Source organism: Mesorhizobium sp. M8A.F.Ca.ET.057.01.1.1 (genome assembly GCF_003952565.1).
Classification (GTDB): Bacteria; Pseudomonadota; Alphaproteobacteria; order Rhizobiales; family Rhizobiaceae; genus Mesorhizobium.
Window position 1 is genome coordinate 5864244 of sequence record NZ_CP034454.1, and the last position, 57671, is coordinate 5921914.

Annotated in this window: 48 protein-coding genes and 3 pseudogenes (2 of these 51 cut by a window edge); 25 read left to right on the top strand and 26 right to left on the bottom strand. The window is 63.6% G+C overall.

The annotated features are described in order from the left end of the window. From EJ077_RS27820 to EJ077_RS27830, 3 genes and pseudogenes are all read left to right on the top strand, one after another. Positions 1-826, top strand: the end of a protein-coding gene (locus tag EJ077_RS27820; protein ID WP_208697871.1) for a caspase family protein. Its footprint begins 1805 nt before the window's first position; only the last 826 of its 2631 coding nucleotides appear in the window; the start codon falls outside the window, past its left edge; its stop codon occupies positions 824-826. 145 nt (positions 827-971) lie between these two features. Continuing rightward, a pseudogene (gene gyrB, locus EJ077_RS27825) lies at positions 972-3442 on the top strand (DNA topoisomerase (ATP-hydrolyzing) subunit B). A 306-nt stretch (positions 3443-3748) separates the two neighbouring features. Further along, a complete protein-coding gene (locus EJ077_RS27830; RefSeq protein ID WP_208697873.1) occupies positions 3749-4666 on the top strand; it encodes a hypothetical protein in 918 nt (305 codons plus the stop codon). Between the two features lie 77 nt (positions 4667-4743). On the opposite strand, the gene EJ077_RS27835 is transcribed toward EJ077_RS27830, so the two are convergent. The 10 genes from EJ077_RS27835 to EJ077_RS27880 all read right to left on the bottom strand — a co-directional run bounded on the left by EJ077_RS27835 (position 4744) and on the right by EJ077_RS27880 (position 16811). Continuing rightward, a complete protein-coding gene (locus EJ077_RS27835) occupies positions 4744-6141 on the bottom strand; it encodes an NAD(P)(+) transhydrogenase (Re/Si-specific) subunit beta (RefSeq protein ID WP_208697875.1) in 1398 nt (465 codons plus the stop codon). Positions 6142-6147: 6 nt separating this feature from the next. Beyond that, a complete protein-coding gene (locus tag EJ077_RS27840; protein WP_208697877.1) occupies positions 6148-6576 on the bottom strand; it encodes an NAD(P) transhydrogenase subunit alpha in 429 nt (142 codons plus the stop codon). Next, positions 6573-7850, bottom strand: a complete 1278-nt coding sequence (locus tag EJ077_RS27845; protein ID WP_208697879.1) for a Re/Si-specific NAD(P)(+) transhydrogenase subunit alpha — start codon at positions 7848-7850, stop codon at positions 6573-6575. The genes EJ077_RS27840 and EJ077_RS27845 overlap by 4 nt, the downstream gene beginning before the upstream one ends. Before the next feature lie 87 nt (positions 7851-7937). Next, positions 7938-8162, bottom strand: coding sequence for an aa3-type cytochrome c oxidase subunit IV (locus EJ077_RS27850; RefSeq protein WP_208697881.1), 225 nt, complete (start codon positions 8160-8162; stop codon positions 7938-7940). A 164-nt stretch (positions 8163-8326) separates the two neighbouring features. Further along, positions 8327-8476 (bottom strand): DUF3096 domain-containing protein, encoded by a 150-nt coding sequence (locus EJ077_RS27855; protein WP_208697883.1) that lies wholly within the window; start codon positions 8474-8476, stop codon positions 8327-8329. Between the two features lie 156 nt (positions 8477-8632). Beyond that, complete coding sequence (locus EJ077_RS27860) at positions 8633-9403, bottom strand: N-acyl amino acid synthase FeeM domain-containing protein (protein ID WP_208697885.1); 771 nt, start codon at positions 9401-9403, stop codon at positions 8633-8635. Between the two features lie 159 nt (positions 9404-9562). Continuing rightward, positions 9563-11878 (bottom strand): putative bifunctional diguanylate cyclase/phosphodiesterase, encoded by a 2316-nt coding sequence (locus EJ077_RS27865; protein ID WP_208697887.1) that lies wholly within the window; start codon positions 11876-11878, stop codon positions 9563-9565. Positions 11879-11970: 92 nt separating this feature from the next. Beyond that, on the bottom strand, positions 11971-15459 hold the full coding sequence (locus tag EJ077_RS27870) for an indolepyruvate ferredoxin oxidoreductase family protein (protein ID WP_208697889.1): 3489 nt from the start codon (positions 15457-15459) through the stop codon (positions 11971-11973). A gap of 217 nt (positions 15460-15676) precedes the next feature. Then, positions 15677-16210 (bottom strand): hypothetical protein, encoded by a 534-nt coding sequence (locus tag EJ077_RS27875; RefSeq protein WP_127872937.1) that lies wholly within the window; start codon positions 16208-16210, stop codon positions 15677-15679. Continuing rightward, positions 16203-16811, bottom strand: a complete 609-nt coding sequence (locus EJ077_RS27880) for a CGNR zinc finger domain-containing protein (RefSeq protein WP_208697892.1) — start codon at positions 16809-16811, stop codon at positions 16203-16205. The genes EJ077_RS27875 and EJ077_RS27880 overlap by 8 nt, the downstream gene beginning before the upstream one ends. 142 nt (positions 16812-16953) lie before the next feature. On the opposite strand from EJ077_RS27880, the pseudogene EJ077_RS27885 reads away from it, so the two are divergent. The 4 genes and pseudogenes from EJ077_RS27885 to EJ077_RS27900 all read left to right on the top strand — a co-directional run bounded on the left by EJ077_RS27885 (position 16954) and on the right by EJ077_RS27900 (position 21479). After that, a pseudogene (locus EJ077_RS27885) lies at positions 16954-17858 on the top strand (branched-chain amino acid ABC transporter permease). Between the two features lie 183 nt (positions 17859-18041). After that, positions 18042-18647, top strand: coding sequence for a TRAP transporter small permease subunit (locus EJ077_RS27890; protein WP_208697894.1), 606 nt, complete (start codon positions 18042-18044; stop codon positions 18645-18647). Then, on the top strand, positions 18647-20431 hold the full coding sequence (locus EJ077_RS27895) for a TRAP transporter large permease (protein WP_208703148.1): 1785 nt from the start codon (positions 18647-18649) through the stop codon (positions 20429-20431). Before EJ077_RS27890 ends, EJ077_RS27895 begins: the two co-directional genes overlap by 1 nt. 19 nt (positions 20432-20450) lie before the next feature. Then, on the top strand, positions 20451-21479 hold the full coding sequence (locus EJ077_RS27900) for a zinc-dependent alcohol dehydrogenase family protein (protein WP_208697896.1): 1029 nt from the start codon (positions 20451-20453) through the stop codon (positions 21477-21479). 98 nt (positions 21480-21577) lie between these two features. Here EJ077_RS27900 and EJ077_RS27905 read toward each other — a convergent pair whose 3' ends face one another. Continuing rightward, positions 21578-22687 carry a TRAP transporter substrate-binding protein gene (locus tag EJ077_RS27905; protein ID WP_208697898.1) on the bottom strand — a complete coding sequence of 370 codons (1110 nt, stop codon included), beginning with the start codon at positions 22685-22687 and terminating at the stop codon, positions 21578-21580. Between the two features lie 243 nt (positions 22688-22930). Between EJ077_RS27905 and EJ077_RS27910 the strand changes: the two genes are divergently transcribed. Continuing rightward, a complete protein-coding gene (locus EJ077_RS27910; protein WP_245458569.1) occupies positions 22931-23722 on the top strand; it encodes a gamma-glutamyl-gamma-aminobutyrate hydrolase family protein in 792 nt (263 codons plus the stop codon). Here EJ077_RS27910 and EJ077_RS27915 read toward each other — a convergent pair whose 3' ends face one another. The 4 genes from EJ077_RS27915 to EJ077_RS27930 form a co-directional block, all read right to left on the bottom strand. Further along, entirely contained in the window at positions 23723-24127 is a 405-nt protein-coding gene (locus tag EJ077_RS27915; RefSeq protein WP_208697902.1) for a hypothetical protein, read from the bottom strand. Between the two features lie 85 nt (positions 24128-24212). After that, positions 24213-25196 carry a 2-hydroxyacid dehydrogenase gene (locus EJ077_RS27920; RefSeq protein WP_208697904.1) on the bottom strand — a complete coding sequence of 328 codons (984 nt, stop codon included), beginning with the start codon at positions 25194-25196 and terminating at the stop codon, positions 24213-24215. After that, entirely contained in the window at positions 25193-26215 is a 1023-nt protein-coding gene (locus EJ077_RS27925) for a LacI family DNA-binding transcriptional regulator (protein ID WP_136091285.1), read from the bottom strand. The genes EJ077_RS27920 and EJ077_RS27925 overlap by 4 nt, the downstream gene beginning before the upstream one ends. A gap of 67 nt (positions 26216-26282) precedes the next feature. Further along, positions 26283-27167, bottom strand: coding sequence for a DMT family transporter (locus EJ077_RS27930; protein ID WP_208697906.1), 885 nt, complete (start codon positions 27165-27167; stop codon positions 26283-26285). On the opposite strand from EJ077_RS27930, the gene EJ077_RS27935 reads away from it, so the two are divergent. Further along, entirely contained in the window at positions 27166-27351 is a 186-nt protein-coding gene (locus tag EJ077_RS27935) for a hypothetical protein (RefSeq protein WP_208697908.1), read from the top strand. The genes EJ077_RS27930 and EJ077_RS27935 overlap by 2 nt on opposite strands. A gap of 10 nt (positions 27352-27361) precedes the next feature. On the opposite strand, the gene EJ077_RS27940 is transcribed toward EJ077_RS27935, so the two are convergent. Then, positions 27362-27769 carry a DUF2000 family protein gene (locus EJ077_RS27940; RefSeq protein ID WP_208697910.1) on the bottom strand — a complete coding sequence of 136 codons (408 nt, stop codon included), beginning with the start codon at positions 27767-27769 and terminating at the stop codon, positions 27362-27364. A gap of 53 nt (positions 27770-27822) precedes the next feature. Here EJ077_RS27940 and EJ077_RS27945 point away from each other — a divergent pair, with 53 nt between their 5' ends. Beyond that, complete coding sequence (locus EJ077_RS27945; RefSeq protein WP_208697912.1) at positions 27823-28692, top strand: AraC family transcriptional regulator; 870 nt, start codon at positions 27823-27825, stop codon at positions 28690-28692. Between the two features lie 12 nt (positions 28693-28704). Here the strand turns inward: EJ077_RS27945 and EJ077_RS27950 are convergent, their stop codons facing one another. Further along, positions 28705-29175 (bottom strand): MarR family winged helix-turn-helix transcriptional regulator, encoded by a 471-nt coding sequence (locus tag EJ077_RS27950; protein WP_208697914.1) that lies wholly within the window; start codon positions 29173-29175, stop codon positions 28705-28707. 407 nt (positions 29176-29582) lie between these two features. On the opposite strand from EJ077_RS27950, the gene EJ077_RS27955 reads away from it, so the two are divergent. Then, positions 29583-30635: a CobW family GTP-binding protein gene (locus EJ077_RS27955; RefSeq protein ID WP_208697916.1), complete on the top strand. Its 1053-nt coding sequence runs from the start codon at positions 29583-29585 to the stop codon at positions 30633-30635. Between the two features lie 232 nt (positions 30636-30867). Next, positions 30868-31842 carry a WD40 repeat domain-containing protein gene (locus tag EJ077_RS27960; protein ID WP_208697919.1) on the top strand — a complete coding sequence of 325 codons (975 nt, stop codon included), beginning with the start codon at positions 30868-30870 and terminating at the stop codon, positions 31840-31842. 15 nt (positions 31843-31857) lie between these two features. Here the strand turns inward: EJ077_RS27960 and EJ077_RS27965 are convergent, their stop codons facing one another. Then, positions 31858-32310, bottom strand: coding sequence for a hypothetical protein (locus EJ077_RS27965; protein WP_208697921.1), 453 nt, complete (start codon positions 32308-32310; stop codon positions 31858-31860). Positions 32311-32461: 151 nt separating this feature from the next. On the opposite strand from EJ077_RS27965, the gene EJ077_RS27970 reads away from it, so the two are divergent. The 4 genes from EJ077_RS27970 to EJ077_RS27985 all read left to right on the top strand — a co-directional run bounded on the left by EJ077_RS27970 (position 32462) and on the right by EJ077_RS27985 (position 38066). Next, positions 32462-33841: an aspartate aminotransferase family protein gene (locus tag EJ077_RS27970; RefSeq protein WP_208697923.1), complete on the top strand. Its 1380-nt coding sequence runs from the start codon at positions 32462-32464 to the stop codon at positions 33839-33841. A gap of 47 nt (positions 33842-33888) precedes the next feature. Further along, complete coding sequence (locus tag EJ077_RS27975; protein ID WP_208697925.1) at positions 33889-35274, top strand: glutamine synthetase family protein; 1386 nt, start codon at positions 33889-33891, stop codon at positions 35272-35274. A gap of 87 nt (positions 35275-35361) precedes the next feature. Then, positions 35362-36597: a putative DNA modification/repair radical SAM protein gene (locus EJ077_RS27980; RefSeq protein ID WP_208697927.1), complete on the top strand. Its 1236-nt coding sequence runs from the start codon at positions 35362-35364 to the stop codon at positions 36595-36597. A 2-nt stretch (positions 36598-36599) separates the two neighbouring features. Further along, positions 36600-38066 carry a UdgX family uracil-DNA binding protein gene (locus tag EJ077_RS27985; RefSeq protein WP_208697929.1) on the top strand — a complete coding sequence of 489 codons (1467 nt, stop codon included), beginning with the start codon at positions 36600-36602 and terminating at the stop codon, positions 38064-38066. Between the two features lie 8 nt (positions 38067-38074). Here EJ077_RS27985 and EJ077_RS27990 read toward each other — a convergent pair whose 3' ends face one another. The 4 genes and pseudogenes from EJ077_RS27990 to EJ077_RS28005 all read right to left on the bottom strand — a co-directional run bounded on the left by EJ077_RS27990 (position 38075) and on the right by EJ077_RS28005 (position 42446). After that, on the bottom strand, positions 38075-39337 hold the full coding sequence (locus EJ077_RS27990) for a glycerate kinase type-2 family protein (RefSeq protein ID WP_208697931.1): 1263 nt from the start codon (positions 39335-39337) through the stop codon (positions 38075-38077). Continuing rightward, the gene (locus tag EJ077_RS27995) at positions 39334-39837 is read right to left on the bottom strand and encodes a heme-degrading domain-containing protein (protein ID WP_208697934.1); all 504 of its coding nucleotides are present in this window, start codon (positions 39835-39837) and stop codon (positions 39334-39336) included. Before EJ077_RS27995 ends, EJ077_RS27990 begins: the two co-directional genes overlap by 4 nt. A 76-nt stretch (positions 39838-39913) precedes the next feature. Further along, positions 39914-41226: pseudogene (gene guaD / locus EJ077_RS28000) on the bottom strand (guanine deaminase). Between the two features lie 2 nt (positions 41227-41228). Continuing rightward, positions 41229-42446 carry a urate hydroxylase PuuD gene (locus EJ077_RS28005; protein WP_208697936.1) on the bottom strand — a complete coding sequence of 406 codons (1218 nt, stop codon included), beginning with the start codon at positions 42444-42446 and terminating at the stop codon, positions 41229-41231. A 132-nt stretch (positions 42447-42578) separates the two neighbouring features. Here EJ077_RS28005 and EJ077_RS28010 point away from each other — a divergent pair, with 132 nt between their 5' ends. The 3 genes from EJ077_RS28010 (at position 42579) to EJ077_RS28020 (ending at position 46114) form a co-directional block, all read left to right on the top strand. Next, complete coding sequence (locus EJ077_RS28010) at positions 42579-43499, top strand: LysR family transcriptional regulator (RefSeq protein WP_208697939.1); 921 nt, start codon at positions 42579-42581, stop codon at positions 43497-43499. A 378-nt stretch (positions 43500-43877) separates the two neighbouring features. Further along, positions 43878-44873 carry an LLM class flavin-dependent oxidoreductase gene (locus tag EJ077_RS28015; protein WP_208697941.1) on the top strand — a complete coding sequence of 332 codons (996 nt, stop codon included), beginning with the start codon at positions 43878-43880 and terminating at the stop codon, positions 44871-44873. Further along, positions 44870-46114, top strand: a complete 1245-nt coding sequence (locus EJ077_RS28020; protein WP_208697942.1) for an LLM class flavin-dependent oxidoreductase — start codon at positions 44870-44872, stop codon at positions 46112-46114. The genes EJ077_RS28015 and EJ077_RS28020 overlap by 4 nt, the downstream gene beginning before the upstream one ends. On the opposite strand, the gene xdhC is transcribed toward EJ077_RS28020, so the two are convergent. From xdhC to uraH, 4 genes are all read right to left on the bottom strand, one after another. After that, positions 46111-47145 (bottom strand): xanthine dehydrogenase accessory protein XdhC, encoded by a 1035-nt coding sequence (xdhC, locus tag EJ077_RS28025; protein ID WP_208697943.1) that lies wholly within the window; start codon positions 47143-47145, stop codon positions 46111-46113. The genes EJ077_RS28020 and xdhC overlap by 4 nt on opposite strands. 61 nt (positions 47146-47206) lie before the next feature. Continuing rightward, the gene (gene xdhB / locus EJ077_RS28030) at positions 47207-49570 is read right to left on the bottom strand and encodes a xanthine dehydrogenase molybdopterin binding subunit (RefSeq protein ID WP_208697944.1); all 2364 of its coding nucleotides are present in this window, start codon (positions 49568-49570) and stop codon (positions 47207-47209) included. Then, a complete protein-coding gene (gene xdhA, locus EJ077_RS28035; protein WP_208697945.1) occupies positions 49570-51051 on the bottom strand; it encodes a xanthine dehydrogenase small subunit in 1482 nt (493 codons plus the stop codon). Before xdhA ends, xdhB begins: the two co-directional genes overlap by 1 nt. A 3-nt stretch (positions 51052-51054) precedes the next feature. Further along, positions 51055-51429 (bottom strand): hydroxyisourate hydrolase, encoded by a 375-nt coding sequence (gene uraH, locus EJ077_RS28040; protein ID WP_208697946.1) that lies wholly within the window; start codon positions 51427-51429, stop codon positions 51055-51057. 203 nt (positions 51430-51632) lie between these two features. On the opposite strand from uraH, the gene puuE reads away from it, so the two are divergent. The 6 genes from puuE to EJ077_RS28070 all read left to right on the top strand — a co-directional run. Beyond that, on the top strand, positions 51633-53051 hold the full coding sequence (gene puuE, locus EJ077_RS28045) for an allantoinase PuuE (protein ID WP_208697948.1): 1419 nt from the start codon (positions 51633-51635) through the stop codon (positions 53049-53051). Positions 53052-53061: 10 nt separating this feature from the next. Further along, a complete protein-coding gene (locus EJ077_RS28050; RefSeq protein WP_208697950.1) occupies positions 53062-53922 on the top strand; it encodes a bifunctional allantoicase/(S)-ureidoglycine aminohydrolase in 861 nt (286 codons plus the stop codon). Next, on the top strand, positions 53919-54419 hold the full coding sequence (locus EJ077_RS28055; RefSeq protein ID WP_208697953.1) for an ureidoglycolate lyase: 501 nt from the start codon (positions 53919-53921) through the stop codon (positions 54417-54419). The genes EJ077_RS28050 and EJ077_RS28055 overlap by 4 nt, the downstream gene beginning before the upstream one ends. Before the next feature lie 7 nt (positions 54420-54426). Continuing rightward, positions 54427-55020 carry a nucleoside deaminase gene (locus EJ077_RS28060; protein WP_208697955.1) on the top strand — a complete coding sequence of 198 codons (594 nt, stop codon included), beginning with the start codon at positions 54427-54429 and terminating at the stop codon, positions 55018-55020. Positions 55021-55104: 84 nt separating this feature from the next. Continuing rightward, a complete protein-coding gene (locus EJ077_RS28065) occupies positions 55105-57090 on the top strand; it encodes a CocE/NonD family hydrolase (protein WP_208697957.1) in 1986 nt (661 codons plus the stop codon). 154 nt (positions 57091-57244) lie between these two features. Continuing rightward, positions 57245-57671, top strand: partial view of an ABC transporter substrate-binding protein gene (locus EJ077_RS28070; protein WP_208697959.1) — the start only. It continues 1160 nt past the right edge of the window; only the first 427 of its 1587 coding nucleotides appear in the window; it begins with the start codon at positions 57245-57247; its stop codon lies beyond the right edge, outside the window.

Sequence of the window (57671 nt, forward strand, 5' to 3'; positions counted from 1 at the left end):
CTTTGAGGAGAGTCTGAGAATCCGGCTGACGCTGGCCGAGAACAAACCCGACGACCTTGAGCGCCAGCGCGCTGTCTCTGTAAGCCACGAGAGGATCGGTGACGTGCTGCGCGAGCGTGGCGACGCCGTCGATGCGCTCGTGGCCTACAACAAGAGCCAGGCGATCGCCGAAGACCTGGTGCGCCGCGACCCTAACGATACGGACCTGAAGCGCGACCTGTCGATCAGCTACGCCAAGATCGGCAACGCGCTCAACGACCAGGAGAGTTGGACGGCAGCACTGGCTTCCTATCAACAGGCGCTGGCCGTAGCGCGTGAACTTGCGGCGAGCGACCCCGGCAATACCGACTGGCAGCGCGACCTTTCGGTCTGTCTGGAAAAGGTTGCCGGTGTGCTTGATGTCCAGGGCAATGCCAGCGAGGCACTGCGAAACTATCAGGACAGTCTTGCCATTGCCGACCGGCTGGCCAAGCTCGACCCGGGCAATTCCGACTGGCAACGCGACCTGTCGATCACTTTGTCGGAAATCGGCATGCTGGAGACCAAGCAGCGCCACTTTGAGGGTTCCAGGAAGGCCTTCGAAGCCAGCCTCGGCATCCGCCAGCAACTGGCTCAATCCGATCCGAACAATGCGCTTTGGCAATTTGATCTGGTTCAGGCCTACGTCAACTATGCGTATGTGGCCAAGGATCCGAAGGCGGTGCTGACCAAGGCGCTGAACCTGACGCTGGAGCTAGACCGCACGGGCCGGCTGGCGCCAAGGGACAAATCCACGATCAAATATTTGCGCGGCGTTCTCGCTAAATTCGACGCCCGAAAAAAATAGCCGGCTGGCGGCTCGGCATTTGAGCCGGAAATGCCTGCAAACCTTGGAAAAACCGCCTTTAGCGCCTATATCTGATCGATATCAGAAGCGCGATTCGGGGCCGATTTTTCGCGCTGTACAAGCGGCATCTAGACAACAGGTTTTCATGAGCGACCAGACCGAGAACACCAACGGCGCTGAAGCCGAATACGGCGCCGATTCCATCAAGGTTTTGAAAGGGTTGGATGCTGTCCGCAAGCGGCCGGGCATGTATATCGGCGACACCGATGACGGCTCGGGCCTGCATCACATGGTCTACGAGGTGGTCGACAACGCCATCGACGAGGCGCTGGCCGGCCATGCCGACCTGGTTTCGGTGACGCTCAATCCCGATGGCTCGGTGACGGTGATCGACAATGGCCGTGGCATTCCGACCGACATTCACCCAAGCGAAGGCATTTCGGCGGCCGAAGTGATCATGACGCAGCTGCATGCCGGCGGAAAGTTCGACCAGAACTCCTACAAGGTTTCTGGCGGCCTGCATGGCGTCGGCGTCTCGGTCGTCAACGCGCTGTCGGCCTGGCTGAAGCTCAAGATCCGCCGCAACGGCCAGATCTTCGAAATGAGTTTCACGCATGGCGATGCCGACGCGCCGCTGAAGGCGACCGGCAGCTACGAGCAGGACAAGCGCCCGGGCACCAATGAGGGCCGCAGCGGCAGCGAGATCACCTTCTTTCCGTCCGCCGAGACCTTCACCATGGTCGAGTTCGACTTCGGCACGCTGGAGCACCGGCTGCGCGAACTCGCCTTCCTGAACTCCGGTGTGCGCATCGTGCTGACAGACGCCCGTCATGCGGACGTCGTAAGGCATGAACTGCACTATGACGGGGGCCTCGAAGAGTTCGTCAAATATCTCGACCGCGTCAAGAAACCGCTGATCGAGAAGCCGATCGCCATCAGGGCCGAGCGCGACGGCATCACCGTCGAAGTGGCGATGTGGTGGAACGACAGCTATCACGAGAATGTACTGGCCTTCACCAACAACATTCCGCAGCGCGACGGCGGCACGCATCTGGCCGGTTTTCGCGGCGCGCTGACCCGCCAGATCACCGGCTATGGCGAATCCTCGGGCCTGACCAAGAAGGAAAAGGTCTCGCTGATCGGCGACGATTGCCGCGAAGGCCTGACAGCCGTTCTGTCGGTCAAAGTTCCCGATCCGAAATTCTCGTCGCAGACCAAGGACAAGCTGGTCTCGTCGGAAGTCCGTCCCGTGGTCGAAGGGCTGGTCAACGAAGCGCTCGGCACGTGGCTCGAAGAGCACCCGACCGAGGGCAAGGTGGTCGTCGACAAGGTGATCCAGGCCGCGGCGGCGCGCGAAGCCGCGCGCAAGGCGCGCGACATCACCCGCAAGACCTCGCTTGGCGTCACCTCGCTGCCCGGCAAGCTGGCCGACTGCCAGGAACGCGACCCGGCGAAGTCCGAAATCTTCATCGTCGAGGGTGACTCGGCAGGCGGCTCCGCCAAGGGCGGCCGTTCGCGCCAGAACCAGGCGATCCTTCCCTGCGCGGCAAGATCCTCAATGTCGAGCGTGCCCGCTTCGACCGCATGCTCTCGTCCGACATGATCGGCACACTGATCACCGCGCTCGGCACCTCGATCGGCAAGGACGAATTCAATGCCGACAAGCTGCGTTACCACAAGATCATCCTGATGACCGACGCCGACGTCGACGGCGCCCATATCAGGACCCTGCTGCTCACCTTCTTCTTCCGGCAGATGCCGGAGCTGATCGAGCGCGGCCATCTCTACATCGCCCAGCCGCCGCTCTACAAAGTGACGCGCGGCAAGAGCTCGCAATACATCAAGAATGAGAGCGCCTTCGAAGAATTCCTGATTGATTCAGGGTTGGAGGAGGCTTCCCTTACGCTTGGCTCGGGGGAGGTACGGACCGGGCAGGATCTGCACGGCGCCGTTGCCGATGCGCTTGCCGTGCGCCAGCTCATCAACGGCTTGCACACGCGCTACAACCGCAACGTCGTCGAGCAGGCGGCGATCGCCGGCGGACTCAATCCCGATGTCTTCGCCGATCTTGGCCGCGCCAACGCGATGGCGGAGCGGATCGCGCAACGCCTCGACATCATCGCCGAGGACACCGAGCGCGGCTGGACTGGCCGCATGTCGACCTCGAACGAGGGTATCGGCGGCTATGTCTTCGAACGCACCGTGCGCAGCGTCAAGGAATACGCTCACCTCGACATGGCGCTGATCAATTCCGCCGACGCACGCCAGCTCGACCGCTACGCGCAGCGCCTCAGCGAGATCTACGAGACGCCGCCGGTGCTGCGCCGCAAGGATGTGTCCGAAACCGTCTCGGGGCCGCTGGCGCTGCTCAACGCGGTCTTCGCGACCGGCCGCAAAGGACTGACCATGCAACGCTACAAGGGTCTCGGCGAGATGAATGCCGAGCAGCTCTGGGAGACCACGCTCGACCCGAATGTGCGCTCGCTGCTGCAGGTCAAGGTAAACGACGCGACGGACGCCGACAGCCTGTTCTCGCGGCTGATGGGCGACGAAGTGGAACCACGGCGCGAATTCATCCAGGACAACGCGCTGTCGGTCGCCAACCTGGATATTTGACCGACCGCCAAATCGGCGCGCCGGGCAAAGTGCCGACGGTTTCCGGGGAAACGCGATAGCACTTTTCCCCGGGGATTGCGCAGGCAAGAATAGAGCGGTTCCGCGTTTTCGTGAGACGATGAACCGTTCTACCGCGCGTTTTTCATAGCGCGCCGGAACGGAAGCTCCCGAGGGACATTGTGGCAGTATCGATCACAATTTCTCACAAGGAGGTCTTCATGGGACGCGGCATCTTGCTCTGGTTGCTCGGCATTCCGATTCCGATCATCATCCTCATCATGCTGTTCGTACGGTAGGGGGCCTGAAATGCAGTCCACCCTATCGGCTGTCGACGTATCCTCTTCGACGGAATCGTCCTCGACCGCGGTCAGCTGGGGACCCATCATTGCCGGCGCCTTCGCGGCTTCGACGCTGACATTCATCCTCATGCTGCTCGGCTCGGGGCTCGGTTTGACCATGGTTTCACCATGGTCGGGCTCCGGCGCGTCGATCAGCACATTCGCGGTGTCGACCGCCATCTGGCTGGTCATCGTGCAGTGGTTGTCCTCCGCTGTCGGCGGCTACCTTGCCGGTCGCTTGCGCACCAAATGGGTCGGCATCCACACCGACGAGGTCTATTTCCGCGACACCGCCCACGGCTTTCTCGCCTGGGCATTGGCCACGCTTCTCGTTGTAGGCGTACTTGGCTCGGTGCTTTCCGCCGCGATTGGATCAGGTGTACAGGCCGCGTCCACCGTGGCCTCTGGAGCCGCCATGGGTGCGTCGGCCGGCGCCTCGGCCAATGCCAACGGCGCATCGGCCGACAATGCGACCTCCTATCTGGTGGATTCGCTGTTCCGGCCGGCCGATCCGGCCAAGCTTGCAACTGCCAATCCGGGCGACGAAGCCGCCGCGGCCGGGCAGGCCTCGCGCATCCTGATCGCCGGCGCCGTCGCCGGCGAGGTCTCCGCGGAAGACAAGACCTATCTTGCGCAATTGGTCGCCGCGCGCACCGGCCTTTCCGAGGCTGATGCCAAGACGCGTGTCGACGCGGTGCTGGCGAAGGCGCAGGACGCGAAGGTCAAGGCGAAGCAGGCGGCCGACACGGCAAGAAAGGCAAGCGCCACCTTTGCGCTTCTCGGTGCTCTGTCGCTGGTCATCGGCGCCTTCATCGCCAGTGCGGCCGCGGCTCTCGGCGGCAGACAGCGCGATGAAGAGGAAGCGGTGTTCCTGACCAACGGCTGAAAGCAAGCATCAGGCCAGAATCACAGAGCCCGGTATCGACCGGGCTCTTTCTTTATTCGAGGGTCGAGATTGGCCGGTCAGTGATCCATCGCCTTGACGATCTCTTCGGTCATCTTCTTGGCGTCGCCGAGCAGCATCATGGTGCCGTCCTTGTAGAACAGCGTGTTGTCGATGCCGGCATAGCCGGAACCGAGCGAGCGCTTGACGAACAGGCAGGTGCGCGCCTTGTCGACATCGAGGATCGGCATGCCATAGATCGGCGACGACTTGTCGTCGCGCGCGGACGGGTTGGTGACATCGTTGGCGCCGATGACATAGGCGACGTCGGCCTGCGCGAATTCGGAGTTGATGTCCTCCAATTCGAACACCTCGTCATAGGGCACGTTGGCTTCGGCCAAGAGCACGTTCATGTGGCCAGGCATGCGGCCTGCCACGGGATGAATGGCGTACTTCACGTCGACGCCATTGGCCTTGAGCTTGTCAGCCATTTCGCGCAGCGCGTGCTGCGCCTGCGCAACCGCCATTCCGTAACCCGGCACGATGATGACTTTTTGGGCGTTCATCATCAGGTAAGCGGCATCGTCGGCCGAACCCTGCTTGACGGTGCGCTCGATGCCGTCGTCCGCCGCAGCCGCGGTCTCGCCGCCGAAGCCACCGAGAATGACCGAGATGAAGCTTCGGTTCATGCCCTTGCACATGATGTAGGACAGGATGGCGCCCGACGAGCCGACCAGCGCGCCGGTGATGATCAGCGCCAGATTGCCGAGCGTGAAGCCGAGCGCCGCTGCCGCCCAGCCGGAATATGAATTCAGCATCGAGACGACGACCGGCATGTCGGCGCCGCCAATCGGGATGATCAGGAGGATGCCGAGCACCAGCGATGCGGCGACGATCAGCCAGAACACCAGCTTCGATTCCGTACCGACCAGGAGCACGATCAGCACGACCAGGGCGATGCCGAGGGCGGCGTTGATGAAGTGACGGCCGCCGATCATGATCGGCTTGCCCGACATGCGGCCATCGAGCTTGAGGAAAGCAATGACCGAGCCGGTGAAGGTGATGGCGCCGATGGCGACGCCAAGGCTCATCTCGATCAGGGCCTGGGCGTGGATGTCGCCCGCTGTGCCGATGCCGAAGCTCTCCGGCGCATAGATGGCTGCGGCCGCCACCATGACGGCGGCAAGGCCGACCAGCGAGTGGAAGGCGGCGACCAGCTGCGGCATCGAGGTCATGGCAATGCGGCGCGCGGTGACGGCGCCGACGCCACCGCCAATGGCCAGGCCAAGCACGATCAGGCCGAAGCGGCCAGCCGACGGGGTTGCCAAAGCCAGCGTGGTGGCAATGGCGATGCCCATGCCGATCATGCCGTAGAGATTGCCCTGGCGGCTGGTTGTCGGGTGCGACAGGCCGCGCAGCGCCATGATGAACAGGACGCCGGAAACCAGGTAGAGGAAGGACGCGAAGTTGGCGTTCATGGCGCTCTACTTGTCCTTCTTCTTGTACATCGCCAGCATGCGCTGGGTGACGAGGAAGCCGCCGAAGATGTTGACCGAGACCAGCATCAGCGCGACGAAGCCGAAGCCTGCGGCAACGCCCGAAGCCGCGATACCGACGGCGAGCAACGCGCCGACGACGATGACCGAGGAGATGGCGTTGGTCACCGCCATCAGCGGCGTGTGCAAGGCGGGGGTCACCGACCAGACGACATAGTAGCCGACGAAGATCGCCAGCACGAAAATGGCGAAACGGAAGACGAAGGGATCGATGGCGCCGCCCGACAGCGCGTGCGCGGCATCACCGGCGGCCTCAGTGCCGCCCGGGGCATTGGCCAGGTTCTGCACCGCGAGCCTGACGGCAGCACTTGCCTGGTCGAGTTGATCAAGAGCTTTCTGCAAGGTCTGATCCATCACGCGGTCCCTTTCGGCTTAGACGCGGGCGATTTGGGTGCGGCAGGTTTCTTCGCCGCCGCCTTTTTCGGCGCAGGCGTGGACGCATCGGCGACCAAGGTCGTGGCCGGGATCGCCGCCGGCTCGACATAAGGCTGCTGGTCCGCCTTGGCGAAGGCCGGATGAACGACCTTGCCGCCATCGGTCAGCATCGTCGCCTTGACCAGGTCGTCGTCACGATTGATGGCCAGCGTCTTGGTGGTCTTGTCGACCAGCGTCTCGAGGAAGGCGAACAGGTTTTTGGCATAGAGCAGCGAGGCGGATGCCGCGACACGGCCGGGCACATTGAGGTGGCCGACGATCTTCACATTGTTGGCTGTGGTGACGATCTTGCCTGGCTCGGCACCCTCGACATTGCCGCCGCGCTCGACGGCGAGATCGACCAGCACCGAACCCGGCTTCATCGAGGCGACCATCGCCGCCGACACCAGCTTCGGCGCCGGCCGGCCGGGGATCAGCGCCGTGGTGATGACGATGTCCTGCTTGGCGATGTGCTCGGCGGTCAGCGCGGCCTGCTTGGCCTGGTATTCCCTGGACATTTCCTTGGCGTAGCCGCCGGCGGTCTCGGCGGCTTTGAACTCGTCGTCCTCGACCGCCAGGAATTTCGCGCCGAGCGAGGCGACCTGTTCCTTGGCGGCGGGGCGGACGTCGGTGGCGGTGACGACGGCCCCTAGACGGCGCGCCGTGGCGATCGCCTGCAGGCCGGCGACGCCGACGCCCATGATGAACACTTTTGCTGCAGGCACGGTGCCCGCCGCCGTCATCATCATCGGCAGCGCCCGGTCATATTCGGCGGCTCCGTCGATCACCGCCTGGTAGCCGGCAAGGTTGGCCTGCGACGACAACACGTCCATCGACTGGGCGCGGGTGATGCGCGGCATGAACTCCATCGAGAAGGCGGTGACGCCGGCCCTGGCCAAGGCCGCGACGGCGGCATCGTTGCCGTAGGGATCCATGATGGCGATCACCGCGGCGCCGGCTTTGTAACTCTTCAGCTCGGCGTCCGTTGGCCGGCGAACCTTCAGCACGACATCGGCCTTGGCGACATCCGAGGCCTTGCCGATAACTGCACCTGTCTTGGCAAATTCTTCGTCGGGAATGCGCGAGCGGGTGCCGGCACCGGCTTCGACGATCACGTCGAAGCCCAGGCCCGCCAGCCGCTTCACCGTATCGGGCGATGCCGCGACGCGCGGCTCGTTCGCATCGAGCTCACGAGGGATGAAAACCGTCTGTCCCACCGCATGATCCTTTCGGTTGGAACCTGTCTGCGCGAAGTGTCGACCGGGATATCCGGCTACGTCAACCGCAAGAGGGTTTTGGAAGGTCTATCGCAGAATGAAGGCGCCGAGGGCCATGATCAGGACGAACAGGATGGTCGCCGAAAAAAAGCCGCCCGCGAAGAAGCCGAAAGCCATCGCCAGAAGCAGCGCGCCGCAGAAGAGCGAGCCATATTTGGCCAGCGCCAGAAAGCCCGCATAGGTGCGGTCATGCTCGGCATAGTCCATCTTCGCGCCCAGTTCTACAGGACCGCTCGGCGTGTGCTCAGCCATAGGAATACCCCTTCGAAGACATCTTTCAGGCACATACCGAAAAGCTGGGCGCAGAGCAATGGCGCTATTGCCGCATCGCAGCCGACAACTGCCTCAAGGGAAAATTGAAACTGGCCGCCGGTGCCGGAGAATTGGCGGCTCTGCTGCACGCTTGGCCCGCTGTCTCAGCCGGCCAGATGCGGAAACAAGCCCAGCAGTCCAACGACAATCAGATAGAGCGCGACGATGTAGTTCAGCAGCCGTGGCATGATGAGGATCAGCACGCCGGCAATCAGCGAGATGAGCGGCGTGAGGGCGAGCTGGGATAAATGCATATCGTTGTCCTTCCAGAACGATGGGCATCAACTCGCGTCGATGCCGCCACTCACAACGCGGTCAGGCCTGGAAAGCTCCATCGGTATGCAGCGGCCAAAGCGGAGCCCTGATCTGGAGGACCCGCATGGGAGCGTACGGCCAGAAACGGCGTGGGATCAGGCCGCCTCGAAATACTTGGCCGTGGGCAAAATGGTCAGCGGCGCCAACTCGCCCCGCTTGGGGCGTTGGAAAAGCATGCGCTGCTCAAACGCCGTGGAATTGAAGAACGGGAAACGATCCAGCGTCGCCTGCATGTTCTCGGAGCATTTCGATTGGAACAGGTGCACAGGAACGGTCAATCCGGGATAATTTCGCGGCGGCACCGCCTGCTCGGAGCGGAAGATGCGATGATAGAAAGCGGAATGCTCTTCCTTGATCGCCGTCAGGCAATAGGTCGGCTTGAAATGGCTGCAGGCGACCACCGCCAGCCTCAGCGTGATGTAGGGCAGCACCCGCAGACTGCTCGACCATTCGAGATCGGCGGCGAAGCGGCTCGGGTCAACGAACGTCTCGCCGGAAGCCAGACGCCGTGACAGCACGTCGCCGAAAACATCGGTGCTGGGTGAAACAGGATATCTCGCGCTGGCGTAGTGGATTCTGATGGTGCTGACGAGCGTGCCGTCGAAGAAGACGCCAAAGCGGTAAGAATTGGGCAGATCGTCGAAGCTGTCCTTCACCATATGGGAAGCATCTGATTTGACCATGCCGGCGTGAAGATAGGAATTGTAGCGAAGCTTGTAGATCGCTTCCAAATCCTCGGCGCCATCGCAAAGGCGATACTCCACGTGTTCCAGAACATCCATGATGTGATCTGAAAACACCGAGGGGCGATTCTTGTCCCTGCCCGTGGCCGCCGCCAGGGGCGCACCCAACAACTTGTTGTCCATTTGATCCTCGTACCGCCGCAAAAACGACAATAGCGAAGCGCTGGAGGAACAAGAAGCAAAATTGCGAGCTTTTGCGTTTACCCTAAATTAACGTTAACAAATCGTAAATCGCAAGGAGGCGGAGGATCGAGCGCCTCGATGAATGACTTCACAGCGATATCAGGTGGTGGCGCGCTTCTTGACCGGCCGCAATTCGGCGGCGAAGGGCCAGGTCACGTTTGACATGGTTTCGATACCCGACGCGCTGAGCGCGGCGCCGAAAAGGAAGCCCTGCACGAGATCGGGCTTCACCGAATGCATGAGGATCTTGAGCTGCTCGAACGTCTCCACGCCTTCGATGGTGACGGTGAGTCCGAGGATGCGGGTCAGGTCGACGACGCCCTTCAACAGCTCGAGCGAACGCGGATTCTGGGTGACGTCCATCACGAATGACCGGTCGATCTTGATCTTGTCGAGAGGCAGCTTGTGGAGATAGCTCAGGCTTGAATAACCGGTGCCGAAATCGTCGAGGGCGATGCGAACGCCAAGCTGCTTCAGCTCCTCGATATACTGGCGAGTCAAGGATTTGTCGTCGAGCAGCGCGGTTTCGGTGACTTCGATCTCGAGGCGGTCGGCGGCGAGGCCGGAGTTCGCCAACGCATCGCGGACCTTCTGTATGACGTCGCGGTTGCGGAAATCCCTGGCCGAGAGGTTGACCGAGACGCTGGTCTGGTCAGGCCATTTGGCGCATTCGGTGCAAGCCGCATGCAGCACGAAGGTGCTGATTTCGGAAATGATGCCCATCTCCTCGGCCAGCGGAATGAAGATGCCGGGCGAAATCGGCCCGAGATCGGGATGGTCCCAGCGGCAAAGCGCCTCGCAGCTGGCGATGCGCATGGTGTTCATCGCCACGATCGGCTGATAGACGACCCGCAGGTCCTTGCTTTCCACGGCGCTGCGCAGATCCGCCTTCATCAGCTGGCGGTTGCGGAACGCGGCATCCATCGCCGCCTCGAACAGCCGCCAACCGTTCTTGCCCAGCTCCTTGGCCTTGTAGAGCGCCAGGTCCGCCTTGACGATCATGGCGTCGACATCGGTTCCGCCGACCTTGGACAGCACCGCCCCGGCGCTGGCCTGGATCCGCAACCCGTGGCCCGCGACGTCGACCTCTCCCTGCAGCTCGGCGAAAATCCGGTCGAGCAGGCTCGCCAGGTGGCTTTCATCATCGATGCGGTCGAAGAACAGCATGAACTCGTCGCCACCGAAGCGGCTGACGGTAAGGCCTTGCCCCGCTATGGCCGCCAGCCGCTCGGCGACGGCGTAGATCAGGCCGTCGCCGACAGGATGGCCGAGCGTGTCGTTGACGCTCTTGAAATCGTCGAGGTCGATCACGGCGAGGCCGCACATGCGATCGCGGTCGCCTGAGGCCATCAACTCGCCGACCAGTTCGTGGAAATAGGCGCGGTTCGGAAGGCCCGTGAGGTTGTCGTAGCGCGCCATGAACCGGATCTTTTCCTCCGCTTCGACACGCGCCGTGACATCCTCGAAAGTGATGACGCCCAATTCCTGGTTGCCCTCGCGCGCCGAGAATTCGAAGTGCTGCCCGTTGGAAAAGGAAACCAGCACCTTGCGGTCGCGTCCCTCGCGCAATGCGCGCGTCAGTTGCGCCTCGACATAGCGGCAGTCCTTCGGCGCCAGCATGCCGCCCGCGACGCCGCGCAGGAGCAGGGAGTGGATCGACCGTCCGAGCAGCTGGTCGGCCGATTTGAGCGACATCAGACGGGCGGCTTCGGCGTTGCCGACGACCACCTTGCCATCGGGGCCAAGCATGACCAGGCCATGCGACATGGTGTTGAGGGCGCGATTGAAGCGCTGCGCGATCTGCCTCGCCTGCTTATGTCCGACAACGGCCGAAAACAGCACGTTGCGAACATGGTCGGCGCTGCCCTTGATGATGAACATGAACGGGATGATCAGCAACCCAAGCACGACGTAGGGGACGTCGAACCTGAGAATGAGGGCGGCGGCGATCGGCCCGACGAAGGTGATCGCGAAGATCATGACCATGCGCGGCGAGCCGTAATTCCGGCCCACAACAGTCACCAAAGAAGACAGCGTTACCGACAGCGCGCCGATCTCGGCATAGGAATCCGAATAAACATAGATGGAAATGAAGCAAAAGAACCCCAGCAACAAGCCTTGGAGGCTGCCCTTCAGGATGTATTCGCGCTCCCACTTGGTCGCATCGGCGGCGGCACGCATCTCGCCGCCAGAACGGTGGAACCGCCGCAGGCTGAAATAGCGCCAGACGCCGATGGCGAGCAGCGCGCCGGCGAGGACCAGGAAAATAGGCTGGCCGTTGCGCCAGTAGACCATGAGGCTGATGACGGCGTGGCAAAGCGCGCCGATGACCAGCATATGCGCGTTGTCGAACAACGAGCGCACAAACTGGATATAAACATCCACAGGGATGTTATCGGTTTTTGTTCTGCCCATTACTGGCGCCCAATGAGCCCCAGCCTTGGCATAGTCCCCTTAAAAAACCTTTAGCTTGGGCTGAAACGCCTGATTTTCGGGCGTTTTTTGGCTCACTCGGCGGCCTGGAGTTCAGGCCTTGCCGACGCCGCCGCAAAGCGGTCGAGCAACCTGCGGCGCTCGCCCGCCGCCTTTTCGGCGCTTGCCCGCCGGACATGGCCATAGCCGCGGATCAGCGCTGGGACCGAGACCAGGGCTGTCGCGGGCTCGATCTTGCCCGGTGCCAGCGAGTTGGCCACGAGCTGCAGATCGGCTTCGTACTGCGCCAGCAACTGCCGCTCCATGCGCCGTTCGGCGGTGTAGCCGAACAGATCGAAAGCAGTGCCGCGCAGGCCCTTCATCGCCGCCAGCACGCGAAAACCCTTCATCATCCAGGGGCCGAAGCTCGATTTCCTCGGTTTGCCGTCATTGCCGCGACGCCCCATGATCGGCGGCGCGAGATGAAATTCGAGTTTCTCGTAGCTCTGGAACTGCTTGCCAAGCTCGGCGGCGAAGGAGCCGTCGGTGTAAAGCCGCGCCACCTCGTATTCGTCCTTGATCGCCATCAGCTTGAACAGGCTTTTGGCCGCGGCCTCGGTTACATCGGTCGAACCCGGCATGGCCTTCGTTTCCGCCGCTCGCAGCGTCGAAATCCTGTCGGCGTAGCGCTTGCCGTAAGCAGCATTCTGATAGGCGGCGAGGAAGGCGACACGGCGGGCGATGATCTCGTCGAGCGTCTCAGCGACCGAAGCGGCCTGTCCGGCCTTGTCGGCGAAGCCCGGCTGGGCGACGAGGCCGCGCACGAAATCCGGCTGATGCGCCGCGCGGCGACCCCAGCGGAAGGCGGCGATATTCATCGCCACCGCTTCGCCGTTCAATTCGATAGCCTTTTCAACAGCTTCGGCCGAGAGGGGCAGACCGCCGTGCTGGAAGGCAAAGCCGAGCATGAACATATTGGCGCCGAGCGAATTGCCGAACAGTGCGGTGGCGGTGCGGGTGGCGTCGAAGAAATGCGCCTTGTCGTCACCGGCGGCGGACCGGATCGCCTTCTTCAGGCGCTCGACCGGCAGCGAGAAATCGGCCGATCGGGCAAATTCGCCCGGCATGATCTCGGCGGTGTTGGCCAGGAAGATCGTATGCCCCTCGCGCACCGCGGTCAGCACCTTCTTGGCGCCCGACACGACGAGATCGCAGCCAAGCACGAGGTCGGCCTTCCCAGCCGAAACGCGGATGGCATTGATGTCTTCCGGCGTGCGGGCGATGCGGACATGAGTGAACACCGAACCGCCCTTCTGGGCGAGGCCGGCCATGTCGATCATGCCGCAGCCCTTGTCCTCCAGATGCGCCGCCATGCCAAGCACGGCGCCGATGGTGACGACGCCGGTGCCGCCGACGCCATCGATGATCGCCGCCCAGCCCTCGACGCCGAGCGGGAATTCGGCTGGTGTCGGCACGCCTTCAAGTGGGTCGGTCCCGCCGGCCAGGCCTTCGGCCTTGCGGATCTTGGCACCGTGCACGGTGACGAAGGACGGGCAGAAGCCGTTGACGCAGGAGAAGTCCTTGTTGCAGCTCGACTGGTCGATCTTGCGCTTGCGGCCGAATTCGGTCTCCACCGGCTGGATCGAGACGCAGTTCGACTGCACGCCGCAATCGCCGCAGCCTTCGCAGACCAGTTCGTTGATGAAAACGCGCTTGTCGGGGTCGGGAAAGGTGCCGCGCTTGCGGCGGCGGCGCTTTTCGGCGGCGCAGGTCTGGTCGTAGAGCAGGATCGACACACCCTTGACGTCGCGCAACTCGCGCTGGACGAGGTCGAGGTCGTCGCGATGATGAATGGTGGCGCCGGCCGGAAACTCGGCCTTGCCCGCATATTTGTCGGGTTCGTCGGTGACGACAGCGATGCGGTCGACGCCCTCTGCCCGCACCTGCCTGGCGATCATGTCCACGGTCAGCCCGCCCTCATGCGGCTGGCCGCCGGTCATGGCGACGGCGTCGTTGTAGAGAATCTTGTAGGTGATGTTGGCTTCGCTCGACAGGGCGAAGCGGATCGCCAGCGTGCCGGAATGGTTGTAGGTGCCGTCGCCGAGATTCTGGAAGATGTGGTCGCGCCTGGAGAACGGCGCCTGGCCGACCCATTGCGCGCCCTCGCCGCCCATGGCGGTGAAGCCGAGCGTGTTGCGGTCCATCCACAGCGCCATGAAGTGGCAGCCGATACCGGCGGCGGCGATCGAGCCATCAGGTACCTTGGTCGAGGAATTGTGCGGACAACCCGAACAGAAGAAGGGCGTGCGCGAGCCGATGTCGGTGGCGTCCGCCAGCATCGCCTGGAATTGGCGCAGCTTGGCGACCCTTGCCGAAATCTCCTCGGACGGGCCGATGGTCTTCACGATCCTCTCGCCGAGCGCGATGGCGATCTCGTTGGGGTCCAGCGCGCCCTTGGCCGGGAACAGCCAGTCGCCGCGCTCGTCCTTCTTGCCGACAATGACCGGCCGCGAGGCCGTGCCATAAAGGCTCTCGCGCAGCTGCACCTCGATCAGCGAGCGCTTCTCCTCGACGACGACGATGGTGTCGAGACCGCGGGCGAACTCGGCAATGTGCTGCAGGTCGAGCGGCCAGGGGCAGCCGACCTTGAACAGCCGCACGCCGATGCGGTTGGCTCCCGCCTCGTCGATGCCGATATCCTCCAGCGCCTGGCGGACGTCGAGATAGCTCTTGCCCAGCGTGATGATGCCGAGCTTCGGATTGCGGCCGCCCGAATAGACGATCCTGTTCAGCCCATTGGCATGGATGAAGGCGGAAGCCGCGGCACGCTTGTGCTCATGCAGCCGCTCCTCCTGGCCGAGCATGTCGATCTCGTGGCGGATGTTGAGGCCGCCCGGCGGCATGTCGAAATCCGGGACGACGATCTTCAACCGTTCGAGCGTGGCATCGACCGAAGCCGTCGATTCGATGTTGTCCTTGACGCATTTTATCGCCGCCCAGGTGCCGGCAAAGCGCGACATGGCAAAGCCATAGAGGCCGTAGTCGATGATCTCCTGGACACCGGCCGGGTTGAGGATCGGCACCATTGTGTCGACGAAGAGGAATTCGGTGGCGTGCGCATTGGTCGAGGATTCGGCCATGTGGTCATCGCCCATGAGCGCAAGGACGCCGCCATGTTTCGACGAGCCGGCGAGATTGGCGTGGCGGAACACGTCGCCCGAACGGTCGACGCCCGGCCCCTTGCCGTACCAAACCGAAAAGACGCCGTCATGGGTGCCCTCGCCCAGCAGCTCCGTCTGCTGCGAACCCCAGCAGGCGGTGGCGGCCAACTCTTCGTTGAGGCCGGGCTGGAAGACGATGTCGGCCCCGGCGAGCTGCTTTTTCGCCTTCCACAGCTGCATGTCGAGGCCGCCGAGCGGCGAGCCGCGATAGCCGGAGACGAAGCCTGCCGTGTTCAAGCCAGCGCGGCGGTCGCGCTCGCGCTGCATCAGGAGCATGCGGATGACCGCCTGCGCGCCGGACAGGAAGATGCGCTCCTTCCCGAGATCGAACTTGTCGTCGAGCGCGACATCATGCAGCGTCATCAGGCATTTCCTCTGCGAAGGCCGCGCGGGGCAGCGGCCAACGTCGGGATCGGATGACGCATCCTTTCTTCCCTTGCAAGGCAGGTCAAACAAAATCGAAAGGACCAGCCAACGCGCAACAAACAGTCCGGCGATGCTGGGAGCGCGCATGAAAGCGTGCGCCGACAGCGCGACGGCGCACGAAAATTCCAGACGAAATCGATGCCATTGGGGGGTGTCAGCCGGCTTTCGAGCAGTCCGGCTTCGGCTCGCCGGGCAGCTTGCCGTCGGGATGGCCGACGAGATCGGGATTGGCCGTATAGAGCTGGTCGATGACCAGCGGCCGGTCGGGCAGGATCGACTGATCTTCCGTCGACATCAGCGTGGTGTCGATGGTCTGCAGGACCGCACCATCGGCGCCCTTGATGCTGATGGCGATGGCATAGGGTTTGTTCTTGACGACGCAGGTCAGCGCCGGGCTCTCCAGGCTCACCTTGTCGAGCTTCGGCCAGACCTTCTGCTCGACCACGAATGGTTCACCTCCGGCGGGGTTCTGGAAGCTGGCAACCGCCACCTGGCCCTCGCCCATCGGCTGCAAGGGCCGCAGCGTCACGACATAGGTCGCCCGGGCGAGACGGTAGTTGAAGACGAATATCTTGCCGGAAACCTCGAACAGCTTGCCTTCGCCGCCGGTATCGCGACAGGCGCCGAGGGCCGCGGCGGCAATCAGCATGGCACCGGCAGCGAGCGAACGTGAAAATCCTCTAGGCATTCCTGACCTCATTGGCCGCCATGCGGCGGCGATAGTGACGGCTCGCCTTCTGCCTGTTGCCGCACACCGCCATGTCGCACCAGAGGCGGCTGGAATTGCGGCTTCTGTCGACGAACAGCCAGGTGCAGTTGGGGCAGATTCTCAGCCTCGCGACCGTGTCGTCGCGCAGCAGAGAAAGGGCTGAAACCGCCAGCGCCGCTTCGAAGGCGATCGGCGTCGCCGGATCGCCGAACGGCCGTCCCGGCGCCCCGATCTCGGTCCGGCCGGCAGCCAGGCCGTCTGCACAGGCCCGCAGGAACTCGGGCAGATCGGCGGTGGAAACCGCGCCCTTCGACACCGCGCCTCGAAACAGCCGGTCGGTCGTCTCGCGGATCGACAGCACGATGGGCGCGATTGCCGCCGCCGAGGACACCGCCAACCGCCTGTCGCCAAGCTCGGCGGCGCGAAAGCCGCTGGCCGCGTCGGCGAAGCGGGCTATTTCGACCGGATCGTCGAAGCGGTCGAACGTCCGCTCCGGATCGCTGCGCAGCACGACGGTATTCGCCGTGTCGAGCGCGAGCAGGCCGCCGGTAAACCGGTGTGGGGTCCAGGCAACTGTCATTCCTGAAAATCTAACCGATAAATCGCGTTTGACAAGTTAGATTCGGCCATGCAAACCTCAATTGCGCACGGTATCGTCGCCTTTGTCCGATCCGCTCTTGGGCGAGATGCTTCCGGGAGAGATGCTTCTGGTGTTGTCGAGCATGCTCTATTTCTTCCAGCAGGTGCTGAACGGGCTGCATTCGGGCGCGCTCTATGCCCTGCTCGCCTTCGGCTATGTGCTGACCAACGGGATCCTGCACCGCACCAACCTTGCCTATGGCGCGCTGTTTGCCTTCTGCGGCCAGGCAATGATCCTGAGCGTCGCCTTCGCCTACCAGGTGCTGTGGCTGACGCTGTTGGCTTCGGTGCTGTTCGGCGTCGTCGCGGCGTTCCTCTACGCGACGCTCATCAGCCATGTCCTGTCGCGCAGCATCTTCGAGCCATTGGCCGACCGTTCGCCCAATGCCATCGTGGTGACGACGCTCGGCATCCTGCTCGTGCTGTCGGAAGCGAGCCGCATCGCCGCCGACACGCATGATCTGTGGCTGCCGCCAATGCTGGCCGAGCCGATCGTCTTCGCCGAAAGCTCAGGCTTCAAGGCGACGCTGACGCTGATCCAGGTGCTCGACTGCGCGGTGGTTCTGGCGGCGGTCGCACTCGCTACATGGGTGTTTGCCCGCTCAAACTTCGGCCGATGCTGGCGCGCCGTCTCCGACGACCCCAGGGCCGCCGCCCTGTGCGGCGTCGACGTGCGCGGCGTGTTCCGGCGTGCCGTACTGTTCGGCGGTTTCTGCGCCGCGCTAGCCGGGGTCATGGCCAGCCTCTATTACGGCAATGTCAGCTTCGGTTCCGGCCTTGTCTACGGGCTGAAGATCCTGTTCGTGACCTCGGTGGGGGCTATCTGTCGCCGTCACGCGCCGCGCTGGGCGCGGCCGCCTTCGGCATGGCCGAATCGCTGTGGGCCGGTTATTTCCCGGTCGAATGGCGCGACGGGTGGATGTACCTGTTCCTGGTGGCCATGCTGATCCTGATCGGCGCCGGCCGCGACCAGACCAAGATCGCCTGACATCATCAGACTTTGGTTGCATGACGCTTCGTCATGCGGCGGTTTTCCACGGCCCCTTGCCGGCCGGCGGACCGCGCGGGCCTTGCTCGTGTTGACCAACCGGACCACGCACTGCATACCGTTGGACCAGGCAGCTCGACGAGAAGAACGGGATCGGGCGCCGCCGGCACCAGGGAGGAATGCATGGCAGGGCTTCTCGCTCTCTCCAGAACGATCGACCGCGTGAACGAATTCATCGGCAGATGGATTTCCTGGCTCATCCTGCTGGCGATCCTGGTCAGCGCGGGCAATGCCATTATCCGCAAGGTGTTCGACATCTCCTCCAATGCGTGGCTGGAACTGCAGTGGTATCTGTTCGGCGCCGCCTTCATGCTGGCCGCCGCCTACACGCTGAAGCAGAACGAACATATCCGCATCGATATCGTCTACGGCCTGTTCCCGCGCCGCGTACAGCATTGGATCGACCTTCTCGGCCACCTCTTCTTCCTGATGCCGTTCGTGACGCTGATGGTGATCTATTTCGTTCCCTATGTGTCGCTGTCGTTCCGCAGTGGCGAAATGTCGACCAATGCCGGCGGCCTGATCATCTGGCCGGCCAAGGCCATCCTGCTGGTCGGGTTCTTCCTGCTGGCACTGCAGGGCATTTCCGAGATCATCAAGAAGATCGCCATCATGCGCGGCGACATGGACGACCCCAATCCATTCATTTCGGCGCATGAGCAAGTGGAGCTGGAGGCGAAGGCACTCGCCGAAGAAGCCAAGGCGCTCGCCCAGGAGGCGCGCCCGTGATCGAATTCATCGCCCAGAACATGGCGCCGATCATGTTCGCCTCGCTGATCATCTTCCTCCTGATCGGCTACCCCGTCGCCTTCTCGCTCGCCGCCAACGGCCTGCTGTTCTTCTTCATCGGCGTGCTTGTCTCGCCCTATTCGGGCGGGTCGATCAATCTCGCCTGGCCGCTGCTGCATGCGCTGCCGGACAATTTCTACGGCAGCCGGGTGATGTCGAACGACACGCTGCTGGCGATCCCGTTCTTCACCTTCATGGGCATCGTGCTGGAACGATCGGGCATGGCCGAGGACCTGCTCGACACGATCGGCCAGTTGTTCGGGCCGATTCGCGGCGGTCTCGCCTATGCGGTGATCTTCGTCGGCGCGCTGCTGGCCGCCACGACCGGCGTGGTGGCCGCTTCGGTCATCGCCATGGGGCTGATCTCGCTCCCGATCATGCTGCGCTATGGCTATGACCGGCGCGTGGCGTCGGGCGTCATCGCGGCATCCGGCACGCTCGCCCAGATCATCCCGCCCTCGCTGGTGCTGATCGTGCTGGCCGACCAGCTCGGCCGCTCGGTCGGCGACATGTATGCCGGCGCGCTGATCCCGGGCCTCGTGCTCACCGGCCTCTACATGCTCTACATCCTGATCATGTCGATCGTCCGGCCGAATTCGATGCCGGCGCTGCCGCTGGAGGCCCGCACGCTCGGCCATGGCGTGCTGTCGCTGCTGGTCGCGCTTCTCGTGGCCGGTGCGATTTCCTACGGGGCCTATCGCTATCTCGAGCCGACCCATGGCGACAATGCCGATATCCTCGGCGCCGCCGTCGGCGTGATCCTGATCTATCTGGTGGCGGTCGCCGACCAGCGGCTCAAAATCAACATGATGTCGCGGCTGGCGCAGCAGGTGATCATCGTGCTGATCCCGCCGCTGGCGCTGATCTTCCTGGTGCTCGGCACCATCTTCCTCGGCATCGCCACGCCGACCGAGGGCGGCGCCATGGGGGCGGTCGGCGCGCTGGCGATGGCGGCGGTCAAGGGCCGGCTGTCGCTGGACGTGATCAAACAGGCGCTCGCGTCGACAACGAGGCTGTCGTCCTTCGTGCTGTTCATCCTGATCGGCGCGCGCGTGTTCTCGTTGACCTTCTACGGCGTCAACGGCCATCTGTGGGTCGAGCATCTGCTGATCTCGCTGCCGGGCGGCGAAGTCGGCTTCCTGATCGGGGTCAACATCCTCGTCTTCGTGCTCGCCTTCTTCCTCGACTTCTTCGAACTGGCCTTCATCATCGTGCCGTTGCTGGCGCCGGCGGCGGACAAACTCGGCATCGACCTGATCTGGTTCGGCGTGCTTCTGGGCGTCAACATGCAGACCTCTTTCATGCACCCGCCCTTCGGCTTCGCGCTGTTCTACCTGCGTTCGGTGGCAGCGCGCGTGCCCTATCTCGACCGCCTGACCGGCAAGCAGATCGCTCCGGTCACCACCGGCCAGATCTATTGGGGCGCAGTGCCGTTCGTCTGTATCCAGGTGATCATGATCGGGCTCACCATCGCCTTCCCGCAGATGGTGATGCACTACAAGGGCGCGACCGTCGATCCCGGCACGATCGACTACAAGGTGCCGGAAGTGCCGGGAATGTCGCCGCTCGGCACGCCTGCCGACGGTGGCAGCGCTCCCGCCGGCGCCGCACCGGCCGCTCCCGGCATACCCGACCTGTCGCAGCCACCGAATTTCGGCGACGCGCCGCCGGCCAAGCCGGCCGCACCGGCTCCGGATCTTTCGCAGCCGCCGAATTTCAACTGAGGCCGGAGGGTAAGACGCCATGAAAGCCGTGCGGCTGGAAGCGGTGGGAAGCATCGCCCTGCGCGAGGTCGCCAAACCCTCCCCAGGGCCGGACGAGCTGCTGGTGCGTATCGAGGCCTGCGGTGTCTGCGGCACCGACCGGCATCTTTTCCACGGCGAGTTCCCTTGCAGGCCGCCAGTGACGCCCGGGCACGAGTTCGCCGGCATCATCGAAGCGGTTGGCTCCAGCGTGTCCAGTTTCTCGGTCGGCGACCGCGTCACCGGCGATCCCAACATCGCCTGTGGACGCTGCGGCCACTGCCATGCCGGCCGCGTCAACCTGTGCAGCAATCTCACCGCCATCGGCATCCACCGCGACGGCGGCTTTGCCGACTATGTGGTGATGCCGCAAAAACAGGCCTTTATCCTTCCCGCAGATCTGAAATCGACACATGGCGCATTCTGCGAGCCGCTTGGCTGCTGCCTGCACGGTGTCGACCTTGCCGAGATCAAGCCGGGCGGTTCGGTTGTCGTGCTCGGCGGCGGCGTGATCGGCCTGCTCACGGTGCAGCTGGCTCGTCTCGCCGGGGCCACCACCATCGTCTTGTCGACAAGGCAAGCCTCGCGGCGCGCGCTTGCCAGGGAACTCGGCGCGACGGCAACGGTCGATCCCACAGCCGCCGATGTGATCGATGCGATCGCCGGTCCGGCCGGCCTAGCGCCCGGCGGCGCCGACGTGGTGTTTGAATGCGCGGGCGTGCGCGAGACCGTCGAGCAGTCGGTGCGGCTAGCAAGGGCCGGCGGCACCGTCGTCATAGTCGGCGTGATGCCGCAAGGCATGAAGGCGGAATTCGAGCCCTTCGATCTCCTGTTTCGGGAACTGAAGGTACTGGGCTCGTTCCTCAATCCCTATACGCATCGCCGCGCCGCCGAGCTCATCGCGTCGGGCGCGATCGAGATCGACCGGCTGATCTCCAGGCAGGTGTCACTGGAAGAGGCGGCTAGCGTGATCGCCAATCCGCCGGCGCCGGGCGAGGTCAAGGTCCTGGTGGTGCCGGGCCTGGGCTGAGGCGCAGGCTTCCGGCGTAGCAATGCCGTCGCCGTCGAGCAAGAAAAGTCCCGGGACAGAAGAGCCCCGGGGCTTTCGAACAAGCAAAGTGCGGCCGCCTACAGCTTGCCGTTGCGCTGCTGGACCATCATGAAAGTATCGTAGTTGTATTCGGCAACCTGCGCCCAGAGATAGTGCTCCTTGCGGAAGCCCTTGATCGATTCCCAGATCTTCTTGAACGGCGCGTTCGAGGCTTCCATTTCGGTATAGACCTCGTTGGCCTTCTCGAAGCAGGCGGCCATGATGTCCTGGCTGAACGGGCGCAGTTTCGCGCCGCCGGCCACCAGCCGCTTCACCGCCGGAGGGTTCACGTAGTCGTATTTCTGCAGCATGTTGGCATCGGCGGCCTGGGCGCATGTGCGTAGCAGCGACTTGTAGGCCGGCGAAAGCTCTTCGTATTTCGCCTTGTTGAACATCAGGTGGACGGTCGGGCCGCCTTCCCACCAGCCGGGATAGTAGTAATAGGGCGCGACCTTGTAGAAGCCGAGCTTCTCGTCGTCATAGGGGCCGACCCATTCGGCAGCGTCAATGGTGCCCTTTTCCAGCGCCGGATAGATGTCGCCGCCGGCGATCTGCTGCGGCACGACGCCCAGCTTCTGGACCACTTTGCCGGCAAAGCCGCCGATACGCATCTTGAGGCCGGAGAGGTCGGCGACGGTGTTGATCTCCTTGCGGAACCAGCCACCCATCTGCACGCCGGTGTTGCCGCCCGGCAGGCCGAACAGACCTTGCGTGGCGAGGAACTCGTTGAACAGGTCGATGCCGCCGCCATGGTAATGCCAGGCATTCATGCCGCGCGCATTGAGCGAAAAGGGAACGGCCGCACCCAGCGCCCATGTCGGGTCCTTGCCCCAGTAATAATATGCGACCGTGTGGCAGGCCTCGACCGTGCCGGCCGTGGTGGCGTCGGCGGCCTGCAGGCCGGGGACGAGCTCGCCGGCGGCAAAGACCTGGATCTGGAAATTGCCGTCGGTGGCTTCAGACAGCATCTTGGAGAACACTTCGGCGCCGCCATAGATGGTGTCGAGCGACTTCGGGAAGGACGACGCCAGCCGCCATGTCACCTTGGGGTTGGACTGGGCTATGGCCGGTGCGGCGAGCGTGGCCGCCGCCGCGGCTGCGCCGACGCCGGTCACGCCGGCCTTGCGGATGAATGAACGACGATCCATGCAGTTCCTCCCTTTTGCATCAACAGACCGACGCCAGAGACATCCTCCGTACCCGCATCGGCTGGCGAAACAATACACAGGCAGGGGGTCGAGTCCAGCACGGCCGCCGGATTTGGCGACCGGGCCATGGGGACCTGCAACTATAGTCTAACAGAGATTTCGTGGCCTATGCGACACGCTGAAACTTGGCATGGAAAAATGCCCTGACATCGCCTATTTTGAGGGCAGGACATTCCTTGCCAGATGGAAAACAGACTCAAAATGCAGCAGCCGCTCGTCGCCATATCGACCGACGTCCGTCAATTCGACAACTACACCTGGCATGCCGCGCCGCAACAATATCTGGAAGCGGCGATCGCGGGTGCCGGCGTTTTCCCCCTGCTCGTGCCCTCGTTCGGCGACCGGCTGGACTTCGACGAACTCCTGTCGTCGGTCGACGGCGTCATGCTCACCGGCTCGAAATCCAACGTCGACCCCTCGCTCTATGGCGGCGATGCCAGCGAAGCCAATGGCCCTTATGACCCCGCGCGCGACTCCACCACGCTGCCGCTGATCCGCAAGGCGATCGAGCGCGGCGTGCCGCTGCTTGCCATCTGCCGCGGCATTCAGGAGCTGAACGTGGCGCTTGGCGGTACGCTGGGTACCGAGATCCAGGAGCGCGAGGGATCGCTGGACCACCGCGCGGCAGTGAGCGACAAACAGGACGAGCGCTTCGCCATTCACCAGACCATTTCGATCAAGCCGGGCAGTTGCCTGGCCGGCGTGTTCGGCGCAGGCGACATCAAGGTCAATTCCTTGCATCGCCAGGCGATCGACCGGCTGGGATCGAAGCTGGAGATCGAGGCTGTCGCCACCGACGGCACGGTCGAGGCGGTTTCGGTCAAGGGGGCCCGCGCCTTCGCAGTCGGCGTCCAGTGGCATCCCGAATACTGGGTCAAATCGGACAGCAACTCGGCCAAGATTTTCCGCGCCTTCGGCGATGCGGTGCGTTTGCACGCCGCTGCGAAAGCCGGCGCGCGGGCTGCGGCGGAGTAGTCAGTCTCGCCGCTTCAAGTCACCATCCGCCGCGAGCGACAACAACGGTAGCGCCGGGGCATATGATTCGTAGCCATCGCCGTCAGCCACGGCAAAGGTGACGATCGGATCGACGCCGTCGGCGCTGAAGGCGACCGTTCCGTCGTTTTGCTCGCGCCAGAATTTCACCTGCTCGATGCCTGGCAGGAGCCGTCGGCAATTCGGAGCCACGGTCAACAGCGACAGACGATCCGAGACCGAGGCGCCGCGCGTGACCGCGCAGGCCCCCTCGTCGCCATTGGCGACCAGCCTGTAGGTGTTGGACGGCGTAGCCTCTAGGGCGACGCTTTCGCCATTGCCGTCATGAAACAGGCGAACGCCGCCAACCAAGGCTGCGGCTGCGATTAGCGCGGAAAGCACTTTCATCATTCTTCATCCATACACGCGGGGCAGGATGAAGAATGATTTCAAAGGGTTAAGCAGACGTTAATAAATATGGCAGCCCGACCGCTCAGGGGCGAGCCTTCACATTGACCGTCTCCGGCACCGGCGTCAGCGGCCGGCGCTCGGTGAACCAGGACACCAGATTGTCGACGCAGAGATCCGCCATGGCGCGGCGTGTGTGCTCCGAAGCCGAGCCGACATGCGGCAGCAGAGAGGTGTTTGGCAAGTCGAGCAACGCCTTGAGGACATTCGGCTCGTCGGCGAAGACATCGAGCCCGGCGGCGGCGATGGTGCCGTCGGCAAGGGCCGCCGCAAGGGCTGCTTCGTCGACCGTGCTGCCGCGGCCGATGTTGACGAAGACGCCGTTCGCGCCGAGTGCCGACAGGATTTCGGCATTGACCGCCTTCTGCGTCGAAGCTCCGCCTGGCGCCACCGAAATCAGCGTGTCGACCGCCTCGGCCAAGCCCTTCAACGTCGGGTGGTACTGGTAGGCAAGACCTTCGACACGACGCCGGTTGTGGTAGGCGACCGGCAGGCCGAACGCTTCCAGCCTCCGTGCAATGGCCTGCCCTATGCGGCCCATGCCGAAAATGCCGACGCGGCGCGCACGCAAGGTGAGCCGGCTCAGCGGGTAGTTGCCCTTGCGCATCCAACTGCCGTCACGCAGCCAGGTCTCGGCGCGCGGCAGGTCGCGCACCGTGTTGATCAGCAGCCCGACCGCGGTGTCGGCAACCTCCTCGGTCAGAACGTCGGGCGTGTTGGTGACCATGATGTTCTTCGCCGCCGCATGGCCGACATCGACGGAATCGTAGCCGACGCCGAACGAAGCGATGAGTTCGAGATTGGGCAACGCATCCATCATCGCCGCATTGATACCGGCAAAGGATGCGATGCCACGCACGGTGCGGCGCATCTCCTCGGTGACCAGTGCCGGATCGGTACGCTCAATGCCGACGCGCCTGAATGTCCGGTCGATGCGATCGGCGGCATGGCCACTGAAATCCGCCGGCACCAGAATGGCTACGGCTTGCAGATCTTCGGCCCTGGTCATGCACGCTCCACCGGCTTGCCGGTCGACTGGCGCACATGCAGTTCCGGCTTGATCAATTCCTGCGAGGGCCGCACCGTCTGGCCGTTGAGCTTGTCGAGCAGCGCGCTGGCGGCGCGGCGGCCAACCTCGCGCTGGCCGTTCCAGACGGTGGTCAGCGCCGGCGTGGCGATCGCCGCCTCCTCGAGATCGTCATAGCCGGTGACGGAGATATCGATGCCCGGCACCAGGCCGGCGCGCGCAATGCCGTTCATCAGGCCGATGGCGACGAGGTCGTTCCAGCAGCAGGCAGCGGTCGGCCTGTCCTTCAGCGCCAGGAATTGCCCGGCGGCCTCGAAACCCGCCTGCTTGGTGCGCGGGCCGGCGATTCGCCACGACGGCCTCACTTCGAGCCCCGCCGCCTCCATGGCGTTGACATAGCCCTGGTAGCGATCGCGGCCGGTCGATGTCTGGTCGGTGCCGCCGATCATGGCGATGCGCTTGTGGCCGAGCGAGATCAAATGGTTTGTGGCGAGGCCTGTTCCATAAGAGTCGTCGCCGCGAAACACCGGCACGTCGGCACCCTCGACGGTGCGTGCGATCAGCACCGCCGGCAAGCCGTTCTCCTCGGCCATGACGATGTCGGACGCGGGCGTGCCGATGGCCGGCGACATGATGACGCCGTCGGCGCCGAGCTGCAGCAGCGTGTCGATGAAGGTACGCTGCTTTTCGAGCTGATCATAGTGATTGGACAGGATGAAGGTCTGCCGGCTGCGGTCGAGCTCGCTCTCGATCGAGCGCAGGATTTCGGCGAAGAACGGGTTCATGATGTCGTGCACGACGACACCGACAATGCCAGAGCGCGAGGTGCGCAGGCTGGCGGCGCGGCGGTTGTAGATATAGCCGATGGCGCGCGCATGTTCCTTTATGCGGTCGCGCGTCGAGCCGGCAACCAGCGGGCTGTCGCGCAGTGCCAGTGACACGGTGGCCGTGGACACGCCAAGCGCATCCGCGATCGTCGACAGCTTGATCTTCTGTGCCAGCCTTTCGCTCCCCGTCGCTTTTTTTAAACTGTTTAAGGGCGGCCTTATGCCATCGATCGGGGCCAAATCAAAGTTTTTTTGCCAGCGCCTCGGCCTCGACATCCGACGCCGCACGGCTGCGCAGCCGAAGCCGGTGTTCGCGATGGACGATGTAGAGGCCGCTGGCGACAATGATGGCGGCGCCGACCAGCGTCCAGCGGTCGGGGAACTGCTTGAAGACAAGCCAGCCGGAAATGATCATCCACACCATCTGTGAATAGGGATAGGGGGCGAGCGCCGTGGTCGTTGCCCGCCGATAGGCCTGCACCAGCAGCCAGTGGCCGACGCCGCCGAACACGCCAAGCATGAGCAGGACGAACCAGTGCCAGCCATCGTGCGGCAGGGAGAAGGAAAACGGCAGCATGGGTAAAAGCAGCACCGCCGGCGCCAGTGCCGAGAACAGAATCAGGCTTTCCGAGGTCTCGGTGGCCGACATGCGGCGCGTCATGATGACATAGAAGCAGTTCGACAGCATCGAGCCGAGCGCGAAGAGATGTCCGATGCCGAAAACGCCGATACCCGGCCTCGTGATGATCAAAACCCCGGCGAAAGCGGCCAGGATCGCCAGCCAACGTCGCCAGCCGGCCCATTCGCCGAGCAGCGGGCCGGCAAGGGCGGTGATCACCATCGGCCCGAAGAAATAGATCGACGTCGTCTCGGCCAGTTGCAGGGACCGCAGCGCCAGGACGTTGAACATGGTCGAGCCGAACAGGAAGGCGCCCCGCATCACATGCGCCGGCAGGTTGACCGGGCGAAACCGCGCCGGCTCGCGCCAGCCACGCAGCAGCGCCCCAACCAGCACGACATGCACGGCGAAGCGCACCCAGGCGACGATCAGGACGGAGACGCCGGCAAGGACGAGATATTTGCTTGAGGTGTCGAGGAAGGTGAAGAAGACGTAGGTGGTCAGCATGCACAAGATCGCCACCGGCGGCGTCGCGCTTTCTGACTGTCTTTGGGAAGGATTCACGTGCAGGCCGGAGGAAAAGCTGGGCTGGAGTCCACCTTTGCGGGAATTGTCGCTTGCCGGCAAGCCAATTGTCGCCCGCTGCCGCGCCTGGGATCGCTGGCACAACAACAGCCGCCGCCAGGCTTAGTCCGCAGGCGCTATGTATGCATACGGGCGCCCTTGGTGATCTTGTCGACGACCTTCTTCTCGGCGCGCAGCGCGATGCCGACCACCTTGGCGTCTTCGGGCGCGAATTCGGCAAACACGGCGCGATTGGCAGCGTCGAAGCCGGTGGAAAACATCTCCTCGACATAGAGCGAGGTCGTCACGCCGCGTTCCAGCCCACGCCGGTGGATCGCACCGAGCGTCGCCTGGTCGGCAGAGAGCACGATGACCGGCTGGATCGACAGCGGATTGTACAGATTGCCGGCGCGGTCGCGGTAGGACTCGCCGATGATGTCGGGGAATTGAGCGACGATGCCGCTGGTCAGGAAGGCGGTGACGTTGAGTTTCTGCCAGACGGGCAAGTCTTCTCGCAGTACGATTGCAAATTTCGTATCGAACATGACAAAATGGCCATTCGAGGTTAGGCCCCGATAGCGAGGCTGTGAAGGAGACGATGTCGCACGATCTAGGCAGCCAGGCCTTCGAGGGTCTTGGACGTTTGTGCGCAGATGCCGCTGAAAACTGCATCATCTCGGCTCCCGATCCCGCCGGGATGGAGCGTATCGAGGCCCGGTTTCACGGCAGCGCCTTCGATCCGCATCGCCACGACACCTATGCGATCGGGGTGACGCTCCGCGGTGTGCAGACCTTCCGCTATCGCGGCGCGGCACGGCTAAGCCTGCCTGGCCAGGTCATCGTGCTGCATCCCGACGAGCTGCACGATGGCGGCGCGGGCACCGAGGAAGGCCTGCGCTACAGGATGCTCTATCTCGAGCCGTCACTGATGCTCGACTGTCTCGGCGGCACGGCGCTGCCGTTCGTCAGGAACGGGGTGGTGACGGACGATGCCTTCTGCGCGACGCTGCTTTCGGCGCTTGGGCCATTAGAGCAGGAACTCGACGAGCTGTTCGTCGACGACTTCCTGGCGCAACTGATGCAAAGCCTGGGCCGGCATGGCGGCCAGCCGGCAAAGCCGATAGCCGCGACGGCGCGGCGGGCGGCGACACTGGCGCGTGAGTATCTGACGGAAAACCTCGACCGGCCCGTGCGTTCGGGTGAGTTGGAAGCCGTCACGGGTCTCGACCGCTATGCCCTGTCGAGACATTTCCGCGCGGCCTTCTCGACCAGTCCGCATCGTTTTCTGGTGATGCGCCGGCTTCAGCGCGCACGCAGGATGATCGCCGCCGGCGAGCCCTTGGCGCAGATTGCGATCGAAGCCGGCTTCAGCGACCAGAGCCACTTCAACAGGCAATTCAAGAAGGCGTTCGGCATGACACCGGGACGCTGGTCGTCCTTGATCCACGGAGCTGCCGCGGCAGCCTGATTGCCGAAGAGATCAGTCGTCCGACTCGGCGTCGTCGTCGAGCAGCACCAGTTCCTCATTGGAGAGGTTGGCCTCGATGCGGGCGAGCAGCTTGAACAGCGCCTTCTGGTCCTTCTTGTCGAGGCCCTTCAGCGCCTGCTTTTCGGTCTTCTTCACCGACTTCTCGATGGCGCGGATGGTTTCACGGCCGCTATCGGTGAGGAAGATATGCGCCTGGCGGGCATCGGATTCCGAGGCGCGTTTTTCCAGAAAACCCTGCGCCTGCAGTCGGTTGATGGTCTTGGTGATGGTCGGCGGACGCACGCCAAGACGCCCGGCGAGATTGCCCGGTGTCTGGCCGTCCTCACGGTCCAGTGCCAGCATGATCTGGTCCTGGCCGGCGTAGAAGCCATGTGCCAGGAGCCGTGCCGCCAGCGCGGTCCTTGCCAGCCTTGCCGCTGAATGCAGCCGGCTCATCGTTGCAGTCTTGTCCGCCTTGGCCATGGTCATCCCTCTTCGGCCGTACCGGTGCGCACAGCATAGACGCAGCCGGCCGGTTGGCAATCGACGATCGAAAGATTCCGGCATTCAAAACAGCTTTGCCGGCAAGCATTGCGGTGTCCGCCGTGGTGATGCCAGATGTTTATTTCAGTTAGATGACAAACGAGTTTGGCACGGAACGGATTTGCAGCAGCTGCGATCCCACGACCGACAGCCCCGGACAGGACGTCCCCTTGATCTTCCATCGCCGGGGCGGCGAGGGCTTTTCGCGGCCCCGATGTCAGGACGAATCCCAGCCGGCAACTTTAGCCCATGGTTTGCCCCGTGCAAAAGCTCGGCGCACATCCTATATGGAGCCGACAATCCCTTTCGCGGCCTGGATTTCAGGCACAGTCATTTCGAGGCCAGCCATGAGCGACGCACAGACGCAGATTCCCGTAACCGTTCTCACCGGCTATCTCGGGGCCGGCAAGACGACGCTGCTCAACCGCATCCTGTCGGAGAACCACGGCAAGCGATACGCCGTCATCGTCAACGAATTTGGCGAGATCGGCATCGACAACGAGCTGATCGTGGAATCTGACGAGGAAATCTACGAGATGAACAATGGCTGCGTCTGCTGCACGGTGCGCGGCGACCTGATCCGCGTCGTCGAAGGCCTGATGCGGCGACCCGGCCGTTTCGACGCCATCGTCGTCGAAACCACCGGGCTCGCCGATCCGGTGCCGGTGGCGCAGACCTTCTTCATGGACGACGACGTGCGCTCCAGGACCAAGCTCGATGCCGTGGTCGCGCTGGTCGACGCCAAGCACCTGCCGCTGCGTCTCAAGGATTCCAAGGAAGCCGAGGACCAGATCGCCTTCGCCGACGTCGTCGTGCTGAACAAGACCGACCTCGTCACCCCCGAAGAACTCGCCAAGGTCGAGGCGACGATCCGCGCCATCAATCCGGCGGCCAGGATCCACCGCACGACGCGCGCCGGTGTTGCCTTGTCGGAGGTTCTCGATCGCGGCGCCTTCGACCTGTCCAGGGCGCTGGAAAACGACCCGCATTTCCTCGAGGCGCATGACGACCATGATCACGATCATGATCATCATGACCATGACCATCACGACCACGATGGGCACGACCATCACCATCACGCGCATCCGTCCGACATCCATGACGTGACGGTGCAGTCGGTGTCGCTGCGCGGCGGCGAAATGGACCCGAAGAAATTCTTCCCATGGATCGAGAAGATCACTCAGATGGAAGGCCCCAACATCCTGCGGCTGAAAGGCATCATCGCGCTCAAGGGCGATGACGAGCGCTATGTCATCCAGGGCGTGCACATGATCATCGAGGGCGACCACCAGCGCGCCTGGAAAGACGGCGAGAAGCATGAGAGCCGGCTGGTCTTCATTGGCCGCGAGCTGGACGCCGAGCGGCTGAAGAAGAGCTTTGACGCCTGCCAGGCGGCTTGATTTCCAAATCCCGTAGCGTTAGCGCTGCCCGGTCTGTCCTTCTCCCCTTGTGGGAGAAGGTGGCCTCGCGAAGCGAGGTCGGATGAGGGGTGCTCCAGCTTGGCACCGGCGGCGGCCGTCACCCACCCCTCATCCGTCTTGGCGCTGCGCGCCAATCCACCTTCTCCCACAAGGGGAGAAGGGAGAGCCACTCGGCCGCGCTGGCGGCTTCCTCGAATGGAATAGTTCCCGCATGCCCACAGTCGCCCCGCTCGATCTCGAAGGCCATTGCGTCGCCGCCGTCTTCCTTGGCGATGTGCCGCATTTCGCGCTGGCCGATGGCGCCATCCACCGGCTCGACAATGGCCACAAGACTGTGCAGGCCAATGATGGGCTGCTCGCAGCCTTCCATGACGCGGCAAACGACCGGCTGATCACCGGCGGCGAGGACGGCAAGGTGTTTGCCGTGAAGGCCGGAGGTGAGACCCGGGAGGTGGCGAGCGCCGGCAAGAAATGGATCACCAGCGTTGCCGCCGGGCCGCAAGGCGCCATCGCATATGCCACGGGAAAGACGGCCTTGGTGCGCTTCGCCGATGGCAAGATCCGGGAATTTGCCCATCCGCGCTCGGTGGAGGGGCTGGCCTTCTCGCCCAAGGGCATGCGCTTCGGCGTCGCCCGCTACAATGGCGCGACGCTGCATTTCCCGGCCGCCGATGGCAAGCCGGTGGAACTCGAATGGGCCGGAGCGCACACCGGCATCACCTTCTCGCCGGACGGCGCCTTCCTCGTCACCACCATGCAGGAAAACGCCCTGCATGGCTGGAAGCTCGCCGACGGCAAGCACATGCGCATGAGCGGCTATCCCGGCAAGGTCAAAAGCCTGTCGTGGAGCGTCAAAGGCAAGTGGCTGGCCAGTTCCGGCGCGCCGGCGGCGATCGTCTGGCCGTTTTCGGCCAAGGACGGGCCGATGGGCAAGGCGCCGCTGGAACTCGGCACGCGCGGCAACGCCATGGTGACGGCGGTCGCTTGCCACCCGAGCCAGGATGTCGTCGCCGTCGGCTATGACGACGGCATGGTTATGGCCGTGCGCTTTTCCGACGCCAAGGAAGTGCTCTTGCGGCGGCCAGGCAAGGGCGCCATCACCGCGATGATGTGGGACAAGGAAGAACGCCGCGTCGCCTTCGGCAGTGCCTCCGGCGACTGCGGCGTCATCGACATCACTGCCTAGTTTCGAAACAGCGGATTACTCGGCACCGCAGGAAACCTTGCCGGTCAGATCGACCGGCTTGCCATCGCTGTCCTTGTCGGCCTTGCTGTCATAGATGGCGAGCTTGTAGTCCCCATCATAGACGCCCTCGTCGCTGGCTCTGGTCAGGATCGTCAGTTCGACCGAACTGTAGGTCTTGGCCACCTCCTGCTCGCGGAAGATGTTCAGCCGTAGTTCCTTGTTGTCCAGCCAGTACTGAGTGAGGTTGGAGTTCTCAAAAATGGTCTTTCGCAGCTGATCGCCGGCGGGCCTTGGCTTGATTTCGAGATCGCCGCGAAAGTTGAAAGTCGGGCCGCCCATCCCGGTGGTCACGCCGGCATCGACCTGGAATTTGACCTGTGGATCATCGACGGAGCACCAGATGCCGCCGGTGGCGAACGCCGCACCGGCCGACAGGAACAGTATCGTCACGCAGATGATCGTCCGCATTTCCCTTGCCCAATTGCCGTTCACATTGGCGCCGACTTCGCACGGAGCGTCAAGCGCCGCCGGCAAAGGCTGAGCCAATGCAGAACGGACGCACGGCCAATTGCCGTTGCGGAGGTGGATTGGCTAAGAGGAATGAGCCAGAGGGATTTTCATGCACAGCAGCGATAGTTCAAAGACCGTCGGCGGCATCAGCCGCGACCGCATCGCGCAATTGCGCGAGACGGAAGGGGCTGCCTTCCGCAAGGCGCGGCCGAAATCGCAGGCCAAGGTCGGCAACGGCCTGCCCGGCTTCTTCGGCGGCGTGCCGATGCACTGGATGAATGACTGGCCGACGCCGTTTTCGGTCCTGGTGGACAGCGCCAGGGGCGCCACGATCACCGACGTGGACGGCAACAGGCTCGACGATTTCTGCCTCGGCGACACCGGCTCAATGTTCGGCCACTCGCCACCGGCGGTGGCACGCGCCATTCGCCGCCAGGCCGGGCGCGGCCTGACCTATATGCTGCCATCCGAAGATGCGCTGGCCATCGGACCGCTGCTGCAGCAGCGCTTCCGCCTGCCGTTCTGGCAGATCGCGACCACGGCGACCGACGCCAATCGCTTCGCGCTGCGCGTCGCCCGCGCCATCACTGGACGAGAGAAAATCCTGGTCTTCAATGGCTGCTATCACGGCTCGGTGGACGAGACGATGGTGCGGCTGATCGATGGTATCCAAGTCAACCGGCCAGGCCTGGCGGGCGAATTTCGCGACCTGACCCGCACGGCCAAGGTCATCGAGTTCAACGATGTCGCCGCACTGGAAGCCGCACTCAAGGACAGGGATGTCGCCTGCGTCATCGCCGAACCGGTGCTGACCAATTCCTGCATGGTGCTTGCCGATCCCGGCTACCACGAGGCGCTGCGACAGTTGACCCGCGCTGCCGGCACGCTGCTTTTGATCGACGAAACGCACACGATCTCGACCGGCCCGGGCGGTTACACCAGGAAATATGGGCTGGAGCCGGACCTGTTCGTTCTGGGCAAGCCGATTGCCGGCGGCGTGCCGGCGAGCGTCTGGGGCATGAGCGATGAAGTCGCTTCGCGCTATGCCGACTACAACAGGACGAAAGAGCCTGGCTATTCCGGCATGGGCACGACGCTGTCGGCCAACCCGCTGCAGTTCGCCGCCATGCGCGCCACGCTCGAGGAGGTGATGACGCAGGAGAATTACGACCGCATGGATCATCTGGCGCGGCGGCTCGATGCCGGGCTGACCGGCGTGATCGACCGTTACCGCCTGCCCTGGCATGTCGCCCGTGTCGGGGCCCGTGTCGAGTTCATCTGCGCGCCCGGCCCGCTGCGCAATGGCGCCGAGGCCGAGGGTGCGCATGCGCCGGAACTCGAAGCCGCCATCCACGTCGCGCTGGTCAATCGCGGCGTGCTGATCGCCCCCTTCCACAACATGATGCTGATCTCGCCGGCGACGTCCGGTGCCCAAGTCAACCGGCTGATCAGCGCCTTTGGCGCGGTTGCGGCAAAGCTTGCGGCATGAGACAAGCCACCCAGCAGACAGGCGCGCAAGCCAATTCGAGTTCCATCATGACTTCACCTGCGGGCTCGACGCCCACCGAGGCGCAAGCCTTTCTCCACGCCCATCCCGAGATCGAAGCCTTCGATATCGTGCTGACCGACGCCAATGGCGTCGGCCGAGGCAAGATCGTGCGCCGGCATGAGCTGAAAAGCATTTTCGAGGGCGGCCGGCATATGCCGATCTCCATCCTCGGGCTCGACATCACCGGCGAGGATGTGCACGAAACCGGGCTGATCTGGGACAGCGGCGATGGCGATCTCAGGGCCTGGCCGATTCCGGGCACGCTGGTGCCGCTTTACGGCACGAATCCGCCGCGCGGCCAGGTGCTGATGGCCATGTACCATCTCGACGGCCAGCCAATGTCGTCGGACCCGCGGCTGGCGCTCGCCCGGCAGGTCGACATACTGGCGGCCAAGGGCCTTTATCCGGCCGGCGCCTTCGAGCTCGAGTTTTTCCTGTTGGCCAATGAGCGCGATGCCGACGGCAAGGTGCAGCCGGCGCGCGCGGTGCTCGATGGCCGCGTCTCAGGCAAGACCGAAGTTTATTCCGTCGACCATCTGCACGGCATGGAGCCGCTGTTCTCCGACATCTACGCCGCCGCCAAGGCGCAAGGCATTCCGGCCGAGACGGTGATTTCGGAATATGCGCCTGGCCAATACGAATTGACGCTGAACTACCGCAAGGACGTGATGCGGGCGGCCGACGATCTGGTCATGCTGAAGCGGCTGGTGCGGGCGCAGGCGCGCCGCCACGGCGTTACCGCCTGCTTCATGGCCAAGCCGATCGAGAAATATGCCGGCTCCGGCATGCATTTCCACGTGTCGCTGCAGGACAAGGATGGCCGAAACGTCTTTTCGGAAGCGGCCGGCGAGAGCTGGTCGCTGCCGCTGCTGCGTGGCCTCGGCGGGCTGATCCAGACCATGGCGGAATCGATGCTGGTGTTTGCGCCGCATGCCAACTCCTGGCGCCGTTTCGTCTCGCAATCCTACGCACCGGTCGCGCCGACCTGGGGCGTCAACAACCGCTCGGTGGCGCTGCGCGTGCCGGCGGGCGATGCGAAAAACCGGCGCATCGAGCATCGGCCGTCCGGCGTCGACGCCAATCCCTATCTGATCGCCGCGACGGTGCTCGCCGGCATCGTCAAAGGCCTCGACGAAGGGCTCGATCCAGGCCCCGAAACGACCGGCAATGGCTATGAGGCGGCCGTCACCCGTACGACGATGCCGGCCGATTGGCGCGCCGCCATCGAAGCGGCCCGGGCGTCCAGCTTCCTGAAGGGCGCGCTCGGCGAGGACCTGCACCGCACCTTCGTGGCGATCAAGCAGTCCGAATACCTGCGCGTGGCGCGCACGGTCAGTGACCTGGACTATCACCTCTACCTGCACGAAGTCTGACGGTCGAGCGACCCGGCGGCGATCACTTTTTCGCCGCCGCCATCAAATGAGATGGCGTGATGATCGATGAGAACATATCATGAACAAATGAGCGTTCTCACCATTCGTGAAAAACTGGCAATCCTGTCCGACGCCGCCAAGTACGACGCCTCCTGCGCCTCGTCGGGTTCCGCAAAAAAGGATTCGCTGAAGTCCGGCGGCATCGGCTCCACCGAAGGCATGGGTATTTGCCATTCCTACGCGCCGGACGGCCGCTGCATTTCGCTGCTGAAAATACTGCTGACCAATTTCTGCATCTACGACTGCAGATATTGCATCAACCGCTCGTCGTCGAATGTCCGGCGCGCCCGCTTCGGCATCGACGAGGTGGTGAAGCTGACCATGGATTTCTACCGGCGCAATTATATCGAAGGCCTGTTCCTGTCCTCGGGCGTCATCCGCTCGCCTGATGAAACCATGGGCGAAATGGTCGAGGTGGCGCGGCGGCTACGGCTGGAGGAAAAATTCTCCGGTTATATTCATCTCAAGACCATACCCGAGAGTTCGGCGGAGCTGGTGGAGAAGGCCGGGCTTTATGCCGACCGCTTGTCGATCAATGTCGAGTTGCCCACGGATGAGGGCGTGAGGAAACTGGCGCCGGAAAAGAGGCCGGAGACAATCCGGCTTTCGATGGCCAACCTGCGCTGGAAGATGGAGGAGAAAGCCGAGCCGACGCTGCGGACCAAAAAACGCGAACGCTTCGCCCCGGGCGGCCAGTCGACGCAGATGATCATCGGCGCGGACAAGACCTCCGATGACGGCATCTTGCACACCAGCGCCCGGCTTTATGGCAGTTACCACCTGCGGCGCGTCTATTATTCGGCCTTCAGCCCGATCCCCGATGCCTCGTCGTCGCTGCCGCTGCGGAAGCCGCCGCTGATGCGTGAACACCGGCTCTACCAGGCCGACTGGCTGATGCGCTTCTACGGATTTTCTCAACCGGAAATCCTGGCCGGCAGCAGCGATGGCATGCTCGATCTCGCTATCGACCCGAAGCTTGCCTGGGCGCTGCGCAACCGGGGACGCTTCCCCGTCGACGTCAACCGCGCCGAGCGCGAGGCGTTGCTGCGCGTGCCCGGCCTGGGAACCAAGGTGGTGGCGAAGATTCTGGAAACCCGCCGCCACCGGCGGCTGCGGCTCGAGGATGTCGGCCGGCTCTGCCATTCGATCGCCAAGCTACGGCCCTTCATCATCGCCGAAGGCTGGTCGCCAGGCGCGCTCACCGACAAGGCCGGCCTGCGCGGTCAGATCATGCAATCCTGCGAACAGCTGGCGCTGTTTTGACCATGCGGCCAGCAGAGCTCGACCTCGCCCGCTACACAGTTTGGCTTGAAAGCCAGACCGATTTCGTCGGCTGGCGCGACGCGGCTCGGCGGCTGGCGCTGAATGAGGTCAGACCCGAGGACATCGGCTGGCATGTCGCAGCCGGTTCCGACCGGCCGCAAAGCGATTTGCCTGACGTGCCCGAGGGCGCGCAGCTCGTTGTGCCGCGCGATTTCATCGATCACACTGAAACCGCCTTCTGCCATTGCGACCCCGGCCGTTTCGCCTTCCTCTACCGGCTGTTGTGGCGGCTGCGCACGGAACCCAAGTTGCTGGCGATCGCATCGGATCCCGATACCAGGCGGCTCGAGGCGATGGAAAAGGCGGTGCGGCGCGACAGCCACAAGATGCATGCCTTTGTCCGCTTCCGGAAGATCGGCGATGGCGAGGATGAACGCTATGTCGCCTGGTTCGAGCCCGAACATTTCATCGTCGAGCGCAACGCGGATTTCTTCGTCCGACGTTTTACCGGCATGCGCTGGACGATCCTGACGCCTTACGCCTCCGCCGACTGGGACGGTGAAAGGCTGGCGATCGGACCGGGCGCCGCCAAGGCCGACGCGCCTGACCAGGACGACACCGAAGCGCTGTGGCGGACCTATTTCGCGAACATCTTCAATCCGGCGCGGCTGAAGGTGAAAGCCATGCAGAAGGAGATGCCGAAGAAATATTGGCGGAACCTTCCCGAGGCCTCGCTCATTCCTGACTTGATCGCGGGAGCGGACAAGGCCGCCAAGGATATGATTGCCAGAATGCCGACAACGCCCGCGCCGCACCACGCCAAGGTGCAGGCAAAGCATTGGCCGAAGGGTGAGCCGGCCGCACCGGAAGACGATGATGCCAGCTCGATTTCCGAGTTGCGCGAAGCCGCCAAGGGTTGCCGCCGCTGTCCGCTTTGGCGCGATGCGACGCAGACCGTGTTCGGTGAAGGGCCTGACAATGCCAAGGTGATCTTCGTCGGCGAACAGCCTGGCGACCAGGAGGATCTCGCCGGCAAACCTTTTGTCGGCCCCGCGGGCAAGGTGTTCGATGCGATCTTGGACGATGCCGGTGTCGACCGACTGAAGGTCTATGTCACCAACGCGGTCAAGCACTTCAAATTCGAGCCACGCGGCAAACGCCGCATCCATTCCAAGCCGAATGCCGGCGAGGTTCAGGCCTGCCGCTGGTGGATCGACAGGGAGTTTGACCTGATCAAGCCGAACCTCGCCGTGGCGCTCGGCGCGACGGCCGCGCTGTCCCTGCTTGGCAAGGCGATCCCGGTGACCAAGATGCGCGGCCAGGTGATCGAACGCGAGGACGGGTTGCGCGTCTTCATCACCATCCACCCCTCCTTCATCCTGCGCATCCGGGATCACGCCGATAAAGATGCCGAACGTGAGCGGTTTTTGCAGGATATGAAGCAGGTGAAGCGGCTGATGGCCGCTTGACTGCCCTTCTAACGAACGAGAATTGCCCTCAAATCATTCACATTCGTACCGGTCGGGCCAGGCACGAAGAGATCGCCGACAGCATTGAAGGCCGTCCAGGCATTGTTGCCGGCCAGCATTGCCTTGGCATCCACACCCGCCGCCCGCATGCGCGAAACGGTCGAGCCGTCGGCGAAGGCGCCGGCATTGTTTTCGGAGCCATCGATGCCGTCGGTATCCGCGGCAAGGGCGTGAATGCCTTCCACACCATTGATGCCGATGGCGAAGGCGAGCAGGAATTCCGAATTGCGGCCACCTTTGCCCTTTGCCCGCAAAGTCACGGTGGTCTCACCACCCGAAAGGATCAGCACCGGCTTTGGGAAGGGCCGATTACGCGTCGCCACTTCGCGGGCGATTGCCGCATGGACGCCGCCGACCTCGCGTGCTTCGCCTTCGATGGCGTCGGAGAGGATGAAGGCTTCGACGCCTTGCCGCCTCGCTTCAGCCGCCGCCGCTTCCAGCGACACACCGGCCGAGGCAATCAGGTGCACCTCGTTGCGCGCAAAGCGCTGATCGTCGGGATCTGGTGCGTCGGCCGCCGGCGACCGGATGTGCGCCATGACCGCGTCCGGCAGTTTCATGCCATAGGCGGATATCGACGCCAGCGCGTCTTCACGGCTGCCAGTGTCGGGAACGGTCGGGCCGGACGCCACCAGGGCCGGATTGTCGCCGGGAATGTCGGAGACGACCAGCGATACCACCTTGGCCGGCCATGCGGCAGCGGCCAGCCTGCCACCCTTGATGGTGGAGAGATGCTTGCGGATGGTGTTCATCGCCGCGATCGGCGCCCCGGAAGCAAGCAGCGCCTCGTTGACGGCGATTTCGTCGGCCAGAGTCAGGCCGGCGGCCGGAGACGGCAGCAGGGCCGAACCGCCGCCGGAAATCAGCGCCACGACCAGATCGTCCGCTGTCAGCCCTTGCACCTTCTCCAGCAGCCGCCGCGAGGCCTCAAGCCCGGCGGCGTCGGGCACCGGATGCGCGGCTTCGATGATCTCGATGCGCTCGCATCTGGCACCATAGCCATAACGGGTGACGACCAGCCCTTCGATCAAGCCGTCCCAAACCTTCTCGAAGGCCGCCGCCATCTGCGCCGAGCCTTTGCCGGCGCCGATGACGATGGTGCGGCCCCTGGGTCTGGCCGGCAAATGGTCGCGGATGGTACGCTCCGGATCGGCGGCGGCGACAGCGGCATTGAAGATCGCGGTAAGAAAAACCTTATCGGGCACGGTCATTCGGGGTCCGCGGACAATGCCAATTCGCGCCTGTCGATGCCCAGGTGATCGCACAGCGCATCGACCACCACGCCATGATCCTGGCGCTCCGGCAGGCCGGACACTGCGATGACGCCGATGACACCAGCACGCTTGACAGCGACCGGGAAGCCGCCGCCGGCGAGCACATAGTCCGCAATATCCAGCCCCTCGCCGATCTTGAAGGTGCGGTCGGGACGCTGCTGCTCCAGAACCAGACGGTAGCTGCTTTTGAGGTAGCGCTTGACGACATTGATCTTGCGCCGCGCCCAGTCGGGATTGGATGCATTCGACCCCGGCATGGCGGCATAGAAGAGCGGCCGGTCGAAAGTCCTGATGTCGACGATGACAGGCAGCTTCTCAGCCAGCGCGCGGTCGCGGATCGCCGAACCGAGCTTGAAGGCGACGGCCTCGTCGAAGGCCGTAAAGACAAGGGTCTCTTCCTGTTTCTTGATCAGCGCGATGTCGTCAGCAACGGTCATGTCGTTCCCCTGTCAACTTCGCCGCACGCTTTGACCGATGGCTGCCGCCGGGTCAAGCAGGCAACACACCGCAGCCCTAAATTGCGATGTCGCTCTTGGCCGCGCGGCCCGCAACATAGACCTCGCGCACGGCGCGGTCGTCGCCAAGGGTCTGCAAGAGAAACAATTCCTGCGCCAGCGTCTCGACCGTTTCCATCCTGAGCCGCATCGCCGGCGTCGCCCTGGCATCGAGCACGACGATGTCGGCATCGGTGCCTTCTTCCAGCGTGCCGATCTTGTCCGCGACCGACAGCGCCTCGGCATTGCCGCGGGTGATCTGCCAGAAGGACTGGAAAGGGTTAAGCTTCTCGCCGTTCAGCGCGATCACCTTGTAGCCCTCGTCCATGGTGCGAAGCATCGAATAGTTGGTGCCGCCGCCGACATCGGTGGCGGCCGCTATGCGCAACGGCTTGTCACGGCGGCGAAAGCGCTGATAGTCGAACAGGCCCGAGCCGAGGAACAGGTTCGAGGTTGGACAGAACACCGCCACCGAACCGCTGTCCGCCAGCGCGTCCGCCTCGCGCTCCGACAGATGGATGCAGTGGCCGAAAAGGCTCTTTTTGCCCAGCAGCCCATAGTGCTCGTAAACGTCGGTGTAGTCGCGCGACCAGGGAAAAAGCTGTTGCGTAAAGGCGATCTCGGCTTGGTTTTCCGACAGATGCGTCTGCATGTGCAGGTCGGGATGTTCGCGGCAAAGCGCGCCGGCCATCTCCATCTGTTCCGGTGACGAGGTGATGGCGAAGCGCGGCGTGATGGCATAGTGCTGCCGCCCCTTGCCATGCCACTCCCTGATCAGCGCCTTGGTGTCGTCATAGCCGGTCTGCGGCGTGTCGAGCACGCCTTCGGGTGCATTGCGGTCCATCATCACCTTGCCGGCGACGTTGAGCATGTCGCGCGCATGCGACTCGGCGAAGAAGGCTTCGGCCGAGGCCTTGTGCACCGAACAATAGGCGGCAACCGTCGTGGTTCCATGACGCACCGTCTCGTCAAGAAACAGACGCGCGATGCGGCGGCCATGCTGCGCGTTGGCGAATTTTGTTTCCTCGGGAAAGGTGTAGGTGTTCAGCCAGTCGAGCAGTTCGGCGCCATAGGACGCGATGACCTGCATCTGCGGGAAATGCACATGCGTATCGATGAAGCCCGGCAGCAGCAGATGCGGCCGATGGTCGTTCTTTTTGACGCCCTCCCCGGCCTGTTTTCGACATCGGCGTAGGCGCCTGATGCTACGATCCTGCCGTCGCTTATCAGCAGGCCGCCGTCCTCCTCGTAGCGCCAGGCTGAGTGGTCGCCGACGGTTTGCGGCCAGCGCACGAAGGACAGGGTGCGGCCGCGCAGAAGTGTCGAAATCATGCTTATTTCCCCGCGCCTTCGAACCAGGCGACCAGCAGCGCCCGTTCCTTGTCGGTGATCTGGCTGACATTGGCGGGCGGCATGGCGTGGCTGCGCCCGGCCTGCAGATAAATCTCGCGGGCATGGTCGGCGATGCCGGCGTCGGTGTCCAGCATCACGCCCTTGGGTGCGTGATAGATGCCCTCGTAGACCGGCTCGGCCGCATGGCACATCGAGCAACGGCCGAGAACGGTGTCGCGCACAGCCGGGAAATGCGCCGAGGCGATATAGACCTGCGCCGAGGTGGACACCTTCGGTTCACCGGTCAGCACCTTCGGCACGGTCGACAGCCAGATGATGACGATGAACAGGATAAGGGCGCCGAGCCACGTCCAGTGCGGGTTGCCGGCACGCTTGTGCACGGTGTTGAAATAGTGGCGAATGAGGACGCCGATGATGAACACCAGCGAGGCGATGACCCAGTTGAACTCGGTCCCGAATGCCAGCGGATAGTGGTTCGACAGCATCAGGAACAGCACCGGCAGCGTCAAATAATTGTTGTGGAGCGAGCGCTGCTTGGCGATCTTGCCGTATTTCGGATCCGGCTTGCGGCCGGCGATGAGGTCGGCGACGACGATCTTCTGGTTGGGAATGATGACCATGAAGACATTGGCCGACATGATGGTCGCGGTGATGGCGCCCAGATGCAGGAAAGCGGCGCGGCCGGTGAACAGATGCGTCAGCCCCCAGGCGATGAAGACCAGCACGCAATAGAGCACCAGCATCAGGCCGGTGTCGCTTTCGCCAAGCGGCGAGCGGCACAGGAGATCGTAGACCACCCAGCCGACGCCGATCGTGGCCATCGACAACAGGATGCCGACCGGCGCCGACATCGGCAGCACATTGGGATCGATCAGGAACAGATCGGCTCCGGCGTAATAGACCACGCACAGCATGGCGAAGCCGGACAGCCAGGTGGCATAGGATTCCCATTTGAACCAGGTCAGGTGCTCGGGCATCTCGGCCGGCGCCACCAGGTATTTCTGGATATGGTAGAAGCCGCCGCCATGCACCTGCCATTCCTCGCCGAAGGCGCCGACAGGCATGCCGGGCCGCTGGCGCAGGCCAAGATCGAGCGCGACGAAGTAGAAGGAAGAGCCGATCCAGGCGATGCCGGTGACGACGTGCAGCCAGCGCACGGCGAAGCTCAGCCAGTCCCAGAAAATCGCGAAATCCATCATTGAAATCGTCCCTGCCGATCCGGTGACTTTACGGTGTGGAGCGCAAACGAAAAGAGGCGAGGTGTACGATGACTTTCAAAAAAAAATGGAAAATACTAGGCTGATCGCCGAAAACCGGCGAAGGTGCTGCGCATGGCCTATCTCGACAACATCGCCGTTTTCGTCCGCGTCGTCGAACTCGGCAATCTGTCGGCGGCCGGCCGCGACATGCGCATTTCGCCGGCGGTCGCCTCCAACCGCATCAAGGAACTGGAGAAGCATCTCGGCGTGCGGCTGTTCAACCGCACCACCCGGCAATTGATGCCGACAGAACATGGAACTGTTTTCTATTCCGGCGCCAAACAGGTTCTGGAGGCGATCACCGAGGCGGAAGCGGCTGTCTCGGCGCTGTCCGGCCAGCCGCGCGGCACCATCCGCGTCACCGCACCGCTCGGCCTCGGACGCCGGCTGGTGGCCTCGGGCATTCCCGATTTCCACGACAAATATCCCGATATCGAGGTGCGGCTCAGGCTCTCGGACCACAATGTCGATATCATGAAGGAAGGCATCGACGTCGCCTTCCGGTTAGGGATCATCGAGGATTCCAGCCTTCGGATGCGCGGCATCATGGAATGCGAACGCGTGCTGGTCGCCGCACCCAAATATCTGGAGGCGCGCGGCGAGCCGATGGAGCCGCAGGAATTGATCGGCAGGAAGCATGACTGCCTGATGCTGCGCTATTCCGGCGCGCGCGAATATGTCTGGACCTTGCAAACGCCCACAGGCCCGCAGAAATTCGAGGTGCATGGGCCCTATGACACCGATGATGGCGACGTGCTGACCGGCTGGGCGCTGTCAGGTCGCGGCATCATCAACAAGCCGCGCTTCGAGGTCGAGCCGTTCATCCGCGACCAGCGACTGAAGGTGATCCTGACCAGCACCCCGCCGACTCCGGTGCAGTTCGCCGCCGTCTATCCGCACAAGAAGCTGCAGGACCCCAAGGTGCGGCTATTGCTCGACTTCATGGCCGAGCGTTGCCAAAGGCTGATCAAGGATATTCTGGCGGGCAAGTGAGGGGCGGTCGCGTTGCTACGGGATCGGCCGAAGGCCCGCGACTTCGTCATCCACGGGCGGAGCGACGCGAAGCGGAGCGCAGACCCGAGTATCCATTCCGTGACTTTCGCCGTAAAGTGCAACGGAGCAGAATTCTGCACCGTGGCAGCGCCTTGACGTCGCGGCATGGATCCTCGGGTCTGCGCGACGCCGCTTCGCGGCTGCTCCGCCCGTGGATGACGACGCGGCGGATGTTTCAGCTAATTTCGAGGTGTTTGAGAGCCAGCCGGAAACGTGACTGCTGGTCGGCACATGGCCGGCGGTTGGCCCAGCGCCAGCGGTTGCCATTGGGGCATGCGGCGAACATAGTTCCCGCATGCCTTCCCCCAGGAACCATCCATGACCGACGGCGCCACAACGCATCTCGCCGCTTCGCTCAACATTGCTCTCGCAACCGGGCAAGCGCTCACTTTCAGCGATCTGGCCGGCTTCGCCCGGGAGGCCGAGGCGGCGGGGCTGGACATGATCATCCTCGACGACTCCGCGCCGCATGGCGCCGCGCCGAGCAGCCTGTTCGAGGCGACCACGCTTGTCGCCGCGCTGGCGACCATGACCGAAAAAATCGGTCTCACCGCCACGGCATCGACTATCGCCCACCAGCCCTACAATCTGGCGCGCCGCTTTGCCTCGCTCGACATGATCAGCCATGGCCGCGCGGGCTGGAACGCGACGCTGGCGCAGACACCGCGAGAGGCCGCCAATTTCAGCCGGCCCGACGGGTTTTCAGCCGATGATTTTCGCCGCCGCTCGGAGGAATATATCGGCATCGTTCAAGGGCTCTGGCAGGGCTGGGACGCGGACGCGCTGCTGTTCGACAGGGACGGCGGCCGCTTCCATGATTCGCAAGGGATGCACCTGCTCGACCACAAGGGCGAGTTCTTCTCCGTGCGCGGGCCGCTGAATGTCGCCCGGTCGCCGCAGGACGCGCCGGTGCTGGTGCTGTCCGGTCTCACCGAAGGCGACCTCGACTTTGCCGCCCGCACAGCCGATGTCGTTCTGCTGGACGAACGGGCGGCGGCAGAAGACAAGGCGTGTCATGGTGATCTGAAGCGCCGGGTTTCCGCCTGTGGGCGCGAGCCGGATGCGGTGAAGATACTGGCTGATATCTCGCTCACCGCTGACGGCGTCAGCGGGCTGGCCGACAGGCTGGAAGAAAAATCCCGCTCTAAGAGCTGCGACGGCTTCAACATCCGCTTGCCGGCGCAGCTTTCGGTGTTCGACGATTTGATCGATCGTGTTCTTCCGGAGTTGCGGCGGCGCGGGCTGCTTCGAGAAAACCATCCCGGCACCACCTTGCGCTCGCATCTCGGCCTTGCCGGCGGAGGTGACCAATGACCGCGCAAATGAAGCTCGGCGCCTTCCTGTGGGCGACGGGCCATCACATCGCCGCATGGCGCCACCCGAAGGCGCATGTGAAAGCTGGCATCGACATCGATCACTACATCGCGCTGGCGCGCACGGCTGAAGCGGCGAAGTTCGACATGATCTTCTGCGAGGACGCCGCCGGCCTGCGCGAGGCCAATGTCGACATCGCCAGCCAGACGTCGCGCTCGATTGGCTTCGAGCCGATCAGCCTGCTTTCGGCGCTGGCTGTCCAGACCAGCCACATCGGCCTCGTTTCCACCGCGTCGACAAGCTACAATGAGCCTTACGGACTGGCGCGGACCTTCCTGTCGCTCGACCATCTGAGCGGCGGCCGGGCCGGCTGGAATCTGGTCACGTCGGCCAGTCCGATCGAAGCCGCCAATTTCGGCGCAACCGGCCTCAAGCCTCATGCCGACCGCTATGAGCGGGCGCGCGAGTTCGCCGAGGTGGTGACAGGGTTGTGGCGCGGCAAAGCAGGCCATGACGGACAGAGTTTTTCGGTGCGCGATCCGCTCGACCTGCCGCGCTCGCCGCAAGGCGCGCCTGTCATGGTCCAGGCCGGCGCTTCCGACGTCGGCCGCGACCTCGCCGCCCGCACCGCCGACGTGGTGTTCACGGCGGCACAGACCTTCGAGGAAGCGAAGGCCTTTTACGACGACCTCAAAGGGCGCGTGGCGGCGTATGGGCGTGAACCCGATGACATCAAGATCATGCCCGGTGTCGCGCCCGTGGTGGCGGAGACCGAAGCCGAGGCCCGCGAAAAATTCGAGGAATTGCAGGAATTGATCCCCGACGACGTCGGCGTAGCCCTGCTGTCCAGCTATCTCAGCATCTCCGACCTCTGGCGCCATCCGCTCGACGGTCCACTGCCCGAATTGCCCGAGAGCGAGGGCATGAAAAGCCGGCAGGCTCTGGTCGTCGAGCAATCGCGCCGCGATGGCCTTTCCATTCGCCAGCTAGCGCGGCATTTCGCAGGCGCGCGCGGCCATTGGCGCATCGTGGGAACCGCGGCCCAGGTCGCGGACGAGTTGCAGGCGCGGTTCGAAGGCGGTGCCGCCGACGGCTTCAACGTCATGCCGTCTTATTTTCCCGGCGAACTCGATGCCTTTGCCACGCTGGTCGTGCCGGAACTGCAGCGGCGCGGCCTGTTCCGCAAGGCGTATGACGGCGCCACGCTGCGCGCGCATCTCGGCCTCAGGCGACCGAGCTAGCCGGCCGTCACCCTGTCATGCGGAGCGTGACGCTCTGCGTTCGAGGCCGCATTGTGGACGACCAGCGCCGTCATGATCTCGGCGGCGGCGAGCGCGGCAATAACCGGCGGACGCTTGTCCTTGACGGCTTCGCCGCCGATCGGCGAGACGAGGCGGGCGAATTCGGCCTCCGTGCCGTCGGCCGATTTCAGGAACCAGTTCCTGAAGGTCGCTTTCTTGGTCTTCGAACCGATCATGCCAACATAGGCCGCGTCGTCGCGTTTCAGCGCTTCGGCGACGATCAGGAAATCGAGCGCGTGGTCATGCGTGAGGACGGCGAAGGCGGTGCCGGCCGGGGCGTTGCGCAGCTCGGCCTCGGGCATCGGCGTCAGCCGCGTCTCGACGGTTTCCGGCATGCCTTCCAATGCCTCGGCGCGGGTCTCGATGACGACGCCATGCACGGGAAGAAGTGCAATCGCCGACGCGAGCGCCTGGCCGACATGGCCGCCGCCGAAAATATAGACATGCGGCAGATGCGCTTCCTCCGATTCAGCGTGCGCCATCAGCTTTTCCTCGATTGTGCCGTCGACCAAGCGGATCAACACCTTGACCCGACCCCCGCAGCACTGGCCGATTTCCGGTCCGAGCGGAACGTCGAGCGTGACGCCAGCTTCGTCAGCGTCGCGCTGCCCCTCACCCTTACCCTCTCCCCGTAAGGACGGGGAGAGGGGGTCGCCGGCGTTACGGCCGCTTCCCTTCTCCCCGTCACTATACGGGGAGAAGGTGCCGGCAGGCGGATGAGGGGCGGCGCCGACATCGGCAAACTCGCTGAAAGATGCGGAGCGCAAAGAGCCCAGCATCTGCCGCGCCTTATCGATCGCCATATATTCGAGCTGACCGCCGCCAATGGTGCCGAAAATCTCCGATGCCGAGACAAGCATGAACGCACCGGCCTCGCGCGGCGTCGAACCCTTTGCCGCCGCAACTTCGACAAGCGCGACCCGACCGGCATGGTCGAGAAACACTTTCAGCTCTTGAACCTTCGAGTTCATCGCCTGCACTTCCATCCAGGAAATATAGTATTTTTCGGCGCGATTTGCACGTTTTGGCGCCTCAGGAAGGCTCTGAAGCCTCCCGCTTCAGCCGCTCGATCGCCATCAGCACGCGTTCGGGTGTCGCCGGCGCGTCGAGACGCGGGCAGATCTTGTGGTCGGCGACGCTCGCCACCGCGTCCGACAGCGCGTGCAGCACCGCCATGCCATGCGGCAGCGGCGGCTCGCCGACTGCCTTGGAGCGATGGATGGTCGGCTCATAGGCCTGCGACCAGTCGGTCAGCGCCACGTTGAAGATCTTCGGCCGGTCCGACGCCAGCGGAATCTTGTAGGTCGACGGTGCATGCGTGCGCAGCCGGCCCTTGTCGTCCCACCACAGTTCCTCCGTCGTCAGCCAGCCCATGCCCTGGATGAAGCCGCCCTCGACCTGGCCAAGGTCGATCGCCCGGTTCAGCGAACGGCCGCAATCATGCAAGATATCGGCGCGCTCGACGACATATTCGCCGGTAAGCGTGTCCACCGACACTTCGGCGCAGGCCGCGCCATAGGCATAGTAGTAGAAGGCGTGGCCCTGGCCCTTGCTTCGATCCCAGTGGATCTTGGGCGTCTTGTAGAATCCGGCGGCGGAGAGCTGCACACGCGCGATATAGGCCTGCTTGACCAGATCGTTGAAGCTGACCTCTTGGTTGCCGACGCGCACCCGGTTTGGCAGGAACACCACCTGGTCGACAGGGATCTGATATTTCTCGGCGGCGAAGTCGGTCAGCCGCTGGCGTATCTGGCGCGCCGCGTTCTGCGCCGCCATGCCATTGAGGTCGGCGCCCGAGGACGCCGCCGTCGGCGCGGTGTTGGGCACCTTGGCGGTGGTGGTGGCGGTGATCTTCACGCGATCGAGGTCGATCTGAAACTCCTCCGCCACGACTTGCGCCACCTTGAGGTGCAGGCCCTGCCCCATTTCGGTGCCGCCATGGTTCATGTGCACCGAACCATCGGCATAGACATGCACCAGCGCGCCGGCCTGGTTGGACTCAGTCTTGGTGAAGGAGATGCCGAACTTGACCGGCGTCAGCGCCAGGCCGCGCTTGACGAAGCGGCTGTTTGCGTTGAACGCGGAAATCTCGCGACGGCGGCGCGCATAGTCCGCGCTCTCTTCCAGTTCCGCCACGATGCGCTGGATGATGCAGTCCTCGACCTTCTGGTGATAGGGGGTGACGTTGCGGCCGCCGATCGCTTCCATCGGATCGTAGAAATTCAGCTTGCGGATCTCGAGCGAATCCTTGCCGACCGCGAAGGCGACCTCGTCGATGACACGCTCGGCGCCGACCATGCCTTGCGGGCCGCCGAAGCCGCGGAACGCGGTGTTGGAAACAGTGTTGGTGTAGAGCGGTGCGGACTTGGCCAGCACCGCAGGATAGAAATAGGCGTTGTCGCAGTGGAACAGCGCACGGTCGCCGACCGGGCCGGACAGGTCGGCGGAGAAGCCGCAGCGCAAGGCGTAGGTGAAATCGACGCCGAGAATATTGCCTTCGTCGTCGAAGCCGACCTCGTAGTCGATGGCGAAATCGTGCCGCTTGCCGGTGGCGGTCATGTCCTCGTCGCGGTCGAGCCGAATCTTGACTGCCCGCTTCAGCCTCTTGGCGGCGATCGCGGCGATCGCTGCGCACTGGTTGGCCTGCGTTTCCTTGCCGCCGAAGCCGCCGCCCATGCGGCGCACCTCCACCGTCACCGCGTTACTCGGCACGCCAAGCGTGTGGGCGACCAGATGCTGCGTCTCGCTCGGCCCCTGGGTCGAACAATAGACGGTCACCTCGTCGTCCTCGCCGGGGATGGCGAGCGACACCTGGCCTTCGAGGTAGAAATGGTCCTGGCCGCCAAGCCACATCCGGTTCTTGATGCGGCGGGGCGCTGCCTTGATTGCCGCGGCCGCATCGCCGCGCCGCAAGATCAGCGGCGTGGTCACCTGCTTGTCCTTCGCCGGATCAAGGTCCCAGATGCCGATCACGGCGGGAAGCTCGTCATACTCGATCCTGGCCAGGCGCGCGGCGCGCCGGGCTGCCTCGCGCGTCTCGGCAATCACCGCGAAGATCGGCTGGCCGAAGAACTGCACCTTGCCTTCAGCCAACACCGGATCATCATGCATGTTGCTGGGCGAGACATCGTTCTCACCCGGCACGTCGGCATAAGTCAGCACGTCGACGACACCAGGGGCCGCGCGCACCGCCGAGAGGTCGACGCTTTTCAGAACGCCATGCGCAACCTTGGACAGGCCAAGGCCGGCATGCAGCGTGCCGGCCGGTTCCGGCATATCGTCGATATAGACGGCGCCGCCGCTGACATGCTTGTGGGCTGAGTCATGCCGCTGGTCGGTAGCGACGCCGCCGACGATCTTCTCGGCCTTTAGGTTTGATGGTGCGTGCTTGTTCATCAGGCCGCCTCGCTGCGTGATACCTGGAACGGCGCCTTGGTGCCGGTGGTTTCCACGTAGAAGCGCAACAAAAGGTTCTTCGCTGCCAAGGCTCGGTATTCGGCGGTCGCGCGCATATCGGTGAGCGGCGTGAAGTCCTTGGCGTATTCGGCCATCGCTGCCTCCACCGTCGCTTCACTCCAAATCTTGCCTATCAAAGCCTGTTCAACCGCCGACGCCCGCTTCGGCGTTGCCGCCATGCCGCCATAGGCGATGCGGATATCGGCCACCGTGCCGTCCTTGGCCAGAGCCAGACAGAAGGCACCCAGGGTCGCGGTGATGTCTTCGTCGCGGCGCTTGGTGATCTTGTAGACGGCGAATTTCACGTCCTTTGCCGGCACGGGCACGTGCACGGCCTCGACGAACTCGCCCGGCTGGCGGTCCTGCTTGCCATAGGCAATGAAGAAATCCTGCAACGGGATCGTGCGCCGCTTCTTGCCCTTGCGCAATGTCAGCCGGGCGCCGAGCGCGATTAACGGTGGCGGCGTGTCGCCGATCGGCGAGCCGTTGGCGACATTGCCGCCGATCGTGCCCATGTTGCGGACCTGTTCGCCGCCGATACGATCGAACAACGGCCCCAGCGCCGGGATGCGTTTCGACAGCGTCGAAAAGGCTTCGGTGTAGGTGACGCCGGCGCCAATCGATATGATACCGTTTTCTTCCGTGACGGCGCAAAGCCCCGGCAGATTGCCTATGAAGATCGCCGGCGAGATGTCGCGCATATGCTTCGTCACCCACAGGCCAACGTCGGTCGAACCGGCGACGACGGTGGCGGTGGGTTCCTTCTCGAAGACAGACGCGAAATCGTCGGCGTCGGCCGGCACGACCAGCCGCGTCCTGCCGGAGTGGAGCTCGACCCTGGCGCCATCGCGCAACGCCTGCAGCCGTGGCGTGATGTCCCGGCGCTCCGCCGCCAGCGGGTCTTTCGCAACCTTGCCATAGCTCGATATGGCGTGCGCGGCGCGCATGATCGCTTCATAGCCGGTGCAGCGGCACAGATTGCCTTGCAAGGCTTTTTCGATGGCCGCGTCCGACGGGTCCGGTGACTTCATCCATAAGCCATAGAGCGACATGACGAAGCCCGGCGTGCAAAAGCCGCATTGCGAGCCATGGAAATCGACCATCGCCTGCTGCACGGGATGCAACCGGCCTGACACATCGCGCAGATGTTCGACCGTCACGACATGGGTGCCGTCGAGCGAGCCGAGGAAGCGGATGCAGGCATTGACGCTTTCATAGACCAGCCCGGCGGCCGAAAGCCTGCCGATAAGCACGGTGCAGGCGCCGCAATCGCCTTCGGCGCAACCTTCCTTGGTGCCGCGCAGCGAACGGTCGAGCCGCAGCCAGTCGAGCAGGGTCGCGTCGGGCGCCACGGATGACAGCGCGACATCCCTGCCATTGAGGATGAAGCGGATTTCGTTGCGGATGTTGATCTTGGCCATGCTTCAACTCCCCCTGTAGGTGGAATAGCCAAAGGGCGAGATCAGCAATGGTACATGATAGTGCACCGCCTCCGCCATGCCGAAGCGGATCGGCACGCTGTCGAGGAAGGCAGGCTCCGGCAGCTTCGTGCCCTGGCCGCGCAGATAGTCGCCGGCCGCGAACATCAATTCGTATTCGCCGGTGCGGAAGTCGACGCCTGCCAGCAGCGGCGCGTCGCAGCGGCCGTCTGCATTGGTGACGACAGTCTTCAGAAGCGTGCGAGCAGCACCGTCGAGACGGTAGAGCGCGATCGACAATCCCGCCGCCGGCCTGCCGGTCGCGGTATCCAGGACATGGGTCGTCAGACGCCCGCCATCGGCTTTCGACGTTTCTGCCATTGGCCGCCTCCCATTTCCAGTACGAACAAATTGGCCGGTACAATCGAGCACTGCTGATGAATTGTGCGCCAATTAAAGGCGATGCATAAGTCCCGGTCGAGCGGAGTGCGACAAAAACACTTTCAAAAATTTTGAGGGGAATGCGAGAAGCACCCTTTCGATATTCTGATCATACTTCCGGTGATGCCGGGCGCGGAGGGACGATGCGTTACACCAGGGACATGCGTGGCTACGGGGCCAATCCGCCGGATCCGAAATGGCCTGGCGGCGCGCATGTCGCCGTGCAGTTCGTCGTCAATTACGAAGAAGGCGGCGAGAACTGCGTGCTCCACGGCGACAAGGCTTCGGAAGCCTTCCTCTCGGAAATCGTCGGCGCGGCGCCCTGGGTGGGCCAGCGCCACTGGAACATGGAATCGATCTACGAGTATGGGGCGCGAGCCGGCTTCTGGAGGCTGCTGCGCCTGTTCAGCGAGTCGCAAGTGCCCGTGACCTGCTATGGCGTCGCCACGGCGCTCGCACGCTCCCCCGACCAGGTCACGGCGATGCAGGAAGCCGGCTGGGAAATCGCCTCGCACGGGTTGAGATGGATCGACTACCGCGACCACGATGCCGAGGACGAGCGCCGCGACCTCGAAGCGGCGGTCAAGCTGCATTACGAGGTGACCGGCCAGCGCCCGACCGGCTGGTATACGGGCCGCACGTCGGTCAACACGGTGCGCCTGGTGGCAGAGGAGGGCGGCTTCGATTACGTCTCGGACACCTATGACGACGAACTGCCCTACTGGTTCGAGTACAGCGGCGGCACGCAGCTTATCATCCCCTACACACTCGATGCCAACGACATGCGCTTCGCCACGCCGCAAGGCTTCAATTCGGGCGACCAGTTCTTTGCCTACCTCAAGGATAGTTTCGACACGCTTTATGCCGAGGGCCAGGCAGGCCGGCCGCGCATGATGAACATCGGCCTGCATTGCCGTCTGGTCGGGCGGCCAGGCCGGGTAGCGGCGCTGAAGCGCTTCGTCGATTATGTCAAATCGCATGACAAGGTCTGGCTGGCGCGGCGCATCGACATTGCCAAGCACTGGCAGGAGAACCATCCCTATAAGCCGGCGGCACTCCGGCCCTCGAAGATGGAATTCGAGACGTTCGTTCACACATTCGGCGGCGTGTTCGAGCATTCGCCGTGGATTGCCGAACGGGCCTACGAACTTGAACTTGGTCCGGCGCACGACACGGCGGGGGGCTTGCACAATGCGCTCTGCCGCATCTTCCGCTCCGCCAGCGAAACCGAACGGCTCGGCGTGCTCAACGCCCATCCCGACCTCGCCGGCAAGCTGGCCAAGGCCAGGCGGCTGACGGCGGAATCGACCCGGGAACAGGCTTCCGCCGGCCTCGACGCGCTGACCGACAAGGAACGCGAACTGTTCTCCAAGCTCAACGCCGCTTACGTCACCACCTTCGGCTTCCCCTTCATCATCGCGGTGAAAGGCAAGACAAAGGAGGAAATCCTCGCCGAATTCGAAGGCCGTATCGGCAATGGCCGCGGCGTCGAATTCGAAACCGCCTGCAAACAGGTCGAGCGCATTGCGCTGCTGCGCCTCAAGGACATGCTTCCACAATAGGTTTAAACCCATGGATACGATCAGGATGCCCGAGCGAACCTATTATGCCCCACAGGGTGGCCATCCCGGCCAAAACGAGCTTTTGACCGGGCGCGCTGTCTTCACCGAGGCCTATGCGGTCATCCCCAAAGGCGTGATGCAGGACATCGTGACCAGCCCGCTGCCCTTCTGGGACAAGACCAGGGCTTGGATCATCGCAAGGCCGCTGTCGGGCTTTGCCGAGACGTTTTCGCAGTACATCGTCGAGGTTCTGCCGGGCGGCGGCAGCGACCGGCCGGAACCTGACGCCGGCGCCGAAGGCGTGCTGTTCGTGGTCGAGGGGGAACTCACCGTATCGCTCGCCGGCAAAAAGCATGTGCTTGCCGCCGGTGGCTTTGCCTTCCTGCCGCCGGCAAGCGGCTGGACGGTGCGCAACAAGAGCAGCGCTGCCGTGCGCTTCCACTGGATCCGCAAGGCCTATGAGGCAGTCGACGGCCTGGACACGCCGGAAGCCTTCTTCAGCAGCGACCAGCAGGTGGCGCCGACGCCGATGGCCGGCACGGAGGGCCGCTGGGCGACGACGCGTTTCGTCGATCCGGACGACATGCGCCACGACATGCATGTCACCATCGTCACGCTCGAGGCGGGCGCGGTCATTCCCTTCGCCGAAACCCATGTCATGGAACACGGGCTCTATGTGCTCGAAGGCAAGGCTGTCTACCGGCTGAACCAGGACTGGATCGAGGTCGAGGCCGGCGACTTCATGTGGCTGCGCGCCTTCTGCCCGCAGGCCTGCTATGCTGGCGGCCCCGGAAAATTCCGCTATCTGCTCTACAAGGACGTCAACCGGCACGCCAAGCTCGGCGGCTATCTCGGAGGCCGTGCGCGGTGAGCCGCATCGTCGCGCAGCCGCTGAGCCGCGAAAACTTCGCGCCCTTCGGCGACGTCATCGATATGGGCGGCGACAACCGCTACCCGATCAACGGCGGCAAGGCGATCCGCTATCACGATCTCGCCACCGCCGAGGCCGCTGGGCCGAATGCGCGCGTGCTGATCTCGATGGTGCGCGGCACACCCTATGAAATGCCGCTGAAGCTGACCATGGTCGAGCGCCATCCGCTCGGTAGCCAGGCTTTCATCCCGCTGTCGCCACGGCCCTTTCTGGTCGTCGTCTGCCACGATACCAAGGACGGGCCGGGCGAGCCGCATGGCTTCATCGCCGCGCCCGGACAGGGCATCAACTACAAGCGCAATCTCTGGCACGGTGTGCTGACGCCGATCGGCGAGGAGCAGGATTTCCTCATCGTCGACCGCGGCGGCGATGGCTCCAACCTCGAAGAGTTTCACTTCTCGCACCCTTACGAAATCCACCTCCCTGAAAGCCCGTGATTTCATCATGACCGACATTTCGCTGATCGACCGCCTGCTCGACGTGATCGAGCACGACATCGTGCCGAAGACGGCAGAAGGCGTCGCCCATGGCAACAAGCTGTTCGGCGCGGCGATCCTGCGCAAGGACGACCGGTCGCTGGTACTGGCCGAGACCAACAACGAGATGGAAAACCCGCTCTGGCATGGCGAGGTGCACTGCCTGAAGCGTTTTTACGAAATGCCCAAGGCCGAACGCGTCGACACGAAAGACGCCATTTTCATCGCCACACACGAGCCGTGTTCGCTCTGCCTGTCGGCGATCACCTGGACCGGTTTCGACAATTTCTACTATTTGTTCAGCCACGAGGACTCGCGCGACAGTTTTGCCATCCCGCATGATCTCAAAATTCTGAAAGAGGTCTTCACTCTCGGCCCCGGCGGCTACAATGCCGAGAACGCCTATTGGAAAAGCTTTTCTATCCGCCGGCTGGTGCGGGCCCTCCCCGAGGTCGAACGCCAGCGGCTGGAGGAGCGGATCGGCAGGATTTCCGCACGCTATGACGCGCTGTCCGACGCCTATCAGGCAAACAAGGCCGAAAACGACATTCCGCTGAATTGATAGTATGAAACAGGTCGCATATTTCGCTGCTCCAGTCGCGAATGGCGATTGAAAGTTTTCGTGCCGCGGAGCGTTATGCCTGCCATGAAAACCATCACCGAATTTCCCCGTAAGGTCGTCGAATTTCCCGACATGGGCATCGTCATGCCCGATGGCTGCCGGTTGTCGGCGCGGGTGTGGATGCCGGAGGATGCGGGCGACGATCCGGTACCCGTCATCCTCGAGCATCTGCCCTACCGCAAGCGCGACGGAACGATCTTTCGCGATCAGCTTACCCATCCCTATTTCGCCGGCCACGGCTACGCCTCGATCCGCGTCGACATGCGCGGCAATGGCGATTCCGAAGGGCTGATGGACGACGAATATTCCGAGCAGGAACTGCAGGACGCCTGCGATGTCATCGCCTGGGCGGCGGCGCAGCCCTGGTGCAACGGCAATGTCGGCATGATGGGCATCTCCTGGGGCGGCTTCAACTGCCTGCAGGTGGCGGCCAAACAGCCGCCGGCGCTCAAGGCGGTGATCAGCCTGTGCTCGACCGTCGACCGCTATGCCGACGACATCCACTACAAGGGCGGCTGCCTTTTGAACGAGAATTTCGGCTGGGCCTCGACCATGCTGTCCTATTCGTCGCGGCCACCGGATCCGCTGATTGCCGGCGATAACCGCTGGCGCGATCTCTGGCTGACGCGGCTGGAGAACCAGTCCTTCCTTTTGCCTCTGTGGCTCAGCCACCAGCATCGCGACGCCTATTGGAAGCGCGGTTCGATCTGCGAGGATTTTTCCGCAATCAAAGCCGCAGTGCTGTCGATCGGCGGCTGGCATGACGGCTACCGCAACACGATCTCGCATCTCGTCACCAACATCGAGGCGCCGGTCAAGGGCATCGTTGGACCGTGGATTCACAAATACCCGCACTATGCCGGACCCAAGCCTGCCATCGGCTTCCTGCAGGAAGCGTTGCGCTGGTGGGACCACTGGCTGAAGGGTGCCGAGACCGGCGTCGAGGCCGATCCCGACTATCGCGCCTATGTGATGGACAGCGTGCGTCCCGCTCGCTGGCATCCGGAGCGGCCCGGCCGCTGGATAGCCGAGCAGGAGTGGCCGTCGTCCAACATAACGAATGAAGCGATCGAACTTATTCCCGCTGATGCACGGCCTTCCATCGTCGCTTCGCCGCAGACCTGCGGGCTTGCCGGCGGCGAATACTTTCCCTTCACCTTCGGCCCGGAATTGCCTGGTGACCAGCGTCCTGACGACGGGCTGTCGGCGTGTTTCGACCAGCCTGAACTCACCAAGCCGATCGAGATCGTCGGCGCGCCGGAGCTTGAGGTCCAGTTTGCCTCCGATCGGCCCCAGGCCAACATCGCGGTCCGGCTTTGCGACGTGCATCCCGACGGCGCCTCGGAACTTATCTCCTATGGCGTGCTCAATCTGACGCACCGCAAGTCGCACGAATTCCCCGAGGCGCTGGTCCCCGGGGAGACAGCTTCGGCGCGTGTCGTGCTCGATCAATGCGCCTACCGCGTGCCGGCCGGCCATCGTCTGCGCGTGGCCGTTTCGACCGCCTACTGGCCTGCCATATGGCCCTCGCCGGAGCCGGTACAACTGACCTTGTCGGGGGCCACGCTATCGGTGCCGTTGCGCCTGCTGGCAACAGGCGACGAAGCCGTTTTCGGCGAACCGGAAGGCGCCACGCCCTGGGCGACGGAGACGGTTCGACCCGCCAATTCCGAACGCCATGTCGACCGCGACGAAAAGACGGGAATCGTCACGCTTTCCATTACGGATGATTTCGGCGAGGTGCGCGATCTCGACCACGGCCTGGTCAACGGCAGCATCGCCCGCGAAACCTGGACCATCCATCCTGACGATCCTCTGTCAGCCTCCGGGAAAACACATTGGACGCAGACTCTGTCGCGAAATGGATGGTCGGTCCGTACCGAGACATGGGCGCAGATGCGATCGGATGCGCAAAACTTCATCGTCAGCGGCAGAATCGAGGCCTACGAAGGCGAAAACCTCGTCTTCGAGCGCGATTTCGACGAAAGGGTCCCGCGCGCGCTGGTTTGAGTGCTGAAACCGTTGGTCCAAATGCGACGTACGATTTACGCCACGGCATGTCGCATTCGGTCTTGCTTACCGCTTTCCCTTGCGGTCATTATTCCCTTTAACAACAAGCAAGAAAATCGACCGCAGAGTCGAACCAACAGAGTGAGGAACTCAAATGTCAAACGAACTGGAATTCCTTAGCCGGAGCGTTGCGTCCGGCAAACTGAGCCGTCGTGATTTTCTCGGCCGGGCGGCAGCGCTCGGCATCGCCGCACCCTTCGCCAACGCGCTGCTTTCAAGCGCTGCGCGGGCGGCCGGTCCGGTCAAGGGCGGCACGCTGAAGGCCGGCCTTGTCGGCGGTGAATCCACCAACAGTCTCGATCCGGCGCTGATGATGACGCAGGTGCCGTTCGCTTTCGGCAAGTGCTGGGGCGAAATGATCGTCGAGCTGTCGCCGGAAGGCAAGCTCGAGAACCGCATCGCCGAAGACATCGGCTCGTCCAAGGACGCCAAGACCTGGACGCTGAAGATCCGCGACGGCGTCGAATTCCACAACGGCAAGACCGTGACCGCCGAGGACGTCGCCGCCACGCTCGAGCGCC

Excerpts from the sequence above, each read along its gene's own strand:
- EJ077_RS27830 (WP_208697873.1), top strand. The coding sequence starts at position 3,749 with ATGCAGTCCACCCTATCGGCTGTCGACGTATCCTCTTCGACGGAATCG.
- EJ077_RS27835 (WP_208697875.1), bottom strand. The coding sequence starts at position 6,141 with ATGAACGCCAACTTCGCGTCCTTCCTCTACCTGGTTTCCGGCGTCCTG.
- EJ077_RS27850 (WP_208697881.1), bottom strand. The coding sequence starts at position 8,162 with ATGGCTGAGCACACGCCGAGCGGTCCTGTAGAACTGGGCGCGAAGATG.
- EJ077_RS27855 (WP_208697883.1), bottom strand. The coding sequence starts at position 8,476 with ATGCATTTATCCCAGCTCGCCCTCACGCCGCTCATCTCGCTGATTGCC.
- EJ077_RS27860 (WP_208697885.1), bottom strand. The coding sequence starts at position 9,403 with ATGGACAACAAGTTGTTGGGTGCGCCCCTGGCGGCGGCCACGGGCAGG.
- EJ077_RS27865 (WP_208697887.1), bottom strand. The coding sequence starts at position 11,878 with ATGGGCAGAACAAAAACCGATAACATCCCTGTGGATGTTTATATCCAG.
- EJ077_RS27870 (WP_208697889.1), bottom strand. The coding sequence starts at position 15,459 with ATGACGCTGCATGATGTCGCGCTCGACGACAAGTTCGATCTCGGGAAG.
- EJ077_RS27875 (WP_127872937.1), bottom strand. The coding sequence starts at position 16,210 with ATGCCTAGAGGATTTTCACGTTCGCTCGCTGCCGGTGCCATGCTGATT.
- EJ077_RS27880 (WP_208697892.1), bottom strand. The coding sequence starts at position 16,811 with ATGACAGTTGCCTGGACCCCACACCGGTTTACCGGCGGCCTGCTCGCG.
- EJ077_RS27890 (WP_208697894.1), top strand. The coding sequence starts at position 18,042 with ATGGCAGGGCTTCTCGCTCTCTCCAGAACGATCGACCGCGTGAACGAA.
- EJ077_RS27900 (WP_208697896.1), top strand. The coding sequence starts at position 20,451 with ATGAAAGCCGTGCGGCTGGAAGCGGTGGGAAGCATCGCCCTGCGCGAG.
- EJ077_RS27905 (WP_208697898.1), bottom strand. The coding sequence starts at position 22,687 with ATGGATCGTCGTTCATTCATCCGCAAGGCCGGCGTGACCGGCGTCGGC.
- EJ077_RS27910 (WP_245458569.1), top strand. The coding sequence starts at position 22,931 with ATGGAAAACAGACTCAAAATGCAGCAGCCGCTCGTCGCCATATCGACC.
- EJ077_RS27915 (WP_208697902.1), bottom strand. The coding sequence starts at position 24,127 with ATGAAAGTGCTTTCCGCGCTAATCGCAGCCGCAGCCTTGGTTGGCGGC.
- EJ077_RS27920 (WP_208697904.1), bottom strand. The coding sequence starts at position 25,196 with ATGACCAGGGCCGAAGATCTGCAAGCCGTAGCCATTCTGGTGCCGGCG.
- EJ077_RS27935 (WP_208697908.1), top strand. The coding sequence starts at position 27,166 with ATGCACAAGATCGCCACCGGCGGCGTCGCGCTTTCTGACTGTCTTTGG.
- EJ077_RS27930 (WP_208697906.1), bottom strand. The coding sequence starts at position 27,167 with ATGCTGACCACCTACGTCTTCTTCACCTTCCTCGACACCTCAAGCAAA.
- EJ077_RS27940 (WP_208697910.1), bottom strand. The coding sequence starts at position 27,769 with ATGTTCGATACGAAATTTGCAATCGTACTGCGAGAAGACTTGCCCGTC.
- EJ077_RS27945 (WP_208697912.1), top strand. The coding sequence starts at position 27,823 with ATGTCGCACGATCTAGGCAGCCAGGCCTTCGAGGGTCTTGGACGTTTG.
- EJ077_RS27950 (WP_208697914.1), bottom strand. The coding sequence starts at position 29,175 with ATGGCCAAGGCGGACAAGACTGCAACGATGAGCCGGCTGCATTCAGCG.
- EJ077_RS27955 (WP_208697916.1), top strand. The coding sequence starts at position 29,583 with ATGAGCGACGCACAGACGCAGATTCCCGTAACCGTTCTCACCGGCTAT.
- EJ077_RS27960 (WP_208697919.1), top strand. The coding sequence starts at position 30,868 with ATGCCCACAGTCGCCCCGCTCGATCTCGAAGGCCATTGCGTCGCCGCC.
- EJ077_RS27965 (WP_208697921.1), bottom strand. The coding sequence starts at position 32,310 with ATGCGGACGATCATCTGCGTGACGATACTGTTCCTGTCGGCCGGTGCG.
- EJ077_RS27970 (WP_208697923.1), top strand. The coding sequence starts at position 32,462 with ATGCACAGCAGCGATAGTTCAAAGACCGTCGGCGGCATCAGCCGCGAC.
- EJ077_RS27975 (WP_208697925.1), top strand. The coding sequence starts at position 33,889 with ATGACTTCACCTGCGGGCTCGACGCCCACCGAGGCGCAAGCCTTTCTC.
- EJ077_RS27980 (WP_208697927.1), top strand. The coding sequence starts at position 35,362 with ATGAGCGTTCTCACCATTCGTGAAAAACTGGCAATCCTGTCCGACGCC.
- EJ077_RS27985 (WP_208697929.1), top strand. The coding sequence starts at position 36,600 with ATGCGGCCAGCAGAGCTCGACCTCGCCCGCTACACAGTTTGGCTTGAA.
- EJ077_RS27990 (WP_208697931.1), bottom strand. The coding sequence starts at position 39,337 with ATGACCGTGCCCGATAAGGTTTTTCTTACCGCGATCTTCAATGCCGCT.
- EJ077_RS27995 (WP_208697934.1), bottom strand. The coding sequence starts at position 39,837 with ATGACCGTTGCTGACGACATCGCGCTGATCAAGAAACAGGAAGAGACC.
- EJ077_RS28005 (WP_208697936.1), bottom strand. The coding sequence starts at position 42,446 with ATGATGGATTTCGCGATTTTCTGGGACTGGCTGAGCTTCGCCGTGCGC.
- EJ077_RS28010 (WP_208697939.1), top strand. The coding sequence starts at position 42,579 with ATGGCCTATCTCGACAACATCGCCGTTTTCGTCCGCGTCGTCGAACTC.
- EJ077_RS28015 (WP_208697941.1), top strand. The coding sequence starts at position 43,878 with ATGACCGACGGCGCCACAACGCATCTCGCCGCTTCGCTCAACATTGCT.
- EJ077_RS28020 (WP_208697942.1), top strand. The coding sequence starts at position 44,870 with ATGACCGCGCAAATGAAGCTCGGCGCCTTCCTGTGGGCGACGGGCCAT.
- xdhC (WP_208697943.1), bottom strand. The coding sequence starts at position 47,145 with ATGAACTCGAAGGTTCAAGAGCTGAAAGTGTTTCTCGACCATGCCGGT.
- xdhB (WP_208697944.1), bottom strand. The coding sequence starts at position 49,570 with ATGAACAAGCACGCACCATCAAACCTAAAGGCCGAGAAGATCGTCGGC.
- xdhA (WP_208697945.1), bottom strand. The coding sequence starts at position 51,051 with ATGGCCAAGATCAACATCCGCAACGAAATCCGCTTCATCCTCAATGGC.
- uraH (WP_208697946.1), bottom strand. The coding sequence starts at position 51,429 with ATGGCAGAAACGTCGAAAGCCGATGGCGGGCGTCTGACGACCCATGTC.
- puuE (WP_208697948.1), top strand. The coding sequence starts at position 51,633 with ATGCGTTACACCAGGGACATGCGTGGCTACGGGGCCAATCCGCCGGAT.
- EJ077_RS28050 (WP_208697950.1), top strand. The coding sequence starts at position 53,062 with ATGGATACGATCAGGATGCCCGAGCGAACCTATTATGCCCCACAGGGT.
- EJ077_RS28060 (WP_208697955.1), top strand. The coding sequence starts at position 54,427 with ATGACCGACATTTCGCTGATCGACCGCCTGCTCGACGTGATCGAGCAC.
- EJ077_RS28065 (WP_208697957.1), top strand. The coding sequence starts at position 55,105 with ATGAAAACCATCACCGAATTTCCCCGTAAGGTCGTCGAATTTCCCGAC.